The organism is Alteromonas halophila, from assembly GCF_014651815.1.
Taxonomy (GTDB): Bacteria; Pseudomonadota; Gammaproteobacteria; order Enterobacterales; family Alteromonadaceae; genus Alteromonas; species Alteromonas halophila.
The window spans coordinates 774,939-832,609 of sequence record NZ_BMXP01000001.1; the positions used below are offsets into that span (position 1 = coordinate 774,939).

Here is a 57,671-nt window from a genome sequence, read left to right on the forward strand (position 1 = left end):
CGGGTTCGAGTCCCGTCCGCTCCGCCATTTAGCAAATTCCTGCTGCTAAATACTAATGCCCAGCCGGGCAACATATAAATACCTTTCAACGTCTGAATTCTGGCCCTGATGTGTTGGCGATATGCGTCGAACACGCTACCATGCGCACACGCAAAAAATACAATATGTCAGAGTGCTCATGCAGGATGTACTGGTCGTTAAGGACCTTTCAAAGACCTACCACGATGGCGAGAACGATACAGATGTTCTTGTTGATGTTTCATTTTCCGTAAGTGCCGGTCAGCAGGTTGCTGTGCTGGGCAGCTCGGGCTCAGGAAAAAGCACATTACTGCACTTGCTGGGCGGCCTCGATTCTCCCTCTGGCGGGGATGTCTGGTTTAAAAATCAACGCTTAAGTGAGATGTCGTCAAGTCAGCTTGCGACGCTGCGTAACCGCGACATGGGCTTTATCTATCAGTTTCACCATCTGCTGGCAGAATTCAGCGCGCTTGAGAATGTCGCCATGCCACTGATGATTGGTGGCGCGTCCTCGTCCGATGCCAGGGCAAAGGCAAAGGCATTGTTAGACCAGGTGGGGTTATCGCACCGTTTAACGCATTTACCCTCAGCGTTGTCTGGCGGCGAGCGGCAGCGTGTGGCTATTGCCCGGGCACTGGTTACGCAGCCCTCTTTGGTACTGGCCGATGAGCCAACCGGCAACCTGGATCATCAGACCGGTGAAGAAGTCTATGCCATGCTTACCCAACTGAGTCAGCAGCACGGCACAACGTTTATAGTCGTAACGCATGACCGTTCGCTTGCCGCCCGCATGGACCGTACGCTGACCATTCAGAACGGGCACCTTACCGATACCGCGAAGGAACACATCACGTGAAACTTGCATGGCAACTGGCGCGGCGATTCAGACGGACCCGCCAGAGCGGCTTTTTGTCGTTTATCTCGTTTTCGTCAACGGCGGGCATTGCGCTGGGCTGTTTTGTTCTGATTGTGCTGCTGAGCGTGATGAATGGTTTTGAGCGGGAGCTTACTCAGCGTATTCTGACATTTATTCCTCACGGAGAGCTCTACAGCGTAGATAACTCTGGTATCGAGCAGTGGCAGGACGCACAGCAACAACTTAAGGCCGATCCGCGCGTCAAAGACGTTCACCCTTACACCAAAGTGACCGGCATGCTGCAGTTTCGTGGCGATCTGAAAGCCGTGGAGTTAACCGGTGTGGATAAGACCTCGGCCAAATCGCTGGCGCTGGTCGAGCACATTAGCGACCGTGACTGGTCGGCCTTTGCCAGCCAGCCGGACGGGGTATTACTGGGGCGCGGTGTGATGGAAAAGCTTGGGGCGTCGCGCGGCGATGCCGTGCAGATCCTGATACCGGTGATAACCGGCGATTTATCCTTTAAAGCGCCACATACCGTGACACTGCGTGTTGCAGGTGAAATAACTGTTGGCGGTGAGCTGGATAATTCTGTTGGCGTAATGCATCTGGCGAAAGCATCAGGTGAGTCAGGTATTATTTCAGGCGCACAGGGACTGCGTCTTACTCTGCATGATCCCTTCAGTGCGCCGCAAACCCTGCGTGATATTGGCTACGCATTTCCGCAACCGGTATATATGTCTGACTGGACACGTACACAGGGGCATTTATATCAGGATATTCAGCTGGTAAGAGTGGTGGTGTACATCGCGCTGACGCTGGTTATCGCTGTGGCCTGTTTCAATATTGTGTCATCGCTGGTGATGGCAGTACGGGAAAAACAAAGTGCCATTGCCATACTCAAAACCATGGGCGCACAGGATAGCCTTATTCGCCAGGCATTTATGCTGCAGGGCATGATCAACGGCGTGACCGGAATTGTCATTGGCACCAGTGGCGCATTGTTAATAGCGCCAAACCTGTCGGCCATTGTGGCTACCATTGAAGCATGGCTGGGCGTGACGCTGTTATCCGGAGATATCTACTTTATCAACTTCCTGCCATCGCAGCTTGAAGCGCTTGATGTGGTTTTAACGGTAGTGATTGCCTTTATACTGAGTGTACTGGCAACTTTGTATCCGGCGCAGCGGGCAGTACGTATTGAGCCTGCCAGGGCGCTAAATTAACTTAAGGGCACGGGTGCGGCAGGCTGAGACGCGTCCGGCCACAGATGGCGTAACTGCTGATTAAAACGTGAAATATCCCCACTGCTGTAGAAGCGGGCTGTGCCGGCGTTTACTAATGTGTTGAGCTGCATTGTCTGCGTCAGGCGATGCTGCACCTGCTTGGCCACCGCAGGCTCGGTGCGCACGATGGTAACGTCTGGCCCGGCAATGTCGGCGATAAGGTCGGCGATAAAATTATAATGTGTGCAGCCAAGCACCAGCGTGTCAGCCCCCTGGTCGAAGAGTGGCTGAATATAGCGGGTAAGCATTTCACGCATGGGCAGCCCGTCCAGCTCCAGTGTTTCTATCTGGGGAACCAGTTGCGGACAAGGTTGCAGGATCACCTTTGCCTGTCCGGCAAAGCGCTGGCGTAAACTGTCGAAGGCTGGTGTAAGCAGAGTACGCGGGGTGGCAAGCACGCCCACTACACCCGTTTTACTGGCCAGAACCGCCGGTTTGACACCAGGCTCAACGCCGAAAACCGGCAACGGACAGTCTGCCCGCAGCCTGCCAATTGCCGCCGTAGTTGCCGTATTGCACGCCACCACAATGGCTTTCACCTGACAGGACAGCAAGTGCTGGGTAATGGCTTGCATACGCTGGTAAATATACGTATCGGTTTTATCGCCATAGGGCGCATGGCCGCTGTCGGCAACATAAATAAGCGATTCACTGGGCAGCAATTCACGGATTGCCCGGGCCACCGACAAACCGCCGATACCCGAATCAAAAATGCCGATCGGCTGAGAATTCGTCATAACCTACCCATTACAATTTCAGGGCGGCAAAAATAGCATATTTTAATTCTGTTTTTTTAGCTAACGCTAAAAATTTGCTAGTACAGCGAAAGACATCACTGCGGCGAACGACGTAACACGTCATTGCGTCGAACGCCGCAATCCACCTGGTTCCGTTACACCGGTAAACGCTATAACACGTTAATAACAACATGTGGGAGGCCCCGGCCTGCGCCGGGGTGATGATAGATTCAATAGGCGTGATTCAATACCGGCTGTCAGGCATTTTTGTCAAAATGCTCAAAGTCGACGTCTTCTTCTGACTCACCGGCACTGGGGTTATTAAAGACATCCTCATCCAGTTCCCCTTCGCTTTTGGCAATCACCAGCGACACCATGCAGTCACCGGTAATATTAACGGCCGTGCGGGTCATATCCAGCAGGCGATCTACACCAATAATAAGCGCAATGCCTTCTACCGGCAGGTTCACCTGCTGCAGCACCATGGCCAGCATGATAAGACCAACCCCCGGCACACCAGCGGTGCCCACAGAGGCGAGGGTAGCTGTCAGCACCACCATCAGGTAGTCGCCCAGGGTTAAATCGACGGCATACACCTGTGCGATAAATACGGTGGCCACGCCCTGCATAATCGCGGTGCCATCCATGTTAATGGTGGCGCCTAATGGCAGGGTGAATGATGATACAGAATTACCCACACCCAGCTTATTACGTGCTGTTTCCATGGTGACAGGCAGCGTTGCACTGCTGCTGGATGTGGAGAAGGCAAACAGCGCTGCGTCACGCATCTTTTTAAACAGCGTAACCGGGCTTAATCCCGTCAGTGTTTTAAGCAAAACGGAGTAGGTCAACAAGCCGTGCAGTAGCAGCACAATCACGACCAGGAAGAAGTATTTGGCGAGACTGAAGATAGTGTCGGCACCAATGGTCGCGAATAGTTTTGCCATCAGCACAAATACACCATAGGGCGCCAGGTTCATAATGATGGTAACCAGACGCATGATGACGGTATTAATATCTTCAAAGAAGTCGCTGAGCCGCTTACCGGCGTCCCCGGTCATTGCCATGGCAATGCCGAATAATACGGCAAATACGATGATCTGCAGCATATTGCCTTCGGCCATCGAGTTGATGGGGTTAGAAGGGAACATGTTTACAATCACCTCAGAAAGACTGGGTGGCGTTTCTGCTTCGAAAGCGTTTTCAGTACTTAAATCCAGTCCTTCGCCGGGCGAAACCAGCAAACCCAGACTCATGGCCAGCGATATGGCTATGGCCGTTGTGACAACATACATGCCGACTGATTTTGCACCTAGCCGGCCCAGCTTACTGGGCTCAGACAATGTACTGGTGCCACAGATGAGCGAGACAAACACCAGCGGCACCACCAGCATCTTCAGGCTGGCAATAAAAATCTGGCCAATAGTTGAAAATATACCTTCTATGAGAACAGCATACGTGGAAACCTCGAAACCAAATATCGAAAAGGTTAAATCTCCGCTATCATCAAATAGCAATTGGAGCAACGCACCAATAATGATTCCGGCAACCATGCCGATAAAAATTCTGGTGGTTAGACTATATTTATGTGCAGATTGTGACATGAATATTCCCTGAGCCTGTTTTTATTATTTATAGCCGGGGTAGTGTGCCAGATTCTTGTTTTTTTTAAACGTTAAACGTCCTATTTGTTAACAAAAAGAGGTTCAGGATTGATTATGCGTGGATTGGTAAAGACGCTGACGCTGTTTGGCGCAATCATGCTGTTAGTAGCCTGCGGCGGCGGAGGCTCGGTGTCACGGGATGATACCGGAGGTGATAATGACGGTGGAAACGATGACCCGGCTGTTTCTGTCACACTGCAAATGGAAGATAATGACGGCAATACAGACCGCAACCTGAGCATCGACAACCCGCTGTTCATTGTGGCCACGGTAACCGACGAAAGTGGCGACCCGGTAACTGACACACTGGTAAGTTTCACGATCAGTGAGCCGACTCTGGCGGAGTTTACTAACGATACAGGTACAGCCAGAACTAACGACGAGGGCATTGCGCGCCTGGGGATCACGGTTGGCAGTTCCGCCGGTGATGGCCAGATTACCGCCACGCTGCCCGGTGGCGAGACCGGCAGTACCACATTCACGTCAACAGGCAGCGGAAGCGGTGGGATCCAGCCTTCTACTCTGCAGCTGTATGCCAGCTCTGTTCAGCTGCCCTCGAGTGGTTCAGATCAAGTTGAGCTTATCGCCGTGGTGAAAAACGCGCAAAGCGTGCTTATGGAAGGGGTCGAAGTGAGCTTTTCTGCCAACAATAATGCCGGAGTCGAGCTGCAGCTCAACCAGCCCGTAACCGCGGCCGATGGCACCGCGCGGGCCATCCTGACCACCCAGAATAACGCCGCCAACCGCACGGTTACCGTCACAGCGCAAACCGGTACCCTGACGCAGTCGGTTAACGTCAATGTGTTCGGCACAGAAGTGACGATCAACGGCACCAGCTCGGTTATTCTGAACGACAGTGTGCAATACACGCTGCGGGTGCAGGACTCAGACGGTGTGGCGATCCCTAATCAGGAAATTGCGTTAAGCGCTGCCAATGGGAGTCTGGCTTCGTCGACTGTGGTAACTGGCGCAGATGGTCAGGCAAACGTAACCTACACGGCCACAACGGCGGGTGCAGATACTATCACTGCGTCGGCACTAAACGCTGAGGCCAGTTTCTCACTGACCGTGCAGCAGGATGAATTCAGCTTTACGACGGCACCGACAGATGAAGTACCGCTTAACCAGGATACTGAAGTGGCCGTAACCTGGAACCAGAATGGCAACCCGCTGGTCAACGGCGACGTCACCTTTTCTACCTCGCGCGGCGAGATTGTGGGCAGTGCCAGTACCTCCACTGACAGCAATGGCCGGGCCGCCTTTACATTGCGTTCTGACAATGCCGGTCTGGCAGCCATCACGGCCACAGGCTACGACAGCAATGGCAACGAAGTGGTTACCGCACGGCTTGATATTGAGTTTATCGCAACGGTGCCGGATACCATTATTGCGGATGCCACGCCGGATTTGATTGGTCCTGACGGCCAGACCAGTACCATTACTGCCATTGTGCGTGATGACGATGGCAACCTGGTTAAAAATGCTGTGGTGACCTTTAATGTTAATGACACCAGCACGGGCTCGATTTCGCCTTCGCAGTCAACCACTGACAGCAACGGTGTCGCCTCAACTGTGTTTACCTCTGGCGCAGTCACCAGTCAGGATGCGGTGGTCATTACGGCAGCAATCTCCGGCAACCCGGCCATCAGTGATGATGTCTTACTCACAGTCGGTAATCGGGCGTTTGATATATCGATAGGAACCGGAAATATTATCAACTCGCCAGACAATGCGACCTATATGAAAGAGTTTGCGGTCTTTGTTACAGATTCTGTAGGTAATCCGATCCGTGGGGTGGATCTCACAGCTTCAGTAACCCCGGTCAAGTTTGCTAACGGTGGGGTTTATTTCGAAGGAGGCTGGAGCTGGAACGGTGAGGTATGGCAGCCAGCATATACTTCGATCTGTAGCAATGAAGACAAAAACGCCAATGGAATTCTGGATCCAGGTGAAGATAACAATGGTGACAATGAGCTGTCGCCAGGCATTGTCGGTACTATCAGTTTCGCGGGTGATGCCGTGACGGATGATAACGGTCAGGCTGTTGTTGAAGTCCGCTATCCGCGTGCCTATGCGGCGTTTTACAACTCGGTTATAAAGGTTTTCGCTCAATCTACGGGCAGCGAAGCCAGCGCCTCCATCAATTATACCTATGCTGCGGCAGCGGATGATTTGGAGGACGAAGCATCACCGCCGCCATCAAGTCCGTTTAACAACCCTCCAAGGGCCTGTGAACCACCTGTCGCTGATTAAGCAGATGGTTTGATGGCAAATGTAAAAAAGCCCGGTAGATTACCGGGCTTTTGTGTTTAATTTAACTCCAGCTTTCTTAATCCTGCTGGAACGGGTAAACAGAGCCCAGCTTAAGTAACTGTGTGAGTTCATCAAGTGCTGTGCGCGACTCAGTCAGCAGTTGTGGATCGCGCAGTGCGTCTTCGGTTAACTCGTCACGGTAGTGTTTGTCCACCCAGGCGTTGAGCCTGGCAAACTGCGCATCATTAATCAGTGTGTTGGGGTTCACCGCCTTTACTTCCTGCTCTGCCAGTGCCACACGCAAGCGCAGACACGCGGGGCCACCGCCGTTTCGCATGCTTTGCTTAACATCAAAGTAGTTGACAGACTTGATAGGCGTTGACTGCGTAACCAGCTTATCCAGATAGGTGCTGACAGCAGTATTGTCGCGGCACTCAGTCGGCGCAATGATGGTCATATTGCCATCTGGCAATGTCACGATCTGGGTGTTGAACAGATAGGTGGTGACTGCGTCCTGAATCGATACATCGCTGGTTTTTACTTCTACAAAATGCAGGTCACCGTCGCCGAACTTGGCGCGAATTTCATCCAGCGCACGTTGTTTCTCGTGAAAGGCCTGCTCATGGAAAAACAGGACGTTCTGGTTGCCAACGGCGATAACATCGTTATGAAACACGCCCTGATCAATGACATCCGGGTTTTGCTGAATGTAAACGACACCGTCGTCATCAAGACCGTGCAGGCGGGCGATAGCCTGACTGGCTTCCAGGGTCTGACGGGCAGGGTACCTGGTTGGCTGCGGCTTGCTGCTGTCAAACGCATGGCGACCGTACACAAACAGCTCCAGACCCGCATGCCCGTAATCACTGCACAGACGGGTATGGTTTGCAGCACCTTCATCACCAAAGTGTTCGTTATCCGGCAGGTGGGTGTGGTGAGCAAAATACTTGTCATCAGCAAACGTCGACTTGAGGATGCGGCCTGTTACTTCTGGTTCCAGCGAACGGTGGAACTTGTTAGTCAGGTTGGCCGGTGTAAAGTGGACGCGGCCATCGGCAGTATCGGCACTCGGTGATACCGTCGCGGCGTTGGCTGTCCACATGCTTGACGCTGAACAACACGCCAAAAAGACTTCTCTGGACTGCTTCGCGGCACGCTCAAGCACAGTGGCATCTGAGCCGGTAAAACCGAGACGGCGAAGTGTTGCGATGTCCGGGCGCTCCTGCGGTGCCAGTACGCCCTGTACCAGACCCATATCTGCAAGGGCCTTCATTTTTGAGAGCCCCTGCTTGGCGGCCTGCTTCGGGCTGCTGATTGCATTGGCGTTATTCAAAGAGGCAACGTTACCGAACGATAACCCGGCATAATTGTGGGTTGGCCCGACCAGGCCATCAAAATTTACTTCGACTTGCTTCATAGTGTCCCTCTGTCAGTTATACGGCGGACAGACATGTCTGAATAACACTGAAAGCGCAAAATCCGCTTCACAAATGGCAAAAATTCAGGCACTTTGCCCCACGCAGACGGTGTGGAATGAGCGGCATTATACGGGTTTTATGTGGCTTGCCAATCGCGGCGGTTAAAAAGTGAACAGGTTTCGTGCAGCAAAAAGGCAAGTGAGAGAATAACTATTAAGAAGATCTTGTTTTCCATTCACTTTGTAGATATATGTTAAAAAAGCATGGGCGCTGCACAGCCGCTATTTCACCGCCCCTTCACTCACGCGTTGGCTAATTTAGTCCTTAAAAATCAATAGGTTTAGTTCAATTTTATGGCAAAATCACTGGTCATAGTCGAGTCGCCAGCTAAAGCGAAAACGATAAATAAATATTTGGGTAAAGATTTTATCGTAAAAAGTTCGGTAGGGCATGTTCGTGACCTGCCGACCAAAGCGTTAGGTAATGTAGAGCCCAAGAAAAGTGCAAAAGAATTAAAAAGCTACAGCGACGACGAGCGCGAAGCCTACCTGCGCAAACATGAGTATAAAAAGCTGGTTGACCGGATGGGCGTGGATCCGGAACAGAACTGGAAAGCGCACTATCAGGTATTGCAGGGCAAAGAAAAAGTCGTTAACGAACTTAAAAAGCTGGCCAAAGACGCGGACACCGTCTATCTCGCGACGGATTTGGACAGAGAAGGAGAAGCGATTGCCTGGCACTTAAAAGAGCTGCTGGGCGACAAAAATCGCACCTATCAGCGCGTAGTGTTCAACGAGATCACCAAAAATGCGATACAGGAAGCCTTTTCGGCGCCTGGTGATGTGAACGTGGATCGGGTTAATGCGCAACAGGCAAGACGGTTCCTGGACCGGGTAGTGGGCTTTATGGTCTCGCCCTTACTGTGGAAAAAAATTGCCCGCGGCCTGTCGGCCGGCCGTGTGCAGTCTGTTGCCGTGCGACTGGTGGTGGAGCGCGAGCGCGAGATCAAAGCGTTTGTCCCGGAAGAGTTCTGGGATGTGCATGCTGATCTCAACAGTCAGCAGGACGATAAATTGCGCATGCTGGTGGCTAAGCACAGCGGCAAAAGCTTTAAACCAAAGAACAAGCAGCAAACCGATGCCGCACTGGCGGACCTGAAAGCCGCCAGTTACGTGGTTGAAAGCCGCGAGTCCAAACCGACGCAAAGCCGTCCGTCAGCCCCGTTTATCACCTCGACCCTGCAACAGGCGGCCAGTACGCGGCTTGGGTTTGGTGTTAAGAAAACCATGATGATGGCGCAGCGTTTGTATGAGGCCGGGTACATCACGTACATGCGTACCGATTCAACCAACCTCAGTAAAGAGGCTCTGGACAGCTGTCGTGACTATATTGGTGACAACTTCGGCAACAAGTATCTGCCGGACGCGCCGAACCGTTATGGCAGCAAAGAAGGCGCTCAGGAGGCCCACGAAGCCATCAGGCCATCGAATGTGGTGATTAAGTCTGACAGCCTGTCTGATATGGAAAGAGACGCTCAGCGGCTGTATGAGCTCATCTGGCGCCAGTTTGTGGCCTGCCAGATGACGCCTGCCAAATACGATGCCACTACCATTCGTGTGGCAGCCGGTGATTATGAGTTAACTGCCAAAGGGCGCGTGCTGCGTTTTGACGGCTGGACCCGTGTGCAGCCACAACTGCGTAAGAAGGGCGAAGAAGACCTGCTGCTGCCGGATGTGAAGCAGGGCGATGTTCTTGACCTTAAAGCGCTGGATCCAAAGCAACACTTTACCAAGCCTGTGGCGCGCTACAATGAAGCGTCGCTGGTGAAAGAACTGGAAAAACGCGGTATTGGCCGTCCGTCGACGTATGCGAGTATCATCTCCACAATCCAGGATCGTGGCTATGTGCGACTGGAAAACAAACGCTTCTATGCCGAAAAAATGGGTGAAATTGTCAACGATCGTCTGATGGAAAACTTCGATGATCTGATGAATTATGACTTCACCGCTAACATGGAACAGCAGCTCGACGATATTGCCGAAGGGAATAAGGACTGGAAAGACGTACTGAATCTTTTCTATTCCGACTTTTATCAAAAGCTGATAAACGCTGAGAAAGAGCCTGACAACGGCGGCATGCGCCTGAATCAGGCAGTCCCCTCGGGTATTGAATGCGACAAATGCGGGCGGGAAATGAACGTACGTGTCGCGAGTACCGGTGTATTTTTAGGCTGCTCCGGCTACAACCTGCCGCCGAAAGAACGCTGCACTAACACTATCAACCTGGTACCCGGTGATGAAGTAGTGAAGGTGGATGACGAAGAGGAGATGGAGACCGAAGCGCTGCGTGCCAAAAAGCGCTGCGATATCTGCGGTACGGCCATGGACAGCTACCTGGTGGATGAGACCCGTAAACTGCACGTCTGTGGTAATACTCCGACCTGTCAGGGGACCAAAATTGAAACCGGCACGTTCAAAATTAAAGGCTATGACGGCCCGGTTATTGAGTGTGATAAATGCGGCAGCGACATGGAGCTGCGTAACGGGCGCTTTGGCAAGTACTTCGCCTGTACCAGTGATGAGTGTAAGAACACCCGTAAGCTGTTAAGAAACGGTGAGCCGGCGCCACCAAAAGAAGATCCGGTTGACCTGCCGGAACTGGAGTGTGAAAAATCCGATGCCCATTTTGTTCTGCGGGACGGGGCCTCCGGTATTTTCCTGGCGGCGCATAATTTTCCTAAGTCTCGTGAGACCCGAGCGCCGAAAGTCGCCGAACTTGCGCGCTTCAGGGATAGAATTTCGCCGAAATTTCATTATCTAGCCGATGCGCCGCAGGAAGATCCTGATGGCAACCTGACGGTTGTTCGCTACAGCCGTAAAACCAAGCAACAGTATGTATTAGCCGAAAACAAAGACGGTAAATCAACCGGCTGGTCGGCCTGGTATAACAATGGCAAGTGGGAAGCTCAAACGGCGCGTAAAACCACGGCAAAGAAAACCACAAAGAGTAAAGCAAAGAGTAAGTAATATGGCATCGCTACAGGACCAACTTCTTAAATCGGGGCTGGCTGATAAGTCCACGGCCCGCCAGGCCCGGGCTGACAAGCGTAAAAAACAAAAGCTTAAAAATAAGCAAAAGCAGGTTGTGGTGAATGAGGCTACGGTTGCTGCACAGGACGCTGCGGAAAAGAAAAAGGCCCGGGATCGCGAGCTGAATGAGCAGCGTCAGCAGGAACTGGTCAAACGCTCGATAGCCGCTCAGGTACGCCAGCTTATCGATATGAATAAGCAGGCTAAAGGCAAGGGCGACACGCCACTTAACTTTACTCATGACAACGTCATCAAACGTATGTATGTCAGTGACGAAGTGCATAAGCTGGTGACACAGGGGCGACTGGCTGTGGTCGCTTATGATGAGGGCTATGAGCTGGTGCCCATGCCCGTTGCCGATAAAATTGCCGAGCGTGATGATTCCAGCGTTATCCACCGCGCAGATGACACGGCGGCGGCACCTTCATCGGAAGAAGAGGATGACTGGTATGCAGATTATCAAATACCGGATGATTTGACCTGGTAACAGCTCTCTATGCAGCTTAAAAACGCGCCAGCAAGGCGCGTTTTTTTTACCTTAGATACACTGGCTGTTACGTGTGAATGCGCTGATGCCGGATTTACAGTATCTGATCTTTAAGATGGCTGTACTGGGTATCTATCTGTACATTCGTCATGAGGACAGCTATGAAAACGTTATTCGTCGCGCCGTTAGTGGCGCTCAGTGCAACAGCGATGGCGCAGAGCGTCGATGTTACAATGAAAGATGCCAGGTCAGGCGATGCCGTCGGTACAATTTCGGTGACGGAGTCTGAGTACGGGCTGGTATTCACCCCTGAATTAAAGAGTCTGACGCCAGGCGGGCATGGTTTCCATGTACATGAGAATCCGTCCTGCGACAGCAAAATGAAAGACGGGAAGTCTGTGCCAGCCGGGGCTGCAGGCAGCCATTACGATCCACACGACATCGGGCAGCATGGCTACCCATGGGCCAAAGACAGCCACCTGGGCGATTTACCCTTGTTGTATGTCGCTGACGATGGCACGGCATCGCATCCTGTACTTGGGCCGCGCCTTTCCATGTCAGACATCGAAGGGCGGGCTCTGATGATCCACGCCGGTGGTGATAATTACGCAGATACGCCCGAGAAACTCGGTGGTGGCGGCGCACGCGTGCTGTGTGGGGTAATTGACCATGATGCCCACTAGATAGATTGCACGGATGCGCGGTGAAAAAATAACGCTGCGTATTCCGCGCACTTATTCAATATCGCTGCCCACGCCGCCTTTAAGTAAACTCATATTTTTTATCAGCAGCGGTATAATTCCGAGCGTTGCCGTGGCAATGCTGATGATGGTGTTAAGCGAGCTGCCACTTGAATAAACAAACACGACTAACAGCACCAGTAATAACGCGAAGATAGGAATGCGCAGTACACTCCATGCTCCGTTGCTGGAGTCGTCGATCCACTGATTAATAACCCGCTCATTTTCGGCCGTAAGAATAAATTGCCGGAAGCTTTCATTGAGCAAATGCCAGCCTTTATCACGGTATAAGTAGCAGCGCCTGACCAGGTGCTCGATGATTTCTGCACTGGCCGGATTGACACTGGCGCCATGGGCCACTTTCCACAGAATCAGTTTTTCTCTGGTCGTACACTCCTCCCACTTGCGACGGTAAAGCGGACCGGCATGCACCTGCATAAACTCAACAATTTGTTCAGGCTGCCAACGGGTAAAGTCGATGTCATTTTTTCCCATGCCGGAGGAATCAGTCTGTGATGTCTGAAATTGTTTCGCAAACTGTCTGAACCTGGTTTCCAGCGCATGTAATTCCGGCCATCCATTACACTCATGCTTCAGTACTGTCTCAGGGTCAAACGGGTTACTTACACAGCGTTTAAACGCGGGTGACCAGGCGTAGTGTTTGTCAAATTCAGAGAACAGTTTACTCCACGCGGACTTCTCATCGATACCAGGGTCGGGATGTTGCGCATGGGTCTCGTAGGATGACGGGTTCAGTAGTCTGTAGAGTGGCGAGGTTTCTGCGACGATAACCAGCACAATACGCGGTTCAGTGTGCAGTTCATACAACAGCGAAAGTGCGCGCGTGCGTTTTTCTGCATCCAGACAAACCTGATCCACTGATGAAAATGCAACGACCATGGTGGTGAGTGGGTTGTTGCGTAATGCATTGTCCAGATCACTGAGAAAGATAAATTCACTGTTGCGGGTAACCCCTGAGTAGCGCTCTTCAAGGCATTCCGGTAACCGGTGGATCGCCTCTTTGTACAGACCGCAATTTCGTTGCCTGATTTCTGGTTCAGCTTCCAGTCGGGTCGCATTCAGAATAAGCTGCGAGCGTTCGCTTAAAAGGCACTGGGCAAAATCAAGCTCAGGGAACGTCTGCTCAATCGAAAGATGCTTATTCTGTTTCTCGCCCGAACTGTTATCTATTGGGTACTGGTCAAGCAGATGCTCACCAAGCAACCGTCTGACGATCATTTGTCGGGTGAGTGCATAGATTGCCAGTGGCAACAGTGTTATCAGGATGAGAACAATCACACCGTTGACCGATGACAGCGCATTGATCATCACAATATCTGCCCGGTAATAAAAATCGGCGGCCTCGACGTGATGACTGTCGGCTTCGCTTAACGCGCGCCGCGTTTTCGCAGCGTAGGTCAGGTGGCTGACGAAATCTGTATTACTGGAGGTAAGACTAAAGAGCGTGTCGAAAAACAGATCAGACTGATAAGGCACTGACTGTGGGTTATCTAAAAAGATCCAGCTCTTGCAGTGATTGGGCGCGCTATTATCTGCGCCGGACGGAGCCGGACAATGTTCATAATCTGCAAAACGTGATACCAGGCCAGTGGGCAGCGAATGTTTTACCAGCGCTTTGATTGTCGGTTTTTGCTTCTCAAGTTGATGGCAGGGAAGCCGGTACGGGGTCTTTTCACAATACTCACCGAAGGCAGCGTCAACGTAGGTGGTATACGCTTCAAACTTCTCATGGTTGGTATGAGTAAGGTGGTCCTGTTCAAAGTTGGCCTGCCGGTGCAGCAGGTAACTATGTGCACCGTGAGAAATGATTATAGCGGGCACGGCCGCGACGACATAGATAAGGCCAGCTATAAACCAGACATAGCCAATCGTAAAGCGCGAAGCCTCCCGGCGAAGCGGCGGGATGTCATCCCGTTTAGCGTTTTTAATCGGCCACATACGGTATACGAGATTAAGCAGTTGTCGCCAGCGGTGCGGCTCAATCAACGTAATGACCAGCAGCATAAACAGAATGAGCCCCCCTGCGACTGAAAAGCTATAATTTAAATCAATAAAAGGGGACAACGCCTGATGCCCAATAAATACAACAGCTGTGAGAAGAGATAATAAAAAAAGACCAGAAAATACCGTAAATGGCCGCCTTGCCCAATTACACTCCCGCAACTGAGCAGAAAAAAGCTGGGAGAAGAATATCCCTGTTACAGCCACGATCATTAGCCACAGGGTAAGTTGCGCAGTCAGGGTCTGAACTAGTCCCATCTGGAATGTAATATAGTATCCCGTGCCAAACAAAAGAGCTGCCAGATACCCGTATCTTTTTGCGTGACCAGCATCGAAGTACAGGGTTTTACGCCAGAAGCGCTGACTGATTGCGTACCTGAGTAATAAAAATCCGGGAATGATGATCAGCATAAACAGAAAGACGGCAATAAAGACCATGATCATATTGTTGGTCTGCAGTTCTTCGGGATTATAAAAAACGACTAACTGCCAGGGGATAGGAGGTGCGTTGTGTGCTTGTCCCTTCTCGTTCAGTGGCCCAATAGCAATATTGTGGGAATCGCCTTTGTATAATATTTCCATGGTCACCGGCGATATGCCGTTGGTATGCCTGCTGGCGACCATCAGTTCCGGGTTGTAATTGGCTTCAGCAAACAGGTTTTCAATTAAGCTCAGGCTGTCGTCGCTGTGAAAAATCACATCACCGGCACGGTTAACAATGGCAAAACCAAAATGGTTCGGCAGCACACGATCGACAAGGCTTTCAAAACGGGTCGAAGCCACCACATACGCCGCGTCCTTGTGTCCCTGCTTCAGGGGTAAGGACACCACCGTATTTCTGCGACCATCTTCGATATTGAAGATGCGCTCCAGATAAAATTCGGAAAGCTGAGGATAGGGCCGCCAGAAATTGTCATTGATGGCATTTCGAACATATGCACGGTGTGAAATATCCAGGTATCTGGACAGGTTGAAAATGTCAGCGGCAATATAGATAGGCAGTTGCGTGGATACGTTACCGGCACTATCCAGGAAAAATACGTTTTCAATAAAGTTCGGTTTGTTAAATGGTGAGTCGGTCAATCCCGAGCGGCTGAGGGTCAGCGCTTCACACTGAATGTTTGTATAGAAGGTAGAGTAGTCGGCTCTGGTTGTGCAGACGTCGTTTGGTGGTGCAGTCAACAGGTGCTCCCACCGATGGATCTGTTGGGTTGGCACCCGACGCAACAAAGTGCGTAACTCAGCATTAAAATCACGGGTAATGGTCTGGTGAAGGTGCCTTAGCTGCTGATTTTTCACTGATTTTATATAGTCAAAAAACAGCTGCTGGTTAAGCCCGATAGTAACAATTCCCACTGCCAGCAGCACACCCAGCACAATCTGGCTTTTGTCGCTTTGCTGAATTGCATACGTGGTACTGACGAAGCGCAGCTTTATCAGAGGGATAACAGCCACCAGTAGCAATAAGCCAAGAATTAGCCACATCAGTAACTGTGGCGAGAGCCTGAGCTTTTGCTCAGTAATCACATTTTTTTCAATCAGGCCAACCAGATAGTAATGGGTTTGATCTGTGGTCAGGCCGTCACTGATAATCGGGTGAACATAAAGCCGGTAGCTGTTGTCGCTGAGTGTGATGTCGCTGTATCCGGTTCCGTGAACTGCCGGTTCAGAAGCGTGCTCGGGATGCAAATTCAGGATCTGTTTGATGTGGATCTCGGCTTCATTGGTAAATGAAGCGGCATGCTCTTGTTCTGCCAGCAGATTCTCGTGGGTCACCATCGACTGCACGTTTCCGTCAGGATCGACAAGCGCAACAGTCTGAAAGCGATTAACACGCTGCATCAGTGAGTGTTTGATACTGGCTCTCAACTGAACAGACAGCAACAGTTTCTGGTCTGGGTAATAGCGCTGACTGGTGATTTCGGCGGTATCGTACTGTGGCAGACGAAAGGTAAAGGCTTTTTGCCGATCTGTTTTCCAGTATTCTGTGGTGCGTACCGAAAAATCTGTCAACTCAATATTCTGCAAGTCATCTGAATCGTTGAGCTTTTGTACAACCAAATCTATAGCTTTGTGATAATTCTGCTGACATTCTGGTGTGACGAGCAGTTCAGCTTTCCCTTTGTTGTTTTCTTCCTTTTCTTTAGTGTTCTCTTTTTTATTTGTACAAATACCGTCTATGTTAAGGTTGTTCCAGTTATCCGGCAAAAAATACCCGGTGGTTTTGTCAATCTTTTCAAGACTGCGCCGTACAGTATCCTCAACCTGTTTCAGCTCACGGAATAACAGGCTGTTCAGGGTGTCCTCGTTGTGGCCCATTTTCAGGTAATAGATTAGCCCGGATATACCGGTCCCCAGGATCAGTACCAGCGTCAGAAAGAGTAATTTAGAAAGGTTACGCTTAAACGGTGTCATGTGCGTCCTGCCAGAGCAACGTTAGATCCTATCGATAACGAACTGCAGTAACCGCCAAACGTTTTACAAGTTAGTTGTTGGTTTTATTTAAGGAAGGTGCAAATAAGTCGGTTATCACTCAGCGGTCCCTGAAGTGCGGAGTCGCAAGACAGATTTCGCGAGCGATTGTCGTATTCGCATCTTTCTCAGTAATAGCAGAATAGTCCGGGGTAGGGAAGAGCGCAACAGAAATACACCGAGTGATTACGTCATCGCAAACGCACGCATTAAAGGGGGGGACGTGCCCATCTAGCGGAAAATAGACTTTTCCTTTGGGCCGAATGCGTCCGGATTACGGTTAATGCGCGATGAAATGCCACCATAAATAAGACAGGCAACTGCGACAACAACGGTAAGGAGCAGGGTTTGCGACTGTGATATGATCCCAAACTGCCACAGGCCTAGCGCGCACAAGACACCAAGGAATATCGCCAGGGCCAGCTTTTTAATCATATTGCAATCCCGCTCATTATTTTCATGTTTGCCAGCAGGATCAGAGCGTTAAGTACTCAGGCAAACATCCCACAGCTAATTCCACAGACTCTAACATGCTTTGTCTTTGCATTCACGTGGTCTTGTCACTTCGCCCGTTTTTCTGCAATCAAATAGCAATGGGGCTCAACCGGTACTGACAAATCAGGGGCCAAACCTCTCACTCAGCATGTTGAGGTATGTTGCGCTGATGTCGGGTGAATCGGCTGAGACTTACTTGCAGGTAGCCCGTAATAGCCAGTGCGACCAGATTGATACCCAGCGCCCAGGGCTGATTGGTGTTCAGAAAATTCAGACTAAACGCACTGCCTATCATCAGACCATGCTGGAGGCCATCAGTATGCGTGATCCAGAAGTTGATCAGTAATCCATTGGTAAGCTGGTAGGCCATGATGGGGGAGGAAAAAAACACGATCTGAATTGCCCAGAAATTTCGGTTGTCCGTTAGTGCCGCCACACTCCGACTCTCTATCAGGCGCACTGCCACGGCAATTCCAACTATAAATACAACAAAAAATATAGCGAAAATCAGATAACTGAAAATATCCTGTGGTTGCATAAGGTGATTGATGATGGTGGTCAGTCCGATGAAACAACCGCCAATACTTACGATTGCGATAAAGCGCACAAACCAGAGATTAATTGGCACGATATCGCTGCGTTGTGCGTTGCTAAAAACGCGTGCTTGCAGACAAGACTGCGCTTGCTGATGTCTTGAAATTGCCCGGCACAGCGCATCATACCGCTGTGGATAGGTATTTTCATCGGTACGCTGGCGCATACGAATAAGTTGCGCAAGAGAATAGTCTGTCAGGTTTTTCATGTTCACGTTCAATCAAATGCTGGGCAACCGCCAGAGAAGCAGGTGGGTGTCCATGGCCTGTATAATATGAACGTACTACGAAAGAGGGGCGCAACGCCAGTGTTAGAAAAAACGTTAACGTATTCTGTTGTTGTAAGATAAGCGGCAAACTGTTGTGCTGAGCACCGATTGTTAATGTAGGCGCCCTGGTCTGTTTGTTTTACCCTTTTATTTTTACCAGTGCGTCGGCAGTTTGGCGGCGAAGCGCCTCATTGATTTTACGGTGGTCCGGGCTCCAGCCAGCAAGGAAGCGGTGAAAGTCGGCGCAGGCGACCGGGTAAAGCGCCCGCCATTCCGATTCCAGATCAGTTAACGTCGTTACGCTGATACAAGATCGCAGTGCGCATGCTAACTCGTCAAAGTACATGTCCAGACAGGTATCGGTCGCGGTGAGCAGGTCATCATCAGATAACGCACTGCCAAGAAAGTAGGCAACATCCCGTATGCCCGGACCGGAGCCGGTGTACTGAAAATCAATGGCCGCAGCGCGTGTGCCATCGGCAGTAAAACAAAAGTTAGCCAGTTTGGCATCACCGTGCAACAGGGTTTTAAAACGGGCCTGCTGAAGCATATCATCCAGCGCCGCTGCATGTGACTTTAGCGGGCCGTCTGCCATTGCCCGCCACTCATCCTGTCGGGTAGCTAAATGCCAGTAACAGCCCTGTTGCCAGAGCCCAGTAAACGCTTCATTTAAAAAGCGGGCATGAAAGTGCGCCAGCCAGTGCAAAACAGGCTGGCATTGTGTCACCGAAAGGGACGATGGCTGAGTGACATAGCCATGTGCCTGAAGATCATCAAGCACCAGTAATACCGCATCACCCCGTTTATCCTCGGCTAATAAGCGAGGGGCATAGCTCCCGCTTGTAAGCTGCGGCTGATAATGTGTATAAAACCGATGCTCTATATCAAATGAACGCAGCTTACGGCGGTGACCTGCATCACCGTTCCAGCCTCTGGGGTGGCGACTGTACGTTGGTGGCACAACGGCTTTGACCACGACCGGTGTTGTATTGCCATCAAGCCATGCTCTGAAACATTCGCCGTAGCCACTCCATAGCATCTGTAACAGGGCTGAGTGAGTGACGTTTTTCGCTGTGCATTGCTCAAGCCAGGTAAGCAGAGAAGGGGATACGTCAGACATAAGTAAAAGGCCGCACAGAGTGCGGCCTTTCCTCGCTTGCTGTTTAGCTCACGCTTTGTGGCTTGGTGGCCGGTGCGGATGCCGCTGAGGTTGCGTGTGCACGCATGGCCATTTTGCCTGATATAGCTAGGCCAGGTCTCGCATCATCAGCGCGGGCGGTTAAGTTAAGCTCACCAAATTGCGTCTCAATAACGGCCGGTGTTGCCATTGGGTGAGAAGCGTTAACGCGACCGCGGCTACTGGCAAAGGCGCTCACGGGCTTTGACGCACCATTGGCCTTTTGCTTTGGCGTTGGCGATTTTACCGGTTCAGGGGCCCTGGCCGCTTTTGCCGGTGAGGCAGCCTTCTTGTCTTTTGCTTTAGTTTGCTCAGCCTCTGGTTCCGCCTTGGGTTGTTCTGAGGACGCTGCCTTTTCAGCTTGTGCGGCGTCTTCACCGTGCGGCAGGTTGATTTCTACCTGTTCAGGCGTCGCAGATTCGGTGCTGTCAGATTCAGACTGCTGCGTCGTTTTTTGTGTTGTTTCCGGCTTCGCAGCGTCTTCTGGCAAATCAAACTGCAGTTCATCCTGGCGTACGCCGCCTTTGTCGCTGTCAGCTGCTGCAGCGTCATCGGCTGGCGCATCCTTCTTGCGACGCTGACCGGCCGCGCGAACATGACGTGGCGAACGACGTGAGCGTCCACGACTTTCACGTTTTTGCTCGGTATCTGCATTTGCTTCCTCGCGGTCATCGCCTGAAGACGCGGATTTTTCCTCTGTCTGACTGGCATCAGACGTTTGGGTCGGGGCAGATGAGGCCGCTACCTGCTTCTTGCCTTCATCGGTGTCCTTCGACACATTGTCAGATTGGTCAGATTGCGACGTTTCTTCAGTCTTCTTCGGCTTACGGGACTTCGCTTGCTTAGGCTTGTCTGGCGTATCGCTTTGCGCTACGTCCGTCTCTGCAGGACTTAACGTGTCAGCCTTTTCCTTTTCGGCTTTATCTGCTGCTTTAGGCTGCTTGGCTTTTGCTTCTGCAGGCGCTTTTGCGGCGTTATCCGCAGCAGGCTTATCAGCCTTGCTTTTCGCTGCTTCTGACGCGTCGTCTTCAAATTGTACGCGCACGCTGCGACGAATGTCACGACGTTTGCGGCGCTCGGCGACTTCACGCTTTTTCCCGCGATTGTCGTCAGGCTTGTCCGCTTTGCCACTCTCGGTCCTGGATGTCTGTGATTTTTCTGCGTCGGCTTTTTTAGCTTTCTGCTGATTATCACGTTGCTGGGGTTTGCGCGGTTTGCGGGACTTGTTATTACGCTTGTCGTCCTGCTCCTGACTCTGCGCCTGTTTACGGTTATCATCAGAATCTTTCGTGGAACGCTTATCGCCCTGGCGCTCATCATTGCGACGGTTGTTCTGGTTACGACGGTTGCCGCCACGGTTATTACGACGGCGGTTGTTTTGATTGCGGCCACGGTTCTGACCACCACGGCTGTCTCTGTCGCTTTGTTTTGCCGGTTTCTCGTCGGTTTTATCTTCTTCCTCGAAGATCCCGCGCAGCCATTTCGCTACCCGTGTAAACAACGAAGCGGCTTCCTCTTTGTCTGCTTTTGCTGGCGCTGCTTGCGGAGCCACAGGTGCCTGCGTAGGCGCAACCAGCCCTTTCAGTGCGGGTTCTTCACGTTTAGCTTCAGTTGCCGCGGGTTTATCGACATCGGTCTCTTCCGGTGCCATTAATTCGACATTGTAGCTGGCATCGGTCAACACTTCGTCCGGGCGACGGCGATTCACCTGATAGTGCGGTGTTTCCAGGTTGGCATTAGGCAGCAGTAGTAATGAAACATTATGCTGCTTTTCCAGCGACTGAATGGCTTTACGCTTTTCATTCAGCAGATAGGTGGCAACAGGCACCGGTAACTGAGCTTCAATCTGGCCGGTGTTATCTTTAATACTTTCTTCTTCAAGAATGCGCAGAATCGACAGTGCCAGCGATTCGGTGCCACGGATCGTGCCGTGGCCAGAACAGCGCGGACACACGTGGTGAGCTGATTCACCTAATGACGGGCGCAGACGCTGACGCGACATTTCGAGCAGGCCAAAACGTGAAATACGGCCAAGCTGTACTCGTGCGCGGTCGCTGCGAACTGCTTCTTTTAAACGGTTTTCCACTTCACGCTGATGACGTACCGGCGTCATATCAATAAAGTCGATAACCACCAGGCCGCCCGCATCGCGCAGACGCAACTGACGAGCGATTTCATCCGCGGCTTCAAGGTTGGTGTTTAACGCCGTTTCTTCAATATCGCCGCCTTTAGTGGCACGCGCTGAGTTAATGTCGATAGAGGTTAGTGCTTCCGTCGGGTCAATCACAATTGAACCGCCTGATGGCAGGCGCACTTCGCGCTGGAACGCGGACTCAATCTGACTCTCTATCTGATAATGACTGAACAGTGGTACATCACCGTTATACTGTTTTACACGGTTGGCAAAGTCCGGGCGGACCAGCTGAATATGTTGCAGCGCCTGATCGTAAATGCTGGTTTTATCAATAAGGATTTCGCCAATATCACGACGCAGATAGTCGCGAATAGCACGAACAATAACGTTGCTTTCCTGATGGATCAGAAACGGTGCAGGGCGCTCTTCCGCAACCTTAGAAATCGCTTCCCACTGGGTCAGCAGTACGCGCATATCCCATTCCAGCTCCTCGTAGGACTTGCCAACACCGGCTGTACGGACAATCAGCCCCATACCGTCAGGCAGTTCCATGCGGTTCAGCGCGTCTTTAAGTTCAGTACGTTCATCGCCTTCGATGCGACGTGAGATACCGCCCGCGCGTGGATTGTTTGGCATCAGCACCAGATAGCTGCCAGCCAGTGACAGGAAAGTCGTCAGCGCGGCACCTTTCTGACCACGCTCTTCTTTGTCTATCTGAACAATGACTTCCTGGCCTTCTTTGATGACATCCCGGATGTTCGGGCGGCCTTCAAACTTATAGCCTTTCGGGAAGTAAGTACGGGCGATTTCTTTAAGAGGAAGGAACCCATGACGCTCTGCGCCATAGTCAACAAACGCAGCCTCAAGGCTGGGTTCGACGCGGGTAATTTTACCCTTGTAAATGTTCGCTTTTTTCTGCTCGTGTCCGGGACTTTCTATGTCCAAATCGTACAACCGCTGCCCGTCTACCAGGGCAACGCGCAACTCTTCTTGCTGAGTTGCATTTATAAGCATTCTTTTCATTGTGTATCTAACTCTGTTTTTGCATACAGCCGTCTAGACACAAAATTAAAATGACATGTGCAAACCCTCACCGCGCAACCTCCCGGCTGGACGGGGACCTTGTTGTATGTCGCATTACTCAGTTAAGCCATACTTATGGCTTTAAATTATATGAGTGTCGGGAGCGACAACCCTGCTAATCTTTTCTTTCCTCACCCTCCGCAGAACTGCCTGGCGGGGCTGAGTGTCAATTCAATTCTGTTTGGCTAAACGGCGAACATGTGATTATTGTCGTTGTAATACCGTGATATCTCGATGGCGGCGTCATCCGGTAAATCCGGCTTAACGACGGGGCCTGACCAGGGAACAGTATGTTCTTCGTGTCGTGTATTTTAGCGGGTATTACTTCGTTTCGTCTGACAATTGTGTTCAAACCGAATTAACAGCGTATTTATGTCATGCTGTTAAGGCCGCGATTATCGCATCAAAGGTGCGTTACAGGCAAGCGCAGAATAGATGATAGCCGTAATTAATATAAACCTCTGTGACAGCGACTCAGGGAAGGGATAGACTTGTTCACACCCTCCCTTGATGTATACTGCGCGCCATGAAACAAGACACCCACCAAAAAGTACGGTTTGTCACTATTGACGATGACCAGCAGGGCCAGCGCATCGACAACTATCTGCGAACGCAGTTAAAAGGTGTGCCAAAAAGCATGGTTTACCGCATCCTGCGTAAAGGCGAAGTGCGGGTCAATAAGGGGCGCGTCAAACCGGAATATAAACTTAATGCGGGCGATACCGTGCGTATTCCGCCAGTCCGGGTCAGTGAAGGTGCGCCTGCGCCGTCACCCAAGCTGGACAAAGTGGCGGCGCTGGAATCATGCATCCTGTATGAAGACGAGCGGCTGCTGGTGATAAACAAACCGTCCGGTACGGCCGTGCATGGTGGCAGTGGGCTCAGTTTCGGACTCATTGAAGGCTTGCGGGCGCTGCGCCCGAATGCGCATTTCATGGAGCTGGTTCATCGACTCGATCGCGACACCTCCGGCTGTATGGTGATTGCTAAGAAACGCTCGGCGCTTCGTCACATGCATGAACAGCTTAGAAGTGGGAAAATGGACAAGCGCTATCAGGCACTGGTTGCAGGTCAGTGGCCACAAACGCGTTTCAAAGTGAAAGCGCCACTTAGAAAGAATACCCTGCAATCGGGCGAGCGTATGGTGTCAGTCAGTGACGATGGTAAGCCGTCTGAGACCCGTTTCCGGGTTCTTCAGCGCTACACCAGTGCCACCTTAATTGAAGCGTCGCCGATAACCGGCAGAACGCACCAAATCAGAGTGCACTGCCAGCATGCAGGCCATGTGATTGCCGGCGACCCCAAATACGGTGATACGGCCTTTGATGCTTCGCTTAAAGCAACAGGATTAAACCGGCTGTTCTTGCATGCCAGCAGTCTGACGTTACTGCATCCGCGCAATGATGAGCCGGTCGTATTTACAGCGCCACTTGATGACACGCTTTCACACACGCTGGAACAGATTTCGTAATGTCGTACAAACTGATTATTTTTGACTGGGACGGCACGCTGATGGATTCAGCCGCCAAAATTGTAAACTGTATGCAGATTGCCGCGCGTGAATGTGCGGTGCCCGTCCCGGACAGTGAAGCGGTTGGCAATATTATCGGGATCAGCCTTAAGCCTGCCATCATGCAGTTGTTTGGCATCAGTGACGAATTTCTCGCCGAGCGACTGGTTAACGCCTACAAGCATGCCTTTGTTGAGCAGGACGCGACGCCCTGCCCACTGTTTGATGGTGTGCCAGCCATGCTGACCGACCTGAAAGCGCAGGGCAGGGTATTGACCGTTGCCACAGGAAAAGCGCGGCGGGGGCTGGACCGGGCCTGGAGCAATACTGGTACCGGGCACTATTTTACGGCGTCGCGCTGCGCCGACGATGCCGAGTCTAAACCGTCGCCGGACATGCTCTCTCAGTTACTTGATGAACTGGCTATGCAGCCGCAGGATGCGGTAATGGTGGGCGATACGGTTTATGATATGCAAATGGCGCAGGCACTGGGGATGGATCGCATAGGCGTGTCTTACGGCGTGCATGCTCAGGTACACTTAGAGCAACACCATCCGGTTGCCATTGTGCATTCAATTGACGAGCTTCACGCACGTCTGAGGTTGCCTTAGCCCGTTGCTTGCGCCGTCGCAAGGGCCAGTAAATCAACGCCAGCATGACTGGCAAGCATGTCACGAACCAGCATCACAGGTAAACCGATAAGCGCATTGGGGTCACGGGTCTCAATGCGCTCGAACAGTAAGACACCGCGCCCTTCTGATTTGAAACTGCCCGCGCAGTCATACGGTTTTTCGCAAAGCAGGTAGCGCTCAATGTCGGTATCTGATAACGCCCGAAAAATGACCCGGGTTGGCTCCATCTGAGTCGTACGGATGTTCTGTGACTGGCAGTGCAGGCTCACAGCGGTATAAAACGACACCGCGGCGCCGCTACACATTTTTAACTGGTTTACGGCATTCTCGTGAGTATGCGGCTTACCCAGCACCTGCGCAGGTTCGCTGCCTTCAATCAATGCCACCTGATCAGAGCCGATGACCAGGGCATCAGGGTGCTGCGTCGCTATTTTGTGTGCTTTGGCGTCGGCCAGTCGCTGACACAGCGCAGCGGGGCATTCGTCGGGAAACGGTGTTTCGTCAATATCTGGCGCAATGCACTGAACGTCAATGCCAAGCGCCCGAAATTGTTGCTGACGATAGCGTGAGCCGGATGCAAGGATTAAAGGTGCCATGTTTTCTCCGCTAAAACGTATACGTAGACCGATAAAGGATTGAGCAGGGTAGCAGCTCAGTGCGTAGTCGTCAGGAGCAGTTAAACGAACCATGAACCGCTGTGTGAAAAATAGCCAGCTTTTGTCCGGCATTTCGCGATTAAACCTTTGACAGTGCAGGGGCTAACCATTATTATGCGCGCCCTATGCAGAAAGTGAAACTTCCCCATTCGGTTGATCCGGTAAAAAGTGCGGTTAAGCGTTCCGATTATTCGGGCGTGTTTGCCACCAAAGATATGGAACGACTGTGCGGGGCAGTGGTCAGTAGTGATGACTGGGTTACCGCAGAAATACAGTTTGAAAAAGACGCGCAGGGTCTTACTGTCTTTCACGGTTACCTGGAAACACAGGTCACACTTATCTGTCAGCGGTGTAACGGTGAGTTCGCTCATCCGCTTCATGTTGATTTCTGTTACAGTCCGGTGCAGGGACAGTCACAGTTTGAACTTGAGCAGTTACCCGAAGCTTATGATCCGGTAGAAGTTGACGACCATGGAATGATCGAACTACTTCAACTTTTTGAAGACGAGCTGATTTTGTCTTTGCCTATTGTCGCCCTTCATGCAGAGGAGGCGTGTTCAGTTGGCCAGGATGACATGCAGTTTGGCGAGATTGAGTCGGAGCAAGAGCAACCAAACCCTTTCGCGGTTTTGAAAGAACTTAAGCGAGACCAGGAGTAAGTTATGGCAGTACAACAAAATCGTAAAACGCGTTCTAAGCGTGGTATGCGTCGTTCACACGACTCATTGACAGGCGCGACTTTGTCTGTCGATCAAACGTCAGGTGAAACACACCGTCGTCACCACGTAACCGCAGACGGTTACTATAAAGGCAAGAAAGTCATCGCTGACTAATTATTGTTGGTGACAAGACGTTGTCTACACTAACCATTGCGTTAGATATCATGGGGGGCGATCACGGTCCCCCTGTTATTCTTGATGCCACCCTAAAAGCTATCCGCACGCACTCCGATTGCCAGTTTATTCTCTGCGGTAATCAGGACATTATCTCCCCTGCGATTGCACAGCTCAATGACGCTGAACGTCAGCGTGTATCGGTTTCTCATTGCGAACAGGTCGTTGACATGGGTGAACCGCCCACCTCGGCACTTCGCAACAAAAAGCAATCGTCCATGCGCCGCATACTGGACTTGGTCGACAGTGGCGAAGCCAGTGCCTGCGTCAGTGCCGGTAACACCGGGGCACTGCTAACCCTGGCTTATTACCAGTTAAAAACACTGGCGGGCGTTGACCGTCCGGCATTGGTCTCAGCCATGCCAACGGCCAGCAACCATAAAGTCTTTTTATTAGATCTCGGTGCCAATGTGAACTGTACGTCGGAGATCCTGTTTCAGTACGGGGTGATGGGCTCGGTACTGGCTCAGCAGGTAGAAGGCATCGAATCACCGCGCGTGGCGCTATTGAATGTGGGCGAAGAGGATATTAAAGGTAATCCTCAGGTTAAACATGCTGACCAGATGTTTAAAAATGCACCGGGCATAAACTACATTGGTTACGTCGAAGGTGATCAGATATTCACCGATAAAGCCGATGTGGTAGTCACCGACGGGTTTACCGGCAATGTTGCGCTTAAGTCCAGTGAAGGTCTGGCGAAACTGGTGGTACACGAGGTCAGACGCCAGTCGCAGCGAAATATCTTTACCCGAATTCTCGGTAAAATCGCCCTGCCGCTACTAAAATCTATCTACAATCGAATGAACCCCGACCAGTATAACGGCGCCAGTCTGATAGGATTGCGCGGCACTGTGATAAAGAGTCACGGAAACGCCTCATCCGATGCTTTTTACTACGCTATAAATCAGGCGATTCAGGAAGCACAGATGCAGGTGCCGGACAAAATAAGAACGAAGATAGAAACGGTTTTGTTGGAGCAGCTTTGAGCAAATATTCACGATTTATCGGGACGGGCAGTTATTATCCCAGCGAGGTCCGCACCAATGCTGACCTGGAAGTCATGGTCGATACCAGTGATGAATGGATCACAGACCGCACAGGCATAAAAGAACGTCGTATTATCGGCGAACATGAAACTGCCGCGACGATGGGTGCCGAGGCCAGTAAAAAAGCGTTTGAAATGGCGGATATCGATCCTAAATCCATCGATATGATTGTCTGCGCCACGACCAGTGGACGTTATTCTCTCCCCAGTACGGCCTGCGAAATTCAGCGAATTCTGGATCTCGATGGTATTCCTGCTTTTGATGTGGCAGCCGCCTGTGCAGGCTACTGTTACGCGTTAAGTGTGGCCGACCAGTATATCAAGTCGGGCATGGCTAAACGCATTTTGGTCATTGGTACGGATTGTCTGTCACGGCTGGTCGACCCGGCTGACCGCACCATGGTGATTTTGTTTGGTGATGCAGCAGGCGCGACTATCATTGAAGCGTCAGATGAACCCGGCATCCTTTCTACGCATATTCATGCGGCGGGCTCTTATGGCGATTTGCTGTATGTCGGCAATCCTACCCGTGGTGATGAAGCATCAGTGCATGAGAACTGGGGCGTGATGAAAGGCAATGAGGTGTTTAAAGTCGCGGTCACCAAACTTTCAGAAGTGGTCGAACAAACGCTGGCCGCCAATAACATGGCAAAATCCGATCTGGACTGGCTGGTACCGCATCAGGCCAATTTCCGCATTATCAAAGCCACCGCTAAAAAGCTCGACATGTCATTGGAGCAAGTGGTTTTAACCCTTGAAAACTATGGCAATACATCTGCTGCGACAGTGCCAACGGCACTGGATACAGCCATCAGAGACGGTCGGATTCAACGCGGCCAGAACCTGCTTTTGGAAGCCTTTGGCGGTGGTTTCGCCTGGGCCTCAGCACTTGTACGCTATTAAAAATTTGAACGACAAAGACAAGAAAAAGGACACGTTATGACTCGTACAGCCTGCGTATTTCCCGGTCAGGGCTCGCAGAGTGTCGGCATGTTAAATGATCTCGCCGGGCACTATGATTCTGTAGTTGATACTTTTTCAGAAGCCTCTCAGGCACTGGGCTATGACCTCTGGGATCTGGTACAGAACGATAACGATGGTAAATTAAACGAGACCCAGATTACTCAGCCTGCATTGCTGACAGCCAGTGTGGCCGTCTGGCGGGTGCTCAAGGCACAGGGTCTTACTGTTGATTATCTGGCCGGGCACAGCCTTGGCGAGTATTCTGCGCTGGTGTGTGCTGACGCGATCGCATTTGACGATGCTGTAAAGTTAGTTGAAGCACGAGGCCAGTTTATGCAACAAGCCGTGCCGGCAGGCGCAGGCGCCATGTTTGCCATTATTGGTCTTGACGATGCAAAAATTGCAGAGATTTGCCAGCAAACGGCAATTGCAACCGGTGACGTTGTCGCCCCGGTGAACTTCAACTCACCGGGCCAGGTGGTCATTGCCGGTGAAAAACATGCTACCGAGCAAGCTGGTAATGCCTGTAAAGAGGCAGGCGCGAAGCGTGCACTGCCATTGCCGGTCAGTGTGCCATCGCACTGTGAGCTAATGCGTCCGGCTGCTGATAAACTGGAAGAGGCACTGGCCAGTATCACCATTAATGCGCCTGCAATAAACATTGTTAATAATGTTGATGTTAATATTGAAACGCAGCCTCAGGCGATTCGCGACGCGCTAATTCGCCAGCTATACTGCCCTGTACAGTGGACCCGCACGGTCGAGTACCTGGCCGCAGCAGGTGTCAGCCGGGTTATCGAAGTCGGGCCGGGCAAGGTGCTCACAGGCTTAAATAAACGTATTGATAAATCGATTGAAGCAATTGCGGTGAACACGCCAGATGGTGTGTCAGCGCTGTAACGGGAAAGTATTCATATGTTTCATCTAGAAGGAAAAGTCGCACTGGTGACAGGCGCCAGTCGTGGAATCGGTAAAGCCATTGCCACTCAGCTTGCGGCACTTGGGGCGACAGTGATCGGCACGGCGACCAGCGATAATGGAGCAACGGCGATCAGTGAGTATCTCACACAAAATGGCGGCAAAGGGCTGGCGTTGAATGTGACCGATAAAACGGCCGTCGACACCGCCGTTAAACACATCGCTGATGAGTTTGGTGGGGTTGATATCTTGGTAAATAATGCAGGCATCACCCGCGATAATCTGCTCATGCGCATGAAAGATGACGAGTGGCAGGATATTATAGATACTAATTTGACTGCGATCTTTACCTTATCTAAGGCCGTACTTCGTGGAATGATGAAAAAACGTGCCGGACGCATTATTAATATTGGTTCGGTCGTAGGCGTCAGCGGTAACGCGGGGCAGGCAAACTATGCGGCCGCGAAAGCCGGTGTTATCGGCTTTAGTAAATCTATGGCCCGTGAAGTGGCCAGTCGGGGGATCACGATTAACGTGGTAGCGCCCGGTTTTATTGATACGGATATGACGAAAGCGTTGACAGATGACCAGCGAGAGGCGATCTTTAAAGATGTTCCTGCCAATCGTCTCGGTCAGCCTGAAGAAATTGCCGCGACAGTCGCATTTTTAGCCAGTGACGGTGCAGCCTATATTACTGGTGAAACGCTTCATGTGAATGGCGGTATGTATATGAACTAAATCCACAATTTCGTGGATTTAACCGGGTTTGGGCTGGCATTTGCCTGAACATGAATGTAAAAATAGTAAGTTAAGAATTTCGGTCGTCGCTGGTTTGACCAGAAAATTAGTTTTATCTGGACCTTGCAAGGCAGTACTACGCAAAATAAACTAGCGGCACTTTTACTATCTAGTGACGTTAAGGGAAACCTAGAATTATGAGTAACATTGAAGAGCGCGTTAAGAAGATCATTGTTGAGCAACTTGGCGTAAAAGAAGAAGAAGTAAAACCAGAAGCTTCATTCGTTGACGATTTAGGCGCGGACTCACTTGACACCGTAGAACTGGTAATGGCGTTGGAAGAAGAGTTTGACACTGAAATCCCTGACGAAGAAGCAGAGAAAATTACAACTGTTCAGTCAGCGATTGATTACATCAACGCTAACAAAGACGCGTAAATAACGTGCTTTAATAAAACGGCTCCCCTGGGGCCGTTTTCTTTATCCCCACCTGAATAGTTCCAATGCGAGGGCTTGAAGTGACAAAACGTCGCGTAGTGGTTACTGGTCTTGGCATGCTTTCCCCACTTGGTTTAGATTCCGCGTCTACCTGGCGCAGAGTGATGGCTGGCGAAAGCGGCATTGGTGATATCACCCATTTTGACTGCAGTAACTATTCCACTCGTTTTGCCGGGCAAATCAATGATTTCGACCCGCAAGACTATATTGAAAAGAAAGAAACTAAAAAGATGGACCGGTTTATCCAGTTCGGCGTGGCCGCGGGTAAACAGGCGCTAAGTGATTCCAGACTGGCTGTCACCGCTGATAATGCACACCGTGTCGGTGTGGCGATAGGATCGGGGATTGGCGGGCTGGAGCTGATTGAGCAAAATCATGAAAAGCTCATGAACAGCGGACCTAAACGGGTGTCACCGTTTTTTGTGCCATCGACAATTACCAATATGATTTCAGGCTTCCTGTCGATTATGGAAGGCTTGAAAGGGCCAAACCTGAATGTGGTGACCGCGTGTACAACCGGCGTGCATAACATCGGTCTTGCGGCCCGCACCATTGCCTACGGTGATGCAGACGCAATGTTAGCGGGCGGTGCGGAAGCGTCCATTACACCGCTTGGCGTTGCTGGATTTGCGGCGGCGAGAGCATTGTCATCACGCAATGACGATCCTCAAGCGGCCAGCCGGCCCTGGGACAAAGATCGTGATGGCTTTGTCATGGGTGAGGGTGCTGGCGTTGTGATGCTGGAAGACTACGAGTCGGCAAAGGCGCGCGGCGCCACAATTTACGCCGAGCTGGTTGGCTTTGGCATGAGTGGCGATGCGTACCATATGACGTCGCCACCGGCGGATGGCGAAGGGGCGGCAGCCTCTATGGAAAACGCCTTGCGTGATGCTGATATCGCCGGTAATGAGATTGGCTATGTGAATGCTCACGGTACTTCAACGCCGACAGGCGATGTGGCTGAAGTTGCGGCGGTTAAACGCGTTTTCGGTGAGCACGCTCATTCGCTGCTGGTCAGTTCAACTAAGTCAATGACCGGGCACCTGCTTGGTGCGGCAGGCTCCGTAGAAGCCATCTTTACCATCCTTGCGCTGAAAGACAAGATGGCGCCACCCACGATTAACCTGGATTCTCCGGGTGAGGGCTGCGATCTGGATTTTGTTGCACACAAGGCGAAACCTTTTTCTGAAGCGTTTGCATTATGCAACTCGTTTGGGTTTGGCGGTACCAATGGCTCGCTTATTTTCAAGCGGCCTGATGCGTAGGTGCTGAAAGGCGGTTAATAAAAAGGCAGCATTCGCTGCCTTTCTTGTTTGTGGCCAACAGCTTGATATACTCTGCTCCTACGAGATCCTTCACCCTTTTCTGATGGCCGCCAATGATGACGACTTCCCCGACCGCCAGTACGCCGCACTTCGCGCTAAGCGACCGTGCAGCAAACTATGGTGATGGTGTGTTTACTACCATGTGTGTCGAGGATGGCAAAATTGCACTGCGCAACTATCATGAGCGACGTCTGCTAAGTGATGCAGAGCGGCTGAGTATTGTTGTTGACCAGGCACATTTGAAGTGCCACCTTGATGAGCAGGCAGCGAAAATCGGGTCCGGGGTGTTAAAAGTGTTACTGTCAGCCGGCGAGGGCGGCCGCGGTTATGCGCGCAATGAAGAGGTAATGCCCAGTTTTCACGCCAGCTATCACTCATTACCAGCGCACTATCCTCGTCTTGCCAGAACAGGGATGGCATTAGGTATAGCCAACACCAGGCTGGCCGAGCAGCCTTTGCTGGCGGGTATTAAGCACCTGAACCGCCTTGAGCAGGTATTAATAAAAGCCGAGATTGCCAGCATGCAGTGCGATGATGCGCTGGTACTGGATTATAAAGAAACGCTGATAGAAGCCAGTGCCGCCAATGTTTTCTGGTATAAACAAGGGACCTGGTTTACGCCTGAACTGTTATCGTCCGGCGTCGCCGGCGTCATGCGCGGCTTTTTGCTGGACTGGATGGCAAGCCATCAGGTCCCGGTCGAAGTCGGCCGTTTCGGACCGGCGCACCTTAATGATGCCACGGCCGTGATGCTGACTAATGCAGTTATGACCGCTATGCCCGTTAAAAGCCTGCAAAGTAAGGGCACAGTCCATCGCTTTGATCTGATGCCGGTTACAGCGCTGCAGCGGGCTATCGCTCACGATTACAAGGAAAGTTATGCGTAAAGTTGTTGCATTGTTGTTCATTCTGGCGCTGATGGCACTGTCAGCAGCGGGAGGTATTTATTATATGCAGCAGCAATTAACGCGACCGCTGAACCTGCCTGAATCAACGCTGTACCAGGTTGAGTCTGGAGATAGTGCGCTGACAGTGCTGAACGACTGGTCAGAGCGTGGGTGGCTGGAAACACCTATGCTTATCAACCGACTGTGGCTGAAGTTTTTTGCCGGTGATACAGCTATAAAAACAGGCGCTTACATGGTACGCAGTGACATGACCACGCCCCAGGCGATTGCGCGTATGGTTGCCGGTGATGAGCACCAGTTTGACATTGGGCTCATAGAGGGGCTGCGTTTGTCGCAATGGTTAACCCTGTTAGAAGCGCATGAGGCCATCGACTATGATATTGATGAAGAAACGCTGGGCGAGCTTCAGTCAGCCTGGCCGCTAGCGCCTGAGCAGGAGCTGATGAGTGTTGAGGGGCTGTTTCTGGCCGATACCTATCATTTTACCTACCATACCCGCGCATCAGAACTGTTAAAGCGGGCGATGCAGAGCATGGCCGCTTACCTGGAAAGAGCATGGCAGCAGCGGGCGGGCATGTTGCCATTAAGTAGCCCGTATGAAGCCCTGATCCTGGCATCCATCATTGAAAAAGAGACGGCAGTAGCAGCCGAGCGACCGCACATTGCCGGGGTATTTGTGAACCGTCTTGAACAAAACATGCGCCTGCAGACCGATCCTACCGTGATTTATGGCCTTGGAGAGGCGTTTGATGGTAACCTCACCCGGGCACATCTGAAAGGGCAGACGCCCTATAATACCTATGTAATAGCAGGTTTACCGCCGACACCTATTGCTATGGCAGGACGTGCCGCCATTGATGCTGCACTTAACCCTATGGTGACCGAGGATTTGTATTTCGTCGCGAAGGGAGACGGCAGTCATAAGTTCTCGGCAACGCTTGAGGAACATAATAAGGCCGTGTACGAGTTTCAGGTTAAGCCCAACCAGTAAGAAGAGTGATGTCGGGAAAGTTTATTGTAGTAGAAGGCCTGGAAGGGGCCGGAAAAAGTTCGGTGATGTCGCTCATCACTGCCATTCTCACTGCGTCGGGAAAGACGGTGCAGCAAACCCGTGAGCCGGGTGGCACGCCCATGGCCGAGGCTATTCGCGACTGTGTAAAGCAAAACTGGCAGGAGACGGTAGCCGAACAAACAGAACTAATGCTGATGTATGCGGCGCGCGTGCAGCTGCTGACAAATCGCATTCAGCCCGCTCTTAAGCGCGGCGAATGGGTGGTGGGTGACCGACACGATCTGTCCTCACAGGCCTATCAGGGTGGTGGTCGCGGTATTGATAGGGAGATCATGGCGCAGCTAAAAGCGGTGGCGCTGAAAGGGTTTTCGCCAGACCTGACCCTGCTACTCGATGTTGATCCAGTGGTAGGGCTTGAACGTGCCCGCGGCCGGGGGGAACTGGACAGAATTGAAATGGCCGGGCTGGCCTTTTTTGAACGTACCCGTGCGCGGTATCTGGAGCTGGCCGGGCAAGATGACCGTATTGTAGTGATTAACGCGATGCAAAGTATGGAAGAGGTGCATGCTGACGTGAAGCGTTGTATTAAGGAGTTTATTGCCTGATGCTGCCCTGGTTTGATGCGCTTTTTGGTCAGCTTACGGGGCGCTTTCTGGCCGCGCGGCTTCACCACGCCCTGTTGCTGGCGGGACCTGCCGGGATTGGTAAAGCCCGGTTCGCCGTGGCGCTGGCACAAATGGTACTGTGCCGGCAAACAGCGACGTCAGGCGCCTGTGGTAGCTGTCAGAGTTGTCAGTTGTTTGCCGCGAATACGCATCCGGATTTTCATATGTTGCAAAGTGAAAAACAGCTGGGTGTGGATGCCGTACGCGGTGGTATTGCAACGCTCGGTGCGACGGCTCAGCTCGGACACAATAAAGTGTTACTGATTAAAGGCGCCGATACTATGACCGAGTCAGCGTCCAATGCCTTATTGAAAACACTGGAAGAACCCACAAATAATACCTTCATTATTTTGCTGACCGACAAGCTGACGCGTCTGTTACCGACAATTTTGAGTCGTTGTGAAAAACATAAACTGGGTGTTCCTGCAGTATCTGAGAGCCTTGCCTGGCTGCAGGAGCAGGGTTGTGAGGACGTTGATGAAGCCTTATTGCAGGCATATGGTTACGCACCATTGCGGGTTCAGGCGGCAGTAGCAGACAGTAATGCGCTGTCTTTCCGTGCCTATTCTGACGGGTTTGCGCAGTTGATGACCGGCGATATTACCCCGCTGGCGCTTGCTACGAAGTGGCAGGACAATGCCAGTCAAATTGTGACCTGGTGTCAGCAGCAGGCGTATAAAGCGTATTGTCAGCGCCAGCAACGTCAGGATCTGGCGTGTTTTGAGCGGTGTCAGCAAGCCATCGCATCGCTGCAGCATCCGGGGATTAACAAAGCAGTGGTGTTGTGCGGCGTACTTGAGCAGTTCGCTGCAGCTTAAATAACAGAAAAACGTAGAGTAAACGAAGAAAGGAGCCTTTTTGTTTGTAGATTCACATTGCCATTTAGACAGGCTAAAACAAACTGATGATGAACTTAACCAGACGCTGGAGTTTGCGCGTAACCGCGGTGTTGAACACTTTTTATGTGTGGCCGTGTCAGTCAAAGACTATGACAGCATGCTGGCCTCTGTGAAAGATTTCGATGATGTGTCTGTCTCCTGTGGTGTTCATCCGCTGCATCAGGAAGATGCCTGCAGTTATGATGAACTGCTGGAGAAAGCGCGTCGTCCGGAAGTTGTGGCCATCGGTGAAACCGGTCTGGACTACTACTACAGTGAAGATACCCAGTCGGTGCAGCGCCAGTCGTTTATTGATCATATTAAGGTTGCCAATGCGCTGAATAAACCGCTGATCATACATACCCGGGATGCGCGTCAGGATACGCTAGACTTACTGAAACAGTACAAGGCGGCTCATACAAAAGGGGTGCTGCACTGCTTTACTGAGAGTCTGGAAATGGCTGAAGCGGCGATGGAGATGGATTTCTATATATCTATTTCGGGAATTGTTACGTTTAATTCTGCTAAAGCGTTGCGTGACGTTGCCAGAGCAATCCCGTTAGACAGGCTGCTTATTGAGACCGACTCGCCCTGGCTGGCGCCCGTTCCTCACCGGGGTAAACAGAATCAGCCTGGCTATGTGGTTGAAGTGGCAGAATTTATTGCCGAGCTTAAAGGGATCAGCGTTGAGGCTCTTGCCAGACAAACGACCGAAAACTTTTACCGGTTATTTTCGCTGACTCGCAAAGCGGGTGCCGCCTAGTGCCCGCCTGGCTTCAGCAGCTGACAAAAAGTCTGCACAAAACCCGTAGCCAGCCTGAGAGTCGCTATTTTCAGCTGGCGACTGTGGACAGCCACGGGGCACCGAAGTGTCGTACCGTTGTATTTCGCGGTCTGGTTGATGAAACGGCACTTAGCATTATCTCTGATACCCGAAGTCAAAAGTGGCCTGAGCTTGAGAAAGCGTCTCGTGCAGAAATATGCTGGTACTTCACTAAAACCCGTGAGCAGTACCGGTTTACTACGCACTGTCGCCGCTTCAGTGCATCGCAGGGCGGTGAGTTTGTACAACAATACTGGTGCAAGCTGTCCGACGCCGGAAAAAAGCAGTTTTTCTGGGGAGAGCCTGGTGAGACCCGTGATCCCTCGTACCCCCTTAAAAGTCACGGCGATTTCTCCGTACCTCCACCGCATTTTGGTGTCATGTTATTTGACGTCGACAAAGTCGATTACCTGAATTTGCGCGGCAACCCGCAACAACGTGAAATTCATACTCGGGATGACCACGGCAGTTGGGAAACTCACGCCATTATTCCTTAGCATCACAGCAAGCCACCCACCGATCCAACATTCGGAGTAGCACATCCACCGCTTATAAAACACGCCTAGAGGGTGCAAACAGGACACCCACAAAGTTAAAGTAATAAATAAAGTGGACACCCACAGTTCCAGTACAGGAAGCTTGCAATATATGGAAACCGAACAAAGCAAATCAGGACACCCACAACCATGACCAAGTACATTGGCAACATGTGTTGCTTACTGCTACTTGTGGCCATGGTCAGTGCCTGCTCAACACGTCCAAGCGTTCACCTGTACGCTAAATACCTGACGGCGTCAGATACCAGTGCGCTTAAAAAAGCGATTAATGACAGTGGTTATGCCGTGACTGTGAACAAATTAGCGATGCCAACGTCTGTTTCTGCCAACACACTACTGTATTCACTTATGCTGAGTGATTCCCAGACAAGAGACATCGTTGCCGACATTGCGGCGGATAATGGATTTGTCATTAAGGCTGAACAGGTGATGATGAAAGGTAATCACTGGTATAACAAAGACAGCGTCGCTCTGATGCTGTTTCCTAATGATTTTAATGGCAGTATATTCAAGCAGGACATCGTGGGAGACTACGAGTTAACGGGTTGTTCACACGCTATGCGGCTCAGTCTGGACGAAGATGGCCGGTTCACGCTTTCTGGGGCGGCGGCTGAATCATTGTCTGCATCTTTACAAGCAGGCACCTGGCACTATCGGCAGGCGCCAATACTGGAGCTAAGAGGGAACGAAGGCGAGACAGCATACAGTTATTTCGAGATATCGCGCCTTAGTACACAGGATGAAATAAGCGAGCTGACCTTCACTTTCTTAACGCCACTTCAGGCAATATTTCTTCCTGAAGGCTGTAAATTTCATACAGCGATAAGGAACTAATTATGACGTACCGTCAATTTGACCGGGAATTTACCAAAACCTTGCTGGCAAAGGCAGAAAAAAGCGAGCGACGTCGCGCGCACTTTAACGTGCATGAAGACTATAATGAGCCTGTGCACCGATTGTATGTGGGCATGCTGGCGGACTCGTATGTCAGGCCTCATCGCCATACTGACAAGACTAAATGGGAGTTTTTCATGGTCGTGCAGGGCAGCATTACGCTGGTCTTGTTTGATGAGAATGCGCGTGTGACGGATAAACTGTCACTGACTGCAGGCGGTGAGTGTTTCAGTGTGCAACTTCCACCAGGGACCTGGCACGCGACCTACTGTGAGGAGCCGGTGGTGTTCTTTGAAGTAAAGCAGGGCCCGTACAAGCCCGAGGCAGACAAAAATTTTGCAGCATGGGCACCAGAGGAAGGTGATGATGCTGTAGTGGACTTTCTGGCACAATTGCAGCAGTCAAAGGTGGGCGATGTGTTGAGCCAGGTAAGTCGCTAGCTGAAGTATGCCTGGCGGGCTTGTTCACAGATTATTGCATCTAAGCAGATTATTTGTTTTGCGGCGGCTACAGCAAATGAGTATAGACAGGCTTACTACGACCCGTGATGAGCTAACCCACCCTGACCAGCAGTGTTAGTGTTTAGCGGGAATATTTTTGGATAAACTGCTGCATATCATGTGTGACCGGCAGGTTATCGGGGTTTGCCCAGCTAAGCGCCGCTACCGTGCCAGTATGGCCGCCAGTTTCATAAATAAAGGTGTGTACTTTGCCTCCTTTTGCCCTGATGCGAGTCGCGAGGCGTTCCAGGTTTTGCCGGTGTACAGTTTCATCGTCCTCTGAATACATAAGCGCAAAGGGAGGTTCTGAACCGTCAATAAAGTGGGTTACCGCCATCTCTCTAAACTGTTCAGGCGGGCCAAATATATCTTTAAGATCGTCGGCTTTTGGTGTGAAGTCATAGGGGCCGGCCATGCCAATAAACCCACTTAGCTTGTCCGCATCAGCCCCAGCATTTGTCAGGTAACTTTCATCTGCGACTAACAGAGCGCCAATATGAGCACCTGAGGAATGCCCACTAATAAACAGCTTTTCGCTTCCACCATAGTCAGTAATATTCCGCTGTACCCAAGCAACAGCGGCGGCTGCGTCTTCGACAAATGTTGGGAATTTAACTTGCGGATATAGCCGTGTATTAGGAAGGACAGCCACATAGCCCATTGAGGCAAGGCGTGTTCCTACAAACTGATACTGGCTTTTTGACCCGAAACTCCAGCGCCCGCCGTGAAAAAATACGACGACCGGCATATTTTTGTTTTTGGGATTTTCAGGAATAAAAACATCCAGCTGTTGCCGGTTAAGGTTGCCGTAACGCAAATTTTCAATGATATCTCCATCGAAAGTCAGCGTTGCAGTATTGGCGGTGGCGAACATCAGCTTTGCGCAGCCAGAAAGCAGCATGCATAAAGCCACAATTAATACGAGTCTCATAGAAAATACATACTGCAAGTTACACGTTTAAGTTCAGGGGGTTGCTCAATATGCCACAGAGGCATAACTTAGCGTATAACATCAAATGAATCTGTCTGTAGCTGTAGCGTCGTACATAGTTAATTATTTTTAAAGAGGGTCTGTGGTTGAATAATTCTGAAGGTATGAAAGAAAATGGAGAGCGCGGGAACGCGTCAGTGCCAGATAAAGCAGAACGTAAGACAGAACCTCCACAGGCACGGTTACTGAAAACATTCTTGGTTCTTGCCGTTATTTATACTCTGTATCTGGCGAAGTCGCTTTTCATTCCACTGGTGTTTTCAGCTATGGTTGCGTTGCTGCTTAGTCCGTTGGTTACCCTTGCCCGTAAGTTTTATATCCCCCGCGCAGTTTCTGCCGTACTTCTTATATGTTTGCTGGTAGCGCCATTTACATTGCTAGGCGTGCAGCTGGCTCAGCCAGCAGAACGATGGCTGGAGACTTTGCCAAAAATTTCTGCTGAAGTAACAGAGCACATTGACCAGATTAGTGACAACTTTGACAAAGAGCGGCAAAAGGCCAGACAAAGAGCGAATTCTGAAGCGGATAGTGGGTTTTCGTTGTTTGGCTGGTTTAAGGATGAGGCGCCTGAACAGTCGGCGTCGGATTCAGAGGAAAATGTTGTCAGTGGAAAAATTAAACAGGGAAGTATAGAAATTCTACTTTCTACGCTTGCGGGGGCACCATTGTTAATAGCGCAGATGTTTGGAAGTGTCATCCTCATTCTTTTTCTGCTTGTTTTTGGCCCCGAGCTTTTCAGTGTGTTTGTGAAGGACTTTCCTGTTGTAAATAATAAAAAGCGGGCAATTACACTGGTCGATCAAATTCAGACCCGTCTTTCAAATTATATTCTGACGATCAGTATGATCAACGGGCTGCTTGGCTTAACCACTGCGGCAACGCTTTACTATTTGGGGGTTGAGGATGCGTTACTTTGGGGGGCGCTCGTTGGCTTTCTAAATTTTGTGCCATATCTGGGTGGCATGATAAGCACAGCCATACTTATGGTGGCAGGGGTAGTCCAGTACGGGTTTGTGGCATTGGCACTACTGCCCGCAAGCGCGTTTTTGTTCCTAAATATCATAGAGTCACAGTTTATCACTCCAGCTATACTGGGCCAGAAAATGCGGGTAAACCCGCTGATTATTATTGTGTGGTTATCGGTAATGGGCTGGCTCTGGGGGGTAATAGGTGTGTTACTGGCAGTCCCCATTCTGGTCTGCTTTAAAATTGTGTTAGAGCAAATAGGTGTGTTGTCACACTGGGTTAAGTTGATAGAGTCAGGCGGCTAGCGCTTTCCTCAGCTACTCACTTGCTAGACACCCACAGCGTAAGTACATAAAGATTAAGCAGTTTAAGACACCCACAACATGATCATGGACACCCACATTACATATATAAGTGAATTATATGACTACCTTTGCAAAGTACACTTAGCTACATACAAAGATTTCGGTATGAATGTGGTATTAACGTTAACGGAGGAGAAAAAGTCTTCCAATAAGGCGTATCGCATGCCTACGGTCAAATAATTGACCGTATAAATGTGGTAAGTGGGACAGTAGGAAGGGTCCTGTATCAGGCTGAACTGATGCCTCGCCTTAGTTCAAACCGCCGGTGTGCCAGTGTCAGACTCACTGAAGTAGAGAAGTGTGTTTCTATACTGCTTGCTAGCGTTGGCCAGCAAACGGTATCAAGCCCGGTGCGGGCCAGCACAGGCGCAATATCCGGTCTGATAACCCCGGGCTTGTCAGTGTGGGGGATGCGGCCGGTCATGTCGAGTAGTGTCAGGTAATCCTCAAAATGAAAGGGCAGGGCGTGTGTCTGCTCTGCGGCGAGGCCACTGAAAGGCAGCAGACTGGCAGGCTGGCGTCCGTGGCGAGCTGCACGGATGCGCCGGCAGATACTGGTGTGGGCAGAGGCCTCCGGCGTATCAGCGATACCGGCGCGTATAGGGTTTAAATCGACATAGGCCATACAGGCGGCCAGTGATGCCTCGTCCATAAGCGCCTGCGATTTAAACCGGCCTTCCCAGAAGCGCCCGGTGCACTCATCTTCCTCGTTGGCCCGCCGGGCAATCTGCTCATTCAGCGCACGCATAAACCAGCTGATGTCGTACAGCCTGGCCCGGTATACCTCGGCGGTCTGGCGAACCGACTCCAGCTCAGCCGGGGAGAGAGAGGCGGCCTGTTTCGGACAACAGTATCGCTGCGTCAGGTGTGTGCCGCGAAACACCCGATGCCAGCGACTGAGTATTTCGAAGTGACTCCAGGTTTGTGTGGCAGTCTTATCTACCTTGAGTACGACATGGGTGTGGTTACTCATCACTGAGTAGGCACACATGAGCACCGAGAAGGCCTGAACAAGGACTATCAGACGCTCTTCCACCCACTGACGTCGATGCTCATAAGACTGACCCGATAACGGATCATGGCCACACAGGTAGGCCCGGCGCACACAGCGTGATACACAGTGATAGTAGGGTGTCTCATCCAGACAGATAAGCTCAGAGCGGGGGCGGGCCATGATAAGGGGTCACAGTTAAACAGGTTATACCCGTAGCATGGACGATGCGGCGGGAAAAATCACCGGGACCTTAGGCCAGAATAGTGGGTGTCTATATCTATAGTGGGTGTCTTTTATTGGTAGTGATTGCGCAAAACGGATGCAGTATAAGTGGCTATCCTGCCAGGCGTTGCAGTAGTTGTTTGCATTTCATGCAGCGATAATTTCCGCCTTTCAATACGGTATTATGCCGCCGTTTCGACAACATCACGGTATCGCAGTGGCATTGGTAAGCAAATTCGTCTCTTTCTAATATGGAAGTATCGAAGCTGTGTGTCGTGGTTGGAGAGCAGTTAAAAACATCCTGCATGATAGTGCGCCATTGCATGCCATGTGGCTTAACTTTACCAAACCGATGCCAGACAAGAAGGTGGCTGACTTCATGTGGAATCACATCCTCCAAAAAGGCCGAAACGTTGTCACGCAGTAATAATGGGTGAAAATTAAGACGATTTTGTTGCAAAAAAGCTGTACCAGCATTTTTTCCTGAGCGTCGAAAGGTAATTTCTGGCGTGCGGAATGCTTGTCCAAAGTAGTCTTCAGCACGCTTATAACACTGTACAACCCGGAGCTGCACCTGACGGCGCAACTCCGGTGTTAAATCATATGTAGCGATGTTACTGAACCTTACACTGCAGGCAAAGCACATAAACACCCATAGGGTCATTTAAACGCTTGAAGCCTTCAAACTCTGATACGACTGTTTTCACCATATCAATTAACGCACTGTCAGATTCTGCAAATTGCCACTGCGCCGCCTTGATAAACGCCTGCCCAAAAAACTCTTTCCAGAACATTTCTTGCGGAGTAAGTGAGCGTTGAACGTAGTACTGCGTATAGTCCGTCACGCCAGCCATTTCAGCCGCGGTTGAAATTGCATCATCCAGGGTTCCAAGTTCGTCTACCAGACCCAGTTCAATCGCGTCTTCACCAATCCAGACACGGCCTTGCGCAATATCGTCCACAGCTTCAACTGACATATCGCGTGCATTGGCAACCATTGTAATGAAGTCACGATAGTTATTTTCTACGCTTCGCTGAAGCAACTGACCGAACTGAGGGTCGAGCTCTCGGGCCGGCGATAACCCTGCGAGCTCAGTCGTTCCTACACCGTCAGTATTAATACCCAGATAGGATAACGAGTCTTCGAATGTCATAAACAGACCAAATACGCCAATTGAGCCAGTAATGGTACTTGGTGATGCAATTATCTTGTCTGTATCTGCAGCTATCCAGTACCCGCCTGATGCTGCGTAAGTACTCATTGACGCAATAACAGGTTTGCCCGCCTTTTTAAGCTCAAGCACTTCCTGGCGTATAACTTCAGATGCAAACGCACTGCCGCCAGGTGAGTCAATCTGCAAAACTACAGCTTTAACATTCTCGTCTAAACGCGCCTTACGTAACAAACGTGCAGTACTGTCTCCGCCAATGGTGCCGGCCTTCTGTTCACCATTAAGAATATTGCCTTTGGCCACAACGATTGCGACTGCATTTTTTTGTGGCTTGGTTGATGGCAAGGGAGGGTTAACCACTTTCACATAAGTTTCATACGGTGTTACGTTAACCCCAATCTCCTGCTCGTCCATACCAACAAGAGCGATAAGTTCCTGGCGAATTTCTTCTCGGGTTTTGAGCGCGTCCACCCAGCCATTTTCCAGTGCATAGCCTGCAAAGTCACCGCCGGCGCTGTTAAATTTCTCTAGAAGTGCGTCCAGCGATTCATCAAAATTAGTAATTGGCATATTGCGGGCAGACGCCACATCTTCTTTATACTGCTGCCAGTAGCCATCCAGCCATTGCTGGTTTGCTTGCTTGGCCGCATCTGACATGTCGTTGCGAATAAACGGCTCAACCGCTGACTTGTAAGTACCTACACGAAAAACGTGAGTGTTAACTTTCAGCTTTTCCAGCGTTTCTTTAAAGTACATGGTATAGCGACCATATCCTTCAAGCAGCATTGCTCCCTGTGGGTTCAGATAAACATGATCAGCATGTGATGCGAGGTAATATTGTGTCTGCGTATAGTAGTCGCCTGTTGCATAAACAGGTTTGCCAGATGCTTTGAAGCGCTGAATTGCCTGGGCGACGGTTCTTAGTTTGTCTAAACCACCGCCTGTCAGGCTATGCAGTTCCAGTACCAGCGCTTTGATGCGTTTATCCTGACGCGCATTATCAAGAACTTTTACGACATCGCGAACCAGCACTTCGGGGTTATCCGGTTCATCACCGAACGCCTCCTGCATGAATGTTTCAAAGGGATCGACATATTCCTTTTCGATAACCAGGTTACCGTTCAGATTAAGGAATAGAGCGCTGTCCTGCTTAACAACAAGCGGATCTTTATCGCCAGATAAACCAATAATAATGGCCACGGCAATTACAATAAAAATTATGTTGAAGAACAGCTTGCGGGCAAAGTTCAGTACTGTCCACAGGCCGACAAACAATGATTTCGTCCAGCTTCCGTTAGCTGCCATACATTTTCTCGCGATTATTACAACTCAGCTTCCCATGTTATCGAAATTGACAGCGATCGCTAACGTAAATTGTAATTTTTTGTAAGTAAACGATGAAGAGGCGTTACAGCGCTATTAATTGCTGTAGTAGTTGGCTCAAGCACCACCGTATTGCCAGGTGCTACATAACAAAAGTGGCCTGGCAGGGTATTCGACTACACGAAGGTTAAAACAAATCCGACTTAACGCCTTAATCTATCATCAGGTTTGTTTACGGGGTCTTTACGATCGTACTTTTTTACTTAAAAAGAATGCGTAACGAAAGATATGGCTGAAAACAGGGTCTAATAACTATCGAGCCAACTACTTTCAGAGATAAACATGACAATAGCAATTTATCAATCGTGTGTCGCGGCGCTAAAAAAAGCAGAGGGTATACCGTTGCTACTTTTACGTCTGTACCTTGCTCCTGTAATGGCCCAGGCTGGCTGGAACAAAGCGATGGCATTTGAAAGTACGTCCGCGTGGTTTGGCAGCTCGGACTGGGGGTTAGGGTTGCCATTTCCAGATATAATGGCGTCCCTGGCTATTGCGGCGGAGGCCGGTGGCGGCATTTTTTTACTGCTGGGTCTGCTGACCCGACTCGTAAGCATCCCGCTTATCGTTACGATGCTGGTCGCAATCTTTTCGGTACATGCCGAAAATGGCTGGTTAGCTATCGCGGATCCTACGTCATGGCTGGCAGACGGGACACTTTATTTAGATGAGCAGGTTCTCGCCACACCTGAAAAGCTGGAAGCTGCACGTTCATTGCTACAGCATCATGGTCACTATGATTGGCTTACTGACAGTGGCAAGTTTGTGATCCTTAACAATGGCATCGAGTTTGCAGCCACCTACCTTATCATGCTGCTCGTATTGTTCTTTTATGGTGGAGGGCAATTTGTCAGTGCTGATTACTGGCTGTCAAAGCGAAACTAAGCGGCAACTAGCGTTGACAATTAATGCGTACAATTTACACCCATATGCCTGGACACCCACCTTTCGGTTGTCTGTCAGTTACATGGACACCCATGATTAATAAAAGACATATCTGACCCCACGACACGGTTAAGCCACAATATGATTAAATTCGTGTTTGAAATGTGGGTGTCCAGTTTGAAAGGTTCTGTGGGTGTCTGGGAAAGACAAGGGTGGGTGTCCTGGTGAGATCCGGTACTGGTCTTTTGACTGATGCGTGCGTAGGATTAGTCATGCACATAAACGCAATGCACAAAAGGAGAGTTCCGTGGACGCTTTGACGTTGTTACTTAACCGCGCTTCTCAGCCACGACTGACCGCCCCGGCACCAGAGGGCGACGCGCTGGACAATATTATGCAGGCAGCGCTTCGAGCACCCGATCATGGCATGCTGACGCCCTGGCATTTTGTTGTATGTGAAGGGCAGGGGCTGCATAAACTGGGTAGTCTGTTTGAGCAATCCGCGATTGACAATGACAAGTCTGAAAAAGAGATTGAACGTTCCGTTCAGTTACCATTGCGGGCACCTATGGTCATCGCCGCGATTGCTAAAGTGGTTGAACACGAAAAAGTGCCCAGGGTCGAACAGATTGCTTCTACTGCATGCGCTGTGATGGCGATGCAAATGGCGGCAGTTGCTCAAGGTTTCAATGGCATCTGGCGAACGGGCAGTTATGCGCAATGTGACACGGTAAGAGCAGGCTTCGGACTTGAAGACGACGACGAAATTGTTGGCTTTTTATATCTGGGTACGCCCGCTATCGATGCGCCCCAGCGTCCCAAACGTGATACATCGGAGTACTTTGAATATTGGCGGTAGGTGCTCAGCGTGCTTCAGGTCAGTATCGCCAGTGCCGGCACTTTCTGACAATGCACGCTGAACGTAAGTTAATAAATCAGCCGGCTGCACGTTTAATGCAGCCGGCTATTTCGACCTAATCAACTTCAACTATTTTCATTGCATTGGTTGAACCGACGGTTTCCATTACGTCACCGTAGGTCATGATAAAGCTATCGCCGGATTCAACCAGCTCATGGGCTTTGAGTGCGTTGATAACATCATGTTTGAGCTGGCCTGGCTCACTGTTGATTGAATCAAAGTAAACCGGGGTTACGCCTCTGAACAGTGCCATAGAGTTAAGCGTCCCGGCATGCCGCGACAGCGCGATGATAGGCAGTGTGGTTGTAATACGAGACATCAGCTTAAGCGTGTTGCCACTTTCAGTTAACCCCACTATAGCTTTAATACTTGGCAGATGGTTTGCTGCATATACCGCAGACAGTGCCATGGTTTCACTGGTGGTGGAGAACTGCTCATCCATGCGATGTTTGGATATTTTGATACTAGGATGCGTTTCCGCGCCTTCGCAAACCCGCGCCATGGCTTTTACGGTTTCAACCGGATACTTGCCCGCAGCTGTTTCAGCCGACAGCATCACTGCGTCAGTGCCATCTAATACTGCATTGGCGACGTCCATGACTTCTGCCCGCGTTGGCATGGGGCTTTCAATCATCGATTCCATCATCTGCGTCGCTGTTATCACAACTTTATTGAGCTGACGGGAACGAGAGATAAGTTTTTTCTGTACACCGACAAGTTCAGCATCACCGATCTCGACCCCTAAATCTCCGCGCGCGACCATTACGGCATCAGAAGCTGAAATAATGTCGTCGATCGCCTGGTCAGACGCGACGGCTTCTGCCCGCTCTACCTTGGCGCAAATTTTTGCATAACAACCTGCCGCTTCGGCCAGTTCTCTGGCATAGTGAAGGTCATCACCACTGCGAGGGAAAGACACAGCCAGGTAATCCACACCAATTTCTGCGGCAGTCTTTATATCTTCTTTGTCCTTTGGCGTCAGTGCTTCTGCGGATAACCCTCCACCGAGCCGGTTAATCCCTTTATTGTTTGACAGCTTTCCGCCTACCGTCACTTTTGTGTGAACCTCTCGTCCTTTCACACTTGATACTTCAAGCTGTATGCGGCCATCATCCAGCAACAGAATATCGCCGCTGCTAACATCATCCGGCAAGGCCTTGTAATCAATTCCTACGCGCTGCTGGTCGCCTTCCTCTTTGCCCAGCTCAGCATCCAGAATAAATGAGGCTCCGTGTTCAAGTGTTACCGCGTTGTCGGTAAAGCGTGCAACACGGATCTTTGGTCCCTGCAGATCGCCTAAAATCGCGACATATTTTCCGAGCTTTTGCGCCGCACTGCGCACACGCTTAGCGCGTTCGATATGATCCTGCGCCTGACCGTGGGAAAAGTTCATTCGTACGACGTTGGCGCCAGCCGCCAGAATCGCTTCGATGTTTTCCTGTGAATCAGTGGCAGGGCCTAATGTGGCAAGAATTTTCGTTCTTCGGGTCATATTCTGTCGTTATCCTTTGGATGATCAGCAAATGATGTCGCCTGTATTAAGACGAGCGATTTTTGTAATTTTATTACAGAATACTAGTAAAATTTGACAAAAATGTGAATGAAAGTCGGCGTATTTACGACTGTTCCTACCAGTTTAGTGTAAAAGCTGGCCCTTTGCCTGCAAGAGTACATGTAAGATCACATGCAAAAGCAGGCGACGGGGCCGCGAGTAAAAGCAAACAGACGGCGTTTTATTCGTTGCGTTTTTCATAGCGCGAGCCACGTAACGTGTCTTTTACCCGCTTCAGGTTTTCCCGGAATTTATTGCCCCGGCGCAGCGTAAAACCGGTTGCCAGTACATCGATGAGAGTCAGTTGCGCAATGCGTGATGCCATGGGCATGTACATATCGGTATCTTCAGGTACTTCCAGTGACAACACGTATGTGCACTCATTGGCAAGCGGGCTGTCTTTAGAAGTAATACCCACAACAATCGCATCATTCATGCGGGCAATTTGCGCGATCTCCACTAAACTTTTAGTACGGCCTGTGTGGGATATCAGTACCACCACATCCCCCTCGGAAGAATTCATACAACTCATTCGCTGCATCAGAATATCTTCGAAGTAAACAACCGGCACATTGAAGCGAAAAAACTTGTTCAGAGCGTCATGAGCAACAGACGCTGACGCGCCCAGTCCAAAAAAGGAAATCTTCTGTGCCTGTGTCAGCAGGTCAACAACGCGGTTCACGACCTGAATATCAACTGACTGACGGGCCACCTCGAGTGACGCCATGGTAGATTCAAAAATTTTAGTCGTATATTCCTCCGGACCGTCGCTTTCATCGACATGCCGGTTAACGTATGGCGTACCGTTCGCCAGACTCTGTGCCAGATGCAGTTTAAAGTCGGGGAAGCCTTTGGTATCCAGGCGACGGCAGAAGCGGTTGACGGTCGGCTCGCTGACATCCGACATCCTTGCCAGAGTTGCTATACTCGAATGGATGGCGGATTGCGGGTTAGCAAGAATAATATCCGCCACTTTTTTTTCCGATTTACTGAATGCGGCTCTGCTCTGGGTTATTTTTTCTAGTATATTCATACAGATGATGCGACTCGTCAGAAGGAGGTTGATTGTTTACTCAGGGGTATACTATCGAATGTGAAACTTCTGACAAGAAAAATGTAATTTTTTGACAGTTCTAAGTGTAACTTTCACTGGTGTTTTATCGTACAAGCGCATATACCACCTTGGTTGCATAAGTTGTAATTTTACTACATTTTGTGTTATCACTAAGTAAATCTTGTCCTGGTATTAGCGGTGGCGTGGTTGCCAAGCGATATATCAGCGTAGCAAAAAGGTCGACAAATATGGTTTTGGATACATCCTACGAGCCTTGTGATTTGGTGCTTTTTGGCACCCAGGGCGATCTGTCACGACGGAAGTTATTGCCTTCGCTTTACCAATTAGAAAAAGCCGAGCTGATTCACGCAGACACAAAAATTATTGGTGTTGCCAGACAATCAATGACGCTCGAAGATTATGTAGACGAAGTCAGGGCAAACATCATTAAATTTTCTGGTGAAGAAATTTGCGAGAAAACCTGGCAACAGTTTAGTGAGCGGCTCGACTACGTCTGTGTCGATATGAAAGACATGAACAGCTATCAGACGTTCAAGGAACATGTCGACCCCAGTCGCATCATGGTCTGTTATCTGGCAACGCCGCCTGCTATTTACGGTGATATTTGCCGCGGCCTGAATGGCTGCAACATTATTGATGAAAGTGTCCGTGTGGTACTGGAAAAGCCCATCGGCCATGATCTCGAATCGTCCAAAGTGATCAATGACCAGGTCGCAGAATTCTTTGAAGAGCGCCAGATTTACCGTATTGACCATTACCTGGGCAAGGAAACGGTGCTTAACCTGATTGCGCTGCGCTTTGCCAACTCTATTTTTGCGACCAACTGGGATCATAACTGTATCGATCATGTACAAATCAGCGTGGCTGAGTCGGTCGGCATTGAAGGGCGCTGGGGTTACTTTGATGACGCCGGTCAGATGCGCGACATGGTGCAAAATCACCTGCTGCAAATTCTCAGCCTGGTGGCAATGGAACCGCCTACAACACTGGATGCAGACAGTATCCGTGATGAAAAGCTTAAAGTGCTTAAGGCGCTGCGTCCTATAAACGCCAGCAATGTGGCCGATACGACCGTGCGCGGGCAGTACACGTCCGGCTTCGTGAAAGGAAATGAAGTACCCGGCTATCTCGAAGAAGACGACGCTAACACGCAAAGTCAGACGGAAACGTTTGTGGCGATTAAAGCCGAAATCGATAACTGGCGCTGGGCCGGCGTTCCGTTTTATCTGCGTACTGGTAAGCGCATGCCCACTAAAGTCAGTGAGGTAGTGATCTACTTCAAGCGTCAGCCACACAATATGTTTGGCGACAGCTTCAAGAGCCTGCCACCCAACAAGCTGGTCATCCGCTTACAGCCTGACGAAGGTGTTGAAATCACCGTCATGAATAAAGTACCGGGCCTGACCAGTTCAGGTTCGATGGATTTGCAAAAGTCCAAACTCAACCTGAGCTTTTCAGAAGCGTTTGCCGATGAGCACATTCCTGACGCCTACGAAAAGTTACTGCTTGAAGTCATGCTGGGTAATCAGGCGTTATTCGTGCGTCGTGATGAGGTCGAGCAGGCATGGCGCTGGGTAGATTCGATTCTGGAAGCATGGAGAAGTTCCAGTGAGCCACCTGAGCCTTATCAGGCAGGAACATGGGGACCCGTGTACTCCATTGGGTTGTTAGCGCGGGAAAACCGCAGCTGGTACGAAAGTAAACAGAGTAAAAAGAAATAGTATGGCATTGACGATTGAATCTTTTGATAACGCACAGACGCTCACCCGCGAATTTGCAGCTAAACTCGCCGACATTCTCGAAACCGGTATTGAGGCGCGCGGGCGTGCTTCGCTCGTTGTCAGTGGCGGCCGTACACCACTGGCATTGTTTGAAGCGCTGAGCCAAAAGGATCTGGACTGGTCATGTGTGGACATCACACTGGCGGATGAGCGCTGGGTTGATGAGTCTGATGACGCCAGTAATACCCAGCTGGTTAAGCAAAACCTGCTGGTGAATAACGCCGCGGCTGCTCGCTTTATTCCTCTGAAGTCTGCACATGATGATGCAGCCGAGGGCGTGAATGATGCCGAAGCGGGTGTGGCCAGCATGTCGCAACCTTTCGATGCTTTAATACTGGGCATGGGCGAAGACGGGCATACAGCGTCATTATTCCCTTGCTCAACACAGATTAACGATGGCCTGGATATGAGCAGCGGTAAAACCTGTATCGCTGTCACACCAACGACCGCACCGCATCAACGCATTTCGCTTACCTTGCCGGCCATTCTGAACAGCCGGAACATTTTCTTGCACCTCACCGGTGAAAAGAAAAAACAGGTGCTTAACGATGCCCTTGATGGGGCGGCCGAAGTGCAAAAGCCTGTTACTGCCGTGGTTAACCGGGCACCGGTAACCCTGATGTGGGCGCCATAGGAGAACGTAATGAATTCACAGTTAGACGATGTAACGCAACGAATAATCGAACGCAGTAAGAAGACCCGCCAGGAGTACCTTGATAAAATCAACAAGGCACGCCGTGAAGGGCCGCACCGCGGTGTACTATCCTGTGGCAACCTGGCACACGGTTTTGCTGCCTGTGGCTCAGCAGAAAAGTCAGACCTGCGCTCAATGACCAAAGCCAATGTGGCCATTGTTTCCTCGTATAACGACATGTTGTCAGCGCACCAGCCGTACCACAATTACCCGGAAATCATTAAAGATGCGGTCAAGCAGGTTGGCAGTGTTGCTCAGTTTGCCGGTGGTGTACCGGCGATGTGTGACGGTGTTACGCAAGGTCAGACCGGTATGGACTTAAGTCTGATGAGCCGCGATACAATTGCACTGGCTTCAGCCGTGGCACTGTCTCACAATATGTTCGACTCGGCGCTGATGATGGGTATTTGCGACAAGATCGTACCGGGACTACTGATGGGTTCACTCAGCTTTGGCCATCTGCCGACCATATTTGTCCCTGCCGGTCCAATGCCATCTGGCTTACCAAATAAGGAAAAAGCACGGGTTCGTCAGGCCTACGCCGAAGGGAAAGTTGGCCGCAAAGAATTACTTGATGCCGAATCTGAGTCTTACCATTCGCCGGGCACCTGTACATTCTATGGCACTGCCAACTCGAACCAGCTGGTTGTTGAAATGATGGGGCTCCATCTGCCAGGCGCTTCCTTTGTTAATCCGGACACGCCGCTGCGGGAAGCCTTAACGCGCGCTGCTGCTGTACAGGCGACGCGCCTGACCGATCTGGGCACAGAATACACGCCAATTGGTGAAGTAATTGATGCCAAGGCACTGGTGAACGGGCTTGTGGGCTTGCTGGCAACAGGGGGCTCGACAAACCATACGATGCACCTGATTGCCGTTGCACGATCGGCCGGCTACATCATTAACTGGGACGATTTCTCAGAGATTTCAAATGCAGTGCCGCTGCTGACCCGCATTTATCCAAATGGCTCGGCAGACATCAACCATTTCACTGCTGCTGGCGGCATGGCATTACTTATTAAGCAACTACTGGACGCAGGTTTACTGCACAACGATGTTAAAACCATTGTCGGGGACGGACTCGACAAGTATACCAAAGAGCCGATGCTGGATGACGGTGAACTGGTGTGGAGAGACGGGGCGACCGAATCGCTGGATAAAGAAGTGCTGGCACCGGTTTCAACGCCGTTTAAACCAGATGGTGGCTTAAGTGTGCTTAACGGAAACCTGGGGCGCTCGGTGATTAAGACGTCTGCGCTGCGCACACCACACATTCATATCAAAGCGCCGGCCGTGGTGTTTGAAGATCAGTTTGAGCTGGATGACGCATTTAAAGCTGGCAAGCTTGATCGCGACTGTGTTGTCGTTGTGCGCTTCCAGGGACCTTCTGCCATTGGTATGCCAGAGTTGCACCGTCTTACGCCACCGCTTGGTGTGCTGCAAGACCGTGGCTACAACGTCGCGCTGGTTACTGACGGACGTATGTCCGGCGCCTCCGGTAAAGTGCCGGCTGCCATCCACGTGACCCCGGAAGCGTATAACGGTGGCCTGCTGGCGAAAGTCCAGGAAGGCGATATGATCGAACTAAACACCGAAACAAACTCACTGACGCTGTGCGTAGATGAACAGGAACTGGAAGCCCGGGTCCCCCGCGAGGCCGACATTGAGCATCACCATCAGGGCATGGGCCGTGAGATGTTTGCCGGGATGCGTGCAATTCTGACCGGTGCCGAAGAGGGAGCATGTTCACTGTTCTACACCCAGGAGCAGGCATATGACTGATAAGTTCGTCGCAGATGTCGGCGGCACCAATATACGGCTGTCCCGGGTGACGGAGTCCGGCGTAGCTGATATTAAAAAATACATGTGTAAGGATTTCGCCAGTATCGATCTGGCGATCCTGGAGTATTTTAAAGATATGCCGTCTACGACGTTTGTCAGTGGCTGTATCGCGATTGCCTGCCCAGTGCTGGGCGATCAGGTTGTAATGACCAATCACAGCTGGGCATTTTCTCAGGCTGCATTAAAAAGTCAGCTGAAACTGGATAACCTGTTTGTCATTAATGATTTTACGGCAGTGGCACATTCGCTGCCGGTATTAAGCAGCGAGCAGGTCATTCAGATAGGAGAAGGCACGGCAAAAGAAACGGGCAATAAAGCAGTATTCGGCCCGGGCACTGGGTTAGGTGTAGAGCACATTACCTGTGTTGAGTCTGAGTGGGTGACCATCGACGGCGAGGGTGGCCATATTGATTTTGCCCCCGTAGACGAGACCGACGTGGTTATCTGGCGCTATCTGCAGAATAATTTTGGCCGAGCATCTGCAGAAGAAGTCATGTCTGGCCGTGGGATAATGAATATCTACCGGGCACTGACTGCCCATTACCAGAAGACCGCCGAGTTTGACGACCCGGCGCAGGTGACAGAAGCTGCGCTGGACGGCAGCTGTGATATCTGCACCTCTACACTGACGCAATTTTGCCGGATCATGGGCAGCTTTGCCGGCAACATTGCGCTTAATGCGGCAACCACTGGCGGCGTCTTTATCGGCGGTGGTATTGCCAGCCGTTTTCCTGAGTTTTTACGTAACAGCGATTTCCGCGCCCGGTTTGAAGCCAAGGGTCAGATGAAGCATTACGTGAAAGACATACCAACTTATCTTATCGCTGAGCCTGACCATGGGTTGTTAGGTGCGGCAGCTTATCTTCAACAACAGACAGCGAGCTAGTTTATGACAATGAAATGGAATGTATCCCCAGCGGAGATTTTTGATGCCGGCCCAGTCGTCCCTGTGCTGGTTATTCATGACGTAGCGCACGCTGTTCCTCTTGCTAAGGCATTAATGGCCGGCGGGATCCGGGTGTTGGAAGTGACCCTGCGTACACCGGCAGCGATGGATGTGATACGCGAAATTGCCCAGCAGGTCCCCGATGCACTGGTGGGTGCGGGCACTGTTACTAATGCTCAGCAGTTAAAAGAAGTGGCGCAGGCCGGTGCAAAGTTTGCAATTAGTCCGGGTATGACCGCAGATTTGCTGATTGCTGGCCGTGACAGCGAAATCCCGCTTATTCCGGGTATTTCCTCTACGTCTGACCTGATGAAAGGTAAAGATGCAGGCTACACGTATATGAAGTTTTTCCCTGCGGAAGCGTCGGGCGGTGTGAAAGCCATTAAATCAATCAGTGGCCCGTTCCCGGACATTCGTTTCTGTCCAACAGGAGGCATTGGTCCAGACAACTATCAGGCCTACCTTGCACTGCCGAATGTATGCTGTGTAGGCGGCTCCTGGGTTGCACCAGATGACGCAGTTAAGAACGAAGACTGGGATAAAATCACGCAATTAGCGAAAGATGCGGTAGCGGGTGCAACGCGCTCATAGTCAGCTCAGATGAGAAAAGCCGTGGCAGTGAATACTGACCACGGCTTTTTTATGTCTGTTTACAGGCCGGAAAAGGGCTGATAAGCCCTTTTCTAGTGCAATGGCTCAATGGTTTGTGTGAGGCTGTGTGACGCACCAGCGGCCAATGTATGTCCTTTGGTGACGGCGGTTTCAATACAGATCATATGCACAAAACCAAACGCATCCATATCCGTGATTGAGGCAGCACCCTGCCAGGGCGTCCAGACAACCACCGAGTCATTGTTCGCGTGATGCACAGCTGTAAAGGGCGACGCGTCGATATTGACCGTTACTGTTTTATCACTGCCACTGTGAATGCGGTCGACTTCACCTTCAATCAGATACGGCGAGGGAGCGGGCTTCACAGCCCAGTTATCATTTTTGTCGGTATAGTCGCTTTCAATACCAGTAATGCTGGTATGATGAATGTCAGGCACGTAAAAATAACTGTGCAGAGCGGCATTAAACGTGAACGGCGCGACACCTGTATTGGTGGTCGTCAGCGAGATAGTCAGGCTGCGCCCTACGGTCACGGTAAGTTGCACGTCACTGTCGTGTTCAAAGCCATCGGCACGGGTAAATGCGGGGCACAGAACGATGCGTGTGCCTTCGGGCGACGCTTCGCTCTGTGCGATTTTCCACATCTGACTACGCAGGAAGCCATGCGAGGGCAGGGCACCTTTATCTCGTCCGTGATCGTCACTAAACCATGGCCAGCACACCGGCACACCACCGCGAATAGGCTTTTTGCCATCCATGTGCGCATGCGGACTTAGCCATAATCTTTCGGTATTATCAGATTTAGGAATAAAAGACACCACATGGCCGCCGTACAGGCTGATGCGCGCGGTAGCATGGTCGTTGTCGACCTCTATAAATGAAATCCCTGATGTGTCATCAAGGGTAATACCACTGGCGAGTGTCATTCTTCCTCCCTGTGTCGAATTACACTATCGACATTGTGCACCCAAAACAAAAAAGGTGCGATAAAAATCGCACCTGTTTTTTACTGTTTAGAAGACAATTACTGCAAGTCGCTGCAATTGTTACTTGTTAATATGGGCAACCAGATCCAGAACCTTGTTTGAATAGCCCCACTCGTTATCGTACCAGGCGACCAGCTTAACAAAGGTGTCGGTCAGTGCGATGCCGGCAGTGGCATCAAAAATTGACGTTTGCACGTCACCAATGAAATCATTGGAAACGACTGCATCTTCGGTATAGCCCACGATGCCTTTCAGCTCACCCTCAGATGCTGCTTTCATCGCTGCGCAAATGTCATCGTAGCTGGTTGGCTTGGCCAGGTTTACGGTCAGATCGACCACAGACACGTTTGGTGTCGGAACCCGAAAGGCCATACCGGTAAGCTTGCCATCCAGTGACGGGATAACTTTACCCACTGCTTTAGCCGCACCGGTCGAGGATGGAATAATGTTTTGTCCTGCGCCGCGACCACCGCGCCAGTCTTTCATAGACGGACCGTCTACGGTTTTCTGTGTCGCCGTCGTAGCATGAACCGTTGTCATCAGGCCGTCGACAATGCCAAACTGGTCGTTCAGTACTTTTGCCAGTGGTGCCAGACAGTTAGTGGTACAGGATGCGTTCGACACAATCTCTTCACCCTTATAGCTGTCATGGTTAACGCCCATAACGAACATAGGGGTGTCATCTTTGGACGGCGCAGACATCACCACTTTTTTGGCGCCGGCTTCAATATGCGCCGCCGCTTTGTCTTTGGTCAGGAACAGGCCGGTGGATTCAACCACAACATCCACATCAACCTCACCCCACTTCAGTGCGGCAGGATCTTTTTCTGATGTAACCCGAATGGTTTTGCCGTTGACGACAAGATTATTGTTATCAACCGTTATCTCACCATCGAAAATACCGTGAGTTGAGTCATACTTAAGCAAATAAGCAATGTAGTCGGTGTCGAGCAAATCGTTAATTGCAACGACTTCGATGTCGTCACGGGTTGCGGCTGCGCGCATTACCAGGCGACCAATACGTCCGAAACCGTTAATACCGATGCGTGTTGTCATGACATACCTCGAATAGAAAATGAAAATAAATTACGTAAAGTATGGATCAAAATGGCATACTAAGCAAAGTAAAACGTATAAATGTTGCAAAATTACAAAACAGCGGGTTATGCAAACGTATTCAGTTTCCCCAACCACGCTCTTCTACAATAATGTTAAAAAATTGTATGTACGCGGATTGAACAACGTTATTTAACGTGCATCCATCAAGACACAGGAACACTTCCAAATGACACAACAACTTCTGCAACAATTGGTAGAGATGCGAGGCATCGAAACCCATTATGTGGACGCATGGGGTAAACCAGCGACGATCGCAGACGAAAGTAAAGCTAAGCTCCTTGAGGTGCTTGGTTACGATACGTCTGACGAGCAATCTGTACAGGATCATATGATTGCGGAGGCAAAAAAGATCTGGGCCACGCCGTTAAATCCTGTTCAGGTACATCGTGATGATGACGCAATATCAATCGCTGTGCGTTTACCGATAGAACTGGTCAACGATGAATACCGTTTTGATATTGAGATTGAACAGAGCGAGAGCCAGTCGGTATCGTTTGTGCCGGTGGATGCAGAGCTTGTCAGGGCGGCGCAAATTGATGATGTAGAGTTTCAGGAATATCTGGTGGCGTTAACCGTACCACTTCCGCTTGGTTATCATACAATCCGGTTGCGAGCCTGTGATAACGATGACGAGCTGGCCAGCATGCGGGTTATTATTGCCCCGCAGCGCTGTCATGCCCCTGACGTGATTGCCAACGGCAAAAAAGTATGGGGCCTCAGCGTGCAGCTTTACTGTGTGCGCAGCCAGCAGAACTGGGGCATAGGTGACTTCACAGATCTGGGCAACCTGGTACGGCAGGCCGCGGCCACCGGCGCCGACTATATTGGCCTGAATCCTATTCATGCACTGTTCCCGGCCAATCCGGACGCCTGCTCACCTTATGGGCCATCATCCCGGCGCTGGCTAAACTACCTGTATATTGATGTCACGGCGATTGAAGGCTTTGCTGAAGACAGTGTGCA

General features: G+C 50.8%; 50 protein-coding genes and 1 tRNA gene (2 of these 51 cut by a window edge). 34 read left to right on the top strand and 17 right to left on the bottom strand.

The genetic code is table 11. The features are described 5' to 3' along the window. From IE054_RS03540 to IE054_RS03550, 3 genes are all read left to right on the top strand, one after another. Positions 1-27, top strand: a tRNA-Asp gene (locus IE054_RS03540); it begins 130 nt to the left of the window's first position. A gap of 151 nt (positions 28-178) precedes the next feature. Further along, positions 179-874, top strand: coding sequence for a lipoprotein-releasing ABC transporter ATP-binding protein LolD (gene lolD, locus IE054_RS03545; protein ID WP_189403798.1), 696 nt, complete (start codon positions 179-181; stop codon positions 872-874). Further along, positions 871-2,100 (top strand): lipoprotein-releasing ABC transporter permease subunit, encoded by a 1,230-nt coding sequence (locus IE054_RS03550; RefSeq protein WP_189403675.1) that lies wholly within the window; start codon positions 871-873, stop codon positions 2,098-2,100. Before lolD ends, IE054_RS03550 begins: the two co-directional genes overlap by 4 nt. Here IE054_RS03550 and murI read toward each other — a convergent pair. Both murI and IE054_RS03560 read right to left on the bottom strand, forming a co-directional pair. After that, entirely contained in the window at positions 2,097-2,897 is an 801-nt protein-coding gene (murI, locus tag IE054_RS03555; protein ID WP_189403676.1) for a glutamate racemase, read from the bottom strand. The genes IE054_RS03550 and murI overlap by 4 nt on opposite strands. A 257-nt stretch (positions 2,898-3,154) precedes the next feature. Continuing rightward, positions 3,155-4,501 (bottom strand): dicarboxylate/amino acid:cation symporter, encoded by a 1,347-nt coding sequence (locus tag IE054_RS03560; RefSeq protein ID WP_189403677.1) that lies wholly within the window; start codon positions 4,499-4,501, stop codon positions 3,155-3,157. Between the two features lie 114 nt (positions 4,502-4,615). Here IE054_RS03560 and IE054_RS03565 point away from each other — a divergent pair, with 114 nt between their 5' ends. Further along, the gene (locus tag IE054_RS03565) at positions 4,616-6,814 is read left to right on the top strand and encodes an Ig-like domain-containing protein (protein WP_189403678.1); all 2,199 of its coding nucleotides are present in this window, start codon (positions 4,616-4,618) and stop codon (positions 6,812-6,814) included. A 76-nt stretch (positions 6,815-6,890) separates the two neighbouring features. Here IE054_RS03565 and astB read toward each other — a convergent pair whose 3' ends face one another. Then, the gene (gene astB, locus IE054_RS03570) at positions 6,891-8,231 is read right to left on the bottom strand and encodes an N-succinylarginine dihydrolase (protein WP_189403679.1); all 1,341 of its coding nucleotides are present in this window, start codon (positions 8,229-8,231) and stop codon (positions 6,891-6,893) included. Positions 8,232-8,585: 354 nt separating this feature from the next. Between astB and topA the strand changes: the two genes are divergently transcribed. The 3 genes from topA to sodC all read left to right on the top strand — a co-directional run bounded on the left by topA (position 8,586) and on the right by sodC (position 12,491). Next, entirely contained in the window at positions 8,586-11,258 is a 2,673-nt protein-coding gene (gene topA / locus IE054_RS03575; RefSeq protein WP_189403680.1) for a type I DNA topoisomerase, read from the top strand. 1 nt (position 11,259) lies between these two features. Further along, on the top strand, positions 11,260-11,808 hold the full coding sequence (locus tag IE054_RS03580) for a DUF2058 domain-containing protein (RefSeq protein ID WP_189403681.1): 549 nt from the start codon (positions 11,260-11,262) through the stop codon (positions 11,806-11,808). Positions 11,809-11,969: 161 nt separating this feature from the next. After that, positions 11,970-12,491: a superoxide dismutase family protein gene (gene sodC, locus IE054_RS03585; protein ID WP_189403682.1), complete on the top strand. Its 522-nt coding sequence runs from the start codon at positions 11,970-11,972 to the stop codon at positions 12,489-12,491. 51 nt (positions 12,492-12,542) lie between these two features. Here the strand turns inward: sodC and IE054_RS03590 are convergent, their stop codons facing one another. From IE054_RS03590 to rne, 5 genes are all read right to left on the bottom strand, one after another. Further along, positions 12,543-16,985, bottom strand: coding sequence for a hypothetical protein (locus IE054_RS03590; RefSeq protein ID WP_189403683.1), 4,443 nt, complete (start codon positions 16,983-16,985; stop codon positions 12,543-12,545). Positions 16,986-17,273: 288 nt separating this feature from the next. After that, complete coding sequence (locus tag IE054_RS03595) at positions 17,274-17,477, bottom strand: hypothetical protein (RefSeq protein ID WP_189403684.1); 204 nt, start codon at positions 17,475-17,477, stop codon at positions 17,274-17,276. A 199-nt stretch (positions 17,478-17,676) separates the two neighbouring features. Then, entirely contained in the window at positions 17,677-18,339 is a 663-nt protein-coding gene (locus IE054_RS03600; RefSeq protein ID WP_189403685.1) for a hypothetical protein, read from the bottom strand. Positions 18,340-18,538: 199 nt separating this feature from the next. Further along, on the bottom strand, positions 18,539-19,519 hold the full coding sequence (locus IE054_RS03605; protein WP_189403686.1) for a phosphotransferase: 981 nt from the start codon (positions 19,517-19,519) through the stop codon (positions 18,539-18,541). Between the two features lie 43 nt (positions 19,520-19,562). Then, entirely contained in the window at positions 19,563-22,733 is a 3,171-nt protein-coding gene (gene rne, locus IE054_RS03610) for a ribonuclease E (protein ID WP_189403687.1), read from the bottom strand. 586 nt (positions 22,734-23,319) lie between these two features. Here rne and rluC point away from each other — a divergent pair. Together rluC and IE054_RS03620 are read left to right on the top strand one after the other, a co-directional pair. Continuing rightward, on the top strand, positions 23,320-24,264 hold the full coding sequence (rluC, locus tag IE054_RS03615; protein ID WP_189403688.1) for a 23S rRNA pseudouridine(955/2504/2580) synthase RluC: 945 nt from the start codon (positions 23,320-23,322) through the stop codon (positions 24,262-24,264). Continuing rightward, positions 24,264-24,914, top strand: a complete 651-nt coding sequence (locus IE054_RS03620; protein ID WP_189403689.1) for an HAD-IA family hydrolase — start codon at positions 24,264-24,266, stop codon at positions 24,912-24,914. Before rluC ends, IE054_RS03620 begins: the two co-directional genes overlap by 1 nt. Here the strand turns inward: IE054_RS03620 and IE054_RS03625 are convergent. Next, positions 24,911-25,531, bottom strand: a complete 621-nt coding sequence (locus IE054_RS03625) for a Maf family protein (protein ID WP_189403690.1) — start codon at positions 25,529-25,531, stop codon at positions 24,911-24,913. The two genes, IE054_RS03620 and IE054_RS03625, sit on opposite strands and share 4 nt — an antisense overlap. A 185-nt stretch (positions 25,532-25,716) precedes the next feature. Here IE054_RS03625 and yceD point away from each other — a divergent pair, with 185 nt between their 5' ends. The 16 genes from yceD to IE054_RS03705 all read left to right on the top strand — a co-directional run bounded on the left by yceD (position 25,717) and on the right by IE054_RS03705 (position 38,147). Continuing rightward, positions 25,717-26,250 carry a 23S rRNA accumulation protein YceD gene (gene yceD, locus IE054_RS03630; protein ID WP_189403691.1) on the top strand — a complete coding sequence of 178 codons (534 nt, stop codon included), beginning with the start codon at positions 25,717-25,719 and terminating at the stop codon, positions 26,248-26,250. Positions 26,251-26,253: 3 nt separating this feature from the next. Then, positions 26,254-26,424: a 50S ribosomal protein L32 gene (gene rpmF / locus IE054_RS03635; protein ID WP_189403692.1), complete on the top strand. Its 171-nt coding sequence runs from the start codon at positions 26,254-26,256 to the stop codon at positions 26,422-26,424. A gap of 20 nt (positions 26,425-26,444) precedes the next feature. After that, the gene (gene plsX, locus IE054_RS03640) at positions 26,445-27,470 is read left to right on the top strand and encodes a phosphate acyltransferase PlsX (protein ID WP_189403693.1); all 1,026 of its coding nucleotides are present in this window, start codon (positions 26,445-26,447) and stop codon (positions 27,468-27,470) included. Continuing rightward, positions 27,467-28,432 carry a beta-ketoacyl-ACP synthase III gene (locus IE054_RS03645; protein WP_189403694.1) on the top strand — a complete coding sequence of 322 codons (966 nt, stop codon included), beginning with the start codon at positions 27,467-27,469 and terminating at the stop codon, positions 28,430-28,432. The genes plsX and IE054_RS03645 overlap by 4 nt, the downstream gene beginning before the upstream one ends. A gap of 36 nt (positions 28,433-28,468) precedes the next feature. Beyond that, a complete protein-coding gene (fabD, locus tag IE054_RS03650; RefSeq protein WP_189403695.1) occupies positions 28,469-29,392 on the top strand; it encodes an ACP S-malonyltransferase in 924 nt (307 codons plus the stop codon). 15 nt (positions 29,393-29,407) lie between these two features. After that, positions 29,408-30,148, top strand: a complete 741-nt coding sequence (fabG, locus tag IE054_RS03655) for a 3-oxoacyl-ACP reductase FabG (RefSeq protein ID WP_189403696.1) — start codon at positions 29,408-29,410, stop codon at positions 30,146-30,148. Positions 30,149-30,345: 197 nt separating this feature from the next. Continuing rightward, a complete protein-coding gene (gene acpP, locus IE054_RS03660) occupies positions 30,346-30,585 on the top strand; it encodes an acyl carrier protein (RefSeq protein ID WP_044056889.1) in 240 nt (79 codons plus the stop codon). Between the two features lie 80 nt (positions 30,586-30,665). Continuing rightward, positions 30,666-31,910 carry a beta-ketoacyl-ACP synthase II gene (gene fabF, locus IE054_RS03665; protein ID WP_189403697.1) on the top strand — a complete coding sequence of 415 codons (1,245 nt, stop codon included), beginning with the start codon at positions 30,666-30,668 and terminating at the stop codon, positions 31,908-31,910. 113 nt (positions 31,911-32,023) lie between these two features. After that, positions 32,024-32,857 carry an aminodeoxychorismate lyase gene (gene pabC, locus IE054_RS03670; RefSeq protein WP_189403698.1) on the top strand — a complete coding sequence of 278 codons (834 nt, stop codon included), beginning with the start codon at positions 32,024-32,026 and terminating at the stop codon, positions 32,855-32,857. After that, positions 32,850-33,869, top strand: a complete 1,020-nt coding sequence (gene mltG / locus IE054_RS03675; RefSeq protein ID WP_189403699.1) for an endolytic transglycosylase MltG — start codon at positions 32,850-32,852, stop codon at positions 33,867-33,869. The genes pabC and mltG overlap by 8 nt, the downstream gene beginning before the upstream one ends. 8 nt (positions 33,870-33,877) lie before the next feature. Next, complete coding sequence (gene tmk, locus IE054_RS03680; protein ID WP_189403700.1) at positions 33,878-34,495, top strand: dTMP kinase; 618 nt, start codon at positions 33,878-33,880, stop codon at positions 34,493-34,495. After that, positions 34,495-35,373 (top strand): DNA polymerase III subunit delta', encoded by an 879-nt coding sequence (holB, locus tag IE054_RS03685; RefSeq protein ID WP_189403701.1) that lies wholly within the window; start codon positions 34,495-34,497, stop codon positions 35,371-35,373. Before tmk ends, holB begins: the two co-directional genes overlap by 1 nt. Positions 35,374-35,413: 40 nt before the next feature. Beyond that, positions 35,414-36,196 carry a TatD family hydrolase gene (locus IE054_RS03690; RefSeq protein WP_189403702.1) on the top strand — a complete coding sequence of 261 codons (783 nt, stop codon included), beginning with the start codon at positions 35,414-35,416 and terminating at the stop codon, positions 36,194-36,196. Beyond that, complete coding sequence (locus IE054_RS03695) at positions 36,196-36,753, top strand: pyridoxamine 5'-phosphate oxidase family protein (protein WP_189403703.1); 558 nt, start codon at positions 36,196-36,198, stop codon at positions 36,751-36,753. Before IE054_RS03690 ends, IE054_RS03695 begins: the two co-directional genes overlap by 1 nt. A 189-nt stretch (positions 36,754-36,942) precedes the next feature. Further along, positions 36,943-37,647, top strand: a complete 705-nt coding sequence (locus IE054_RS03700; protein ID WP_189403704.1) for a hypothetical protein — start codon at positions 36,943-36,945, stop codon at positions 37,645-37,647. A gap of 2 nt (positions 37,648-37,649) precedes the next feature. After that, positions 37,650-38,147, top strand: coding sequence for a WbuC family cupin fold metalloprotein (locus tag IE054_RS03705; protein WP_189403705.1), 498 nt, complete (start codon positions 37,650-37,652; stop codon positions 38,145-38,147). A gap of 142 nt (positions 38,148-38,289) precedes the next feature. Here IE054_RS03705 and IE054_RS03710 read toward each other — a convergent pair whose 3' ends face one another. Next, positions 38,290-39,138, bottom strand: a complete 849-nt coding sequence (locus IE054_RS03710) for an alpha/beta hydrolase (RefSeq protein ID WP_189403706.1) — start codon at positions 39,136-39,138, stop codon at positions 38,290-38,292. Between the two features lie 146 nt (positions 39,139-39,284). Here IE054_RS03710 and IE054_RS03715 point away from each other — a divergent pair, with 146 nt between their 5' ends. After that, positions 39,285-40,469: an AI-2E family transporter gene (locus IE054_RS03715; RefSeq protein ID WP_229804986.1), complete on the top strand. Its 1,185-nt coding sequence runs from the start codon at positions 39,285-39,287 to the stop codon at positions 40,467-40,469. A gap of 286 nt (positions 40,470-40,755) precedes the next feature. Here the strand turns inward: IE054_RS03715 and IE054_RS03720 are convergent, their stop codons facing one another. The 3 genes from IE054_RS03720 to sppA form a co-directional block, all read right to left on the bottom strand. Then, positions 40,756-41,703 carry a transposase gene (locus IE054_RS03720; RefSeq protein ID WP_189403707.1) on the bottom strand — a complete coding sequence of 316 codons (948 nt, stop codon included), beginning with the start codon at positions 41,701-41,703 and terminating at the stop codon, positions 40,756-40,758. A 154-nt stretch (positions 41,704-41,857) separates the two neighbouring features. After that, positions 41,858-42,409, bottom strand: coding sequence for a SprT family zinc-dependent metalloprotease (locus IE054_RS03725; RefSeq protein WP_229804987.1), 552 nt, complete (start codon positions 42,407-42,409; stop codon positions 41,858-41,860). Further along, complete coding sequence (gene sppA / locus IE054_RS03730; protein WP_189403708.1) at positions 42,360-44,222, bottom strand: signal peptide peptidase SppA; 1,863 nt, start codon at positions 44,220-44,222, stop codon at positions 42,360-42,362. Before sppA ends, IE054_RS03725 begins: the two co-directional genes overlap by 50 nt. Before the next feature lie 360 nt (positions 44,223-44,582). Between sppA and IE054_RS03735 the strand changes: the two genes are divergently transcribed. Both IE054_RS03735 and IE054_RS03740 read left to right on the top strand, forming a co-directional pair. Beyond that, the gene (locus IE054_RS03735) at positions 44,583-45,182 is read left to right on the top strand and encodes an HvfX family Cu-binding RiPP maturation protein (RefSeq protein ID WP_189403709.1); all 600 of its coding nucleotides are present in this window, start codon (positions 44,583-44,585) and stop codon (positions 45,180-45,182) included. A gap of 307 nt (positions 45,183-45,489) precedes the next feature. Then, entirely contained in the window at positions 45,490-46,041 is a 552-nt protein-coding gene (locus IE054_RS03740) for an NAD(P)H nitroreductase (RefSeq protein WP_189403710.1), read from the top strand. Positions 46,042-46,156: 115 nt separating this feature from the next. On the opposite strand, the gene pyk is transcribed toward IE054_RS03740, so the two are convergent. Both pyk and IE054_RS03750 read right to left on the bottom strand, forming a co-directional pair. Continuing rightward, the gene (gene pyk, locus IE054_RS03745; protein WP_189403711.1) at positions 46,157-47,593 is read right to left on the bottom strand and encodes a pyruvate kinase; all 1,437 of its coding nucleotides are present in this window, start codon (positions 47,591-47,593) and stop codon (positions 46,157-46,159) included. 241 nt (positions 47,594-47,834) lie between these two features. Next, the gene (locus tag IE054_RS03750) at positions 47,835-48,686 is read right to left on the bottom strand and encodes a MurR/RpiR family transcriptional regulator (protein ID WP_189403712.1); all 852 of its coding nucleotides are present in this window, start codon (positions 48,684-48,686) and stop codon (positions 47,835-47,837) included. A 269-nt stretch (positions 48,687-48,955) separates the two neighbouring features. Between IE054_RS03750 and zwf the strand changes: the two genes are divergently transcribed. Genes zwf through IE054_RS03775 form a run of 5 tightly spaced genes read left to right on the top strand, consistent with a single transcriptional unit; the run spans position 48,956 to position 54,582 of the window. Further along, positions 48,956-50,449 carry a glucose-6-phosphate dehydrogenase gene (gene zwf / locus IE054_RS03755; protein WP_189403713.1) on the top strand — a complete coding sequence of 498 codons (1,494 nt, stop codon included), beginning with the start codon at positions 48,956-48,958 and terminating at the stop codon, positions 50,447-50,449. A 1-nt stretch (position 50,450) separates the two neighbouring features. Further along, a complete protein-coding gene (gene pgl / locus IE054_RS03760) occupies positions 50,451-51,143 on the top strand; it encodes a 6-phosphogluconolactonase (RefSeq protein WP_189403714.1) in 693 nt (230 codons plus the stop codon). Positions 51,144-51,152: 9 nt separating this feature from the next. Continuing rightward, positions 51,153-52,985: a phosphogluconate dehydratase gene (gene edd, locus IE054_RS03765; protein WP_189403715.1), complete on the top strand. Its 1,833-nt coding sequence runs from the start codon at positions 51,153-51,155 to the stop codon at positions 52,983-52,985. Further along, positions 52,978-53,931: a glucokinase gene (locus IE054_RS03770; RefSeq protein WP_189403716.1), complete on the top strand. Its 954-nt coding sequence runs from the start codon at positions 52,978-52,980 to the stop codon at positions 53,929-53,931. Before edd ends, IE054_RS03770 begins: the two co-directional genes overlap by 8 nt. Positions 53,932-53,934: 3 nt before the next feature. Beyond that, complete coding sequence (locus tag IE054_RS03775; protein ID WP_189403717.1) at positions 53,935-54,582, top strand: bifunctional 4-hydroxy-2-oxoglutarate aldolase/2-dehydro-3-deoxy-phosphogluconate aldolase; 648 nt, start codon at positions 53,935-53,937, stop codon at positions 54,580-54,582. A gap of 92 nt (positions 54,583-54,674) precedes the next feature. Here IE054_RS03775 and IE054_RS03780 read toward each other — a convergent pair whose 3' ends face one another. Beyond that, positions 54,675-55,529, bottom strand: a complete 855-nt coding sequence (locus IE054_RS03780; RefSeq protein WP_189403718.1) for a D-hexose-6-phosphate mutarotase — start codon at positions 55,527-55,529, stop codon at positions 54,675-54,677. 120 nt (positions 55,530-55,649) lie between these two features. After that, positions 55,650-56,645, bottom strand: coding sequence for a type I glyceraldehyde-3-phosphate dehydrogenase (gene gap / locus IE054_RS03785; RefSeq protein ID WP_189403719.1), 996 nt, complete (start codon positions 56,643-56,645; stop codon positions 55,650-55,652). 229 nt (positions 56,646-56,874) lie between these two features. Between gap and malQ the strand changes: the two genes are divergently transcribed. After that, positions 56,875-57,671: the beginning of a 4-alpha-glucanotransferase gene (gene malQ / locus IE054_RS03790; RefSeq protein WP_189403720.1), read on the top strand. 1,405 nt of this gene lie beyond the right edge of the window; 797 of the gene's 2,202 nt are visible here — the first part of the coding sequence; its start codon is at positions 56,875-56,877; its stop codon lies beyond the right edge, outside the window.

Bases quoted from the DNA above. Each gene is read 5' to 3' on its own strand.
- edd (WP_189403715.1), top strand. From the start codon at position 51,153: ATGAATTCACAGTTAGACGATGTAACGCAACGAATAATCGAACGCAGT.
- topA (WP_189403680.1), top strand. From the start codon at position 8,586: ATGGCAAAATCACTGGTCATAGTCGAGTCGCCAGCTAAAGCGAAAACG.
- yceD (WP_189403691.1), top strand. From the start codon at position 25,717: ATGCAGAAAGTGAAACTTCCCCATTCGGTTGATCCGGTAAAAAGTGCG.
- IE054_RS03600 (WP_189403685.1), bottom strand. From the start codon at position 18,339: ATGAAAAACCTGACAGACTATTCTCTTGCGCAACTTATTCGTATGCGC.
- mltG (WP_189403699.1), top strand. From the start codon at position 32,850: ATGCGTAAAGTTGTTGCATTGTTGTTCATTCTGGCGCTGATGGCACTG.
- sppA (WP_189403708.1), bottom strand. From the start codon at position 44,222: ATGGCAGCTAACGGAAGCTGGACGAAATCATTGTTTGTCGGCCTGTGG.
- IE054_RS03735 (WP_189403709.1), top strand. From the start codon at position 44,583: ATGACAATAGCAATTTATCAATCGTGTGTCGCGGCGCTAAAAAAAGCA.
- acpP (WP_044056889.1), top strand. From the start codon at position 30,346: ATGAGTAACATTGAAGAGCGCGTTAAGAAGATCATTGTTGAGCAACTT.
- IE054_RS03705 (WP_189403705.1), top strand. From the start codon at position 37,650: ATGACGTACCGTCAATTTGACCGGGAATTTACCAAAACCTTGCTGGCA.
- pabC (WP_189403698.1), top strand. From the start codon at position 32,024: ATGATGACGACTTCCCCGACCGCCAGTACGCCGCACTTCGCGCTAAGC.
- gap (WP_189403719.1), bottom strand. From the start codon at position 56,645: ATGACAACACGCATCGGTATTAACGGTTTCGGACGTATTGGTCGCCTG.
- IE054_RS03725 (WP_229804987.1), bottom strand. From the start codon at position 42,409: ATGACCCTATGGGTGTTTATGTGCTTTGCCTGCAGTGTAAGGTTCAGT.
- rpmF (WP_189403692.1), top strand. From the start codon at position 26,254: ATGGCAGTACAACAAAATCGTAAAACGCGTTCTAAGCGTGGTATGCGT.
- IE054_RS03565 (WP_189403678.1), top strand. From the start codon at position 4,616: ATGCGTGGATTGGTAAAGACGCTGACGCTGTTTGGCGCAATCATGCTG.
- IE054_RS03580 (WP_189403681.1), top strand. From the start codon at position 11,260: ATGGCATCGCTACAGGACCAACTTCTTAAATCGGGGCTGGCTGATAAG.
- IE054_RS03710 (WP_189403706.1), bottom strand. From the start codon at position 39,138: ATGAGACTCGTATTAATTGTGGCTTTATGCATGCTGCTTTCTGGCTGC.
- IE054_RS03780 (WP_189403718.1), bottom strand. From the start codon at position 55,529: ATGACACTCGCCAGTGGTATTACCCTTGATGACACATCAGGGATTTCA.
- zwf (WP_189403713.1), top strand. From the start codon at position 48,956: ATGGTTTTGGATACATCCTACGAGCCTTGTGATTTGGTGCTTTTTGGC.
- pyk (WP_189403711.1), bottom strand. From the start codon at position 47,593: ATGACCCGAAGAACGAAAATTCTTGCCACATTAGGCCCTGCCACTGAT.
- sodC (WP_189403682.1), top strand. From the start codon at position 11,970: ATGAAAACGTTATTCGTCGCGCCGTTAGTGGCGCTCAGTGCAACAGCG.
- IE054_RS03750 (WP_189403712.1), bottom strand. From the start codon at position 48,686: ATGAATATACTAGAAAAAATAACCCAGAGCAGAGCCGCATTCAGTAAA.
- murI (WP_189403676.1), bottom strand. From the start codon at position 2,897: ATGACGAATTCTCAGCCGATCGGCATTTTTGATTCGGGTATCGGCGGT.
- IE054_RS03700 (WP_189403704.1), top strand. From the start codon at position 36,943: ATGACCAAGTACATTGGCAACATGTGTTGCTTACTGCTACTTGTGGCC.
- fabG (WP_189403696.1), top strand. From the start codon at position 29,408: ATGTTTCATCTAGAAGGAAAAGTCGCACTGGTGACAGGCGCCAGTCGT.
- rluC (WP_189403688.1), top strand. From the start codon at position 23,320: ATGAAACAAGACACCCACCAAAAAGTACGGTTTGTCACTATTGACGAT.
- tmk (WP_189403700.1), top strand. From the start codon at position 33,878: ATGTCGGGAAAGTTTATTGTAGTAGAAGGCCTGGAAGGGGCCGGAAAA.
- IE054_RS03620 (WP_189403689.1), top strand. From the start codon at position 24,264: ATGTCGTACAAACTGATTATTTTTGACTGGGACGGCACGCTGATGGAT.
- lolD (WP_189403798.1), top strand. From the start codon at position 179: ATGCAGGATGTACTGGTCGTTAAGGACCTTTCAAAGACCTACCACGAT.
- IE054_RS03560 (WP_189403677.1), bottom strand. From the start codon at position 4,501: ATGTCACAATCTGCACATAAATATAGTCTAACCACCAGAATTTTTATC.
- holB (WP_189403701.1), top strand. From the start codon at position 34,495: ATGCTGCCCTGGTTTGATGCGCTTTTTGGTCAGCTTACGGGGCGCTTT.
- pgl (WP_189403714.1), top strand. From the start codon at position 50,451: ATGGCATTGACGATTGAATCTTTTGATAACGCACAGACGCTCACCCGC.
- astB (WP_189403679.1), bottom strand. From the start codon at position 8,231: ATGAAGCAAGTCGAAGTAAATTTTGATGGCCTGGTCGGGCCAACCCAC.
- IE054_RS03595 (WP_189403684.1), bottom strand. From the start codon at position 17,477: ATGATTAAAAAGCTGGCCCTGGCGATATTCCTTGGTGTCTTGTGCGCG.
- IE054_RS03625 (WP_189403690.1), bottom strand. From the start codon at position 25,531: ATGGCACCTTTAATCCTTGCATCCGGCTCACGCTATCGTCAGCAACAA.
- IE054_RS03590 (WP_189403683.1), bottom strand. From the start codon at position 16,985: ATGACACCGTTTAAGCGTAACCTTTCTAAATTACTCTTTCTGACGCTG.
- IE054_RS03605 (WP_189403686.1), bottom strand. From the start codon at position 19,519: ATGTCTGACGTATCCCCTTCTCTGCTTACCTGGCTTGAGCAATGCACA.
- fabD (WP_189403695.1), top strand. From the start codon at position 28,469: ATGACTCGTACAGCCTGCGTATTTCCCGGTCAGGGCTCGCAGAGTGTC.
- IE054_RS03775 (WP_189403717.1), top strand. From the start codon at position 53,935: ATGACAATGAAATGGAATGTATCCCCAGCGGAGATTTTTGATGCCGGC.
- rne (WP_189403687.1), bottom strand. From the start codon at position 22,733: ATGAAAAGAATGCTTATAAATGCAACTCAGCAAGAAGAGTTGCGCGTT.
- IE054_RS03770 (WP_189403716.1), top strand. From the start codon at position 52,978: ATGACTGATAAGTTCGTCGCAGATGTCGGCGGCACCAATATACGGCTG.
- IE054_RS03720 (WP_189403707.1), bottom strand. From the start codon at position 41,703: ATGGCCCGCCCCCGCTCTGAGCTTATCTGTCTGGATGAGACACCCTAC.